Genomic DNA, 57121 nt, shown 5'->3' with positions numbered 1-57121 from the left:
GGCAGGAACCAGTTCATCACGAGCGCGCAGATGCCGCCTGTCGCCACGCCCGATTCCAGCACGTTCTTCAGTGCATGCGGCAGGCTGTTCAGGATGTCCGGCACCTGCGACACGCCGAGGCCGAGCGCGAGCGACACCGCGATGATCAGCAGCGCGCGGCGATCGAGGTGGACGCCCGCGAGGATGTTGATGCCCGACGCGGCCACCGCACCGAACATCACCATCGCCGCACCGCCGAGCACGGGCTCGGGCACGGCCTGCAGCACGCCGGCGACGACCGGGAACAGGCCGAGCACCACCAGCATGCCCGCGATCCAGATACCGACGTGACGGCTCGCGACGCCGGTAATCTGGATCACGCCGTTGTTCTGCGCGAATACCGAGCTCGGGAACGTATTGAACACGCCGGCCAGCAGCGAGTTCGCACCGTTGACGAGCACGCCGCCCTTGATGCGCTGCATCCACACCGGCCCTTCGACCGGCTCGTTCGAGATCTTGCTGGTGGCCGTCACGTCGCCGATCGCTTCGAGCGACGTGACGAGGTAGATGATCAGCATCGGGACGAACAGCGCCCACGAGAAGCCGATGCCGAAGTGCAGCGGCGTCGGCACCTGGAACAGCGCGGCCTGGTGCATGCCGGTGAAGTCGAGGCGGCCGAGGAACGCGGCCGCGCAGTAACCGATCGCGAGCGCGATGACGAGCGCGGTGCTGCGCACCCAGACGATCGGCACGCGGTTCAGCAGGATGATCGTGCCGAGCACGAGGCCCGACAGCGTGAGGTTCTCCGCGCTCGCGAACGTGCCCTTGGCCATCGCGCCGTAGCCGCCGCCCATGCTGATGAGGCCGACCTTGATCAGCGTGAGGCCGATCAGCAGCACGACGATGCCGGTGACGAGCGGGGTGATCAGGCGCTTCACGAACGGCAGGATGCGCGACACGCCCATCTCGACGAACGACCCGGCGATCACGACGCCGAAGATCGCGGCCATCACGGTCTCGACCGGCGTGCCCTGCTTGACCATCAGGCTGCCGCCGGCGATCAGCGGGCCGACGAAGTTGAAGCTGGTGCCCTGGACGATCAGCAGGCCGGCGCCGAGCGGGCCGAAGCGCTTGCACTGGACGAAGGTGGCAATGCCGGAAATCACCAGCGACATCGACACGATCAGGGTCGTATCGCGGCTGGACACGCCGAGCGCCTGACAGATCAGCAGGCCCGGCGTGACGATCGGCACGATGATCGCCAGCAGGTGCTGCAGCGCGGCAACGAAGGCGACCATCGGCGCCGGCCGGTCGTTCGGGCCGTAGACGAGGTCGCGGGCCGCGTCTGCGGCGTCGGCACCGTGGGAGGCGGATGGGGCGGAGGAGGCGGGTTGCATGGCGAGCGGGCCGGACAAGGTGGAAAGTGCGGCATTTTAGCCGAAGGGCTCGCCGGCGCCGCCCGGGCGTGCCGCAATAGTCGGGATTCAGCGGAACGTGGAAAAGGGCCGGTTCGGCACCCGGCGATCGACGCATCGCTGCCAGGCGATCGCAGTCCTGTCGAGCAACCGCTTCGCGAATGGCGAATCCTGCCCTCGACGGCGGCGGCCGGCTGGCCCGAGCCGCGGAACGTCAGCCTGCGACGCGTGCTTCGTTGCCGCGCGCCGTTGTGCGTGGCGGACGGGAATCCGGATACGCGCGCTGGCAGACTGCAATGACCGTATCGCGCAGGCGGCGATGCACGGGGTCGCCGTGCATGCGCGGATGCCACAGCGCGGACACGAGGATCGCCGGCAGCCGGACCGGGATCTCGAAACTGCGCAGCCCGAGGGCTTCGATGAGCCCCGGCGAGCACGCGTTGCCGAGGCTCGAGCGCGGCACCAGCGCGATCAGGTCGGTGCTGGCCGCGACACGCATTGCGTCGGGGTAGCCTGGCACGACGACGTGCACGGCGGGGCCGTCGCCTGCGTCGACGGTCGAATCGTCGGCCGGCCCGCCGAAATCGCCGAGCTGAGCCGCCATCACGTGACGGCAGGCTGCATAGCGCGCGGGCGTGATCCGGGCCGACGCGAACAGCGGATGGCCGGCGCGCGCCACCGCGACGTGCCAGTCGTGAAAGAGCATGCGCGTGTGCAGCTCGGGTGCGTCGTCGCCGCGCTTGCCGATTTCGAGGTCGACGGTGCCGTCGCGCAACGCTTGCGGATCGCGGTCGAGTTTCGGGACGAAGCGAATACGCACGTGCGGTGCGACCTCGCCGAGTGCGGCCACCACCGGGCCGGACAGCATTTCCATGAACGACGCGGCTGCCCGAATCGTAAACGTGGCCGTGAGCGTGGCGAAGTCGACGTCGACGGTCGCCGGCCGGAGCACCGCGCGCGCGTCGCTTGCGACGGCATGCACGCGCTCGCGCAACGCGGCGGCGTGCGGCGTCGGCACGAGCTTGCGCCCCGCGCGCACCAGCAGTTGATCGCCGGTGGCGACGCGCAGCCGCATGAGCGTGCGGCTCATCGCGGACGTGCTCAGGCCCAGCCGCCGCGCGGCGCCGGTCACGCTGCTCTCCGACAGCAGCGCGTCGAGCGCGGTGACGAGGTTCAGGTCGATGTCTTCCATGCGGACAGGATACGCCACTGCGGGGTTTGGCATGGCGTTCGATGCAATGATGGATTGCGTTCGATGCGTCTGGCGCCTGTCGTGGTGTGCGCCTATAGTGGGTGCGTCACGAAACAGGGCAAAGGCGAAACACCATGCAATCGACCGAATCGAATCGACGAAACGCCCCCGCGATCCTGCTCGTCGCGGCATCGCGCGGCCTCGGGCTGGCGATGGCGGAGGCATTCCTGAACAAGGGCTGGCACGTGACGGGCACGGTGCGCGAAGGATCGGGGCGCACGAAGCTGCACGACCTGGCCGACCGGTTCGACGGCCGGGTCGAGATCGGCACGCTCGACATCTGCGAGCCCGCGCAACTCGCCGCGCTGCGCGAGCGCCTGTCGGGCCGGCGCTTCGACATGCTGTTCGTGAATGCCGGCACGACCAACGATCCGAATGAAACGATCGGCGAAGTGACGACCGACGAATTCGTGCGCGTGATGATCACGAATGCGCTGGCGCCGATGCGCGTGATCGAGACGCTGCAGGATCTGGTGACCGACGACGGGCTGATCGGCGCGATGTCGTCGGGACAGGGCAGCGTCGCGAACAACGTGACCGGCATGCGCGAGGTGTACCGCGGCAGCAAGGCGGCGCTGAACCAGTTCATGCGCAGCTTCGCGGTGCGTCAGGCCGATACGCGCCGCGCGCTCGCGCTGATGGCGCCCGGCTGGGTCCGTACCGAACTCGGCGGCCCCGACGCGCGCCTGACCATCGACGAAAGCGTGCCGAGCCTCGTCGACGTGCTGCTGGCGAAGCGGGCGCGGCCCGGGCTCGAGTACCTCGACTATCTGGGGCGGACGGTGCCCTGGTAAGCAGGATGGTCGCGCAAGCTCGCGGCGGCCGGCCGGGTTCCGGCTTGCCGTGAGCGTGCCGTGCGGGATCGGGCCCGATGTTCGCGGCCCGGCCGCGGCGCTGCGAAGGCCGGGCCGATTCAATACAATGCGACGACGCGTCAGCGATACGGTGCCGCCTCATCGCGTTTGAATCCGTCCGGTTCATGGCGGATGGTGTGCGCTCCCGTCGTGACGGCCTGGTGTCGAACCTGGAGCGCAGCATGAACGAACCCTATCTGCAGGTGATCGCGCATTACTTCGCGAAACCCGGCAACGGCGACCGCGTGGTCGAACTGCTCGCGGAACTCGCGCCGGCCACGCGGGCCGAGCCGAAGAACCTCGACTACGCGTACTTCCGGTCGCCGGAGCATCCCGACCACATCGTGATCCTCGAGCGCTACCGCGATGCGGACGGCCTCGATGCGCATCGGGAAACGCCGCATTTCCAGCGGATCGGCGTCGGCGCGATCATTCCGTTGCTCGACCGTCGCGACGTGATCCGCTACATGGTGCAGCCGGACGCCGGCACGGCGACGCCACCGGGAGGCACCCGATGAACCCGTTCCAATTCCGTACCGTTCCGACGCAGATCGTCGAATTCGGCGCCGCGCGCCGGCTCGGCGCGCTGTTGCGCGAACGCTTTCCGGCGCTCGCGCGGTTGTGCGTGGTCACCGACGCGTTCCTGCATCGCAGCGGCGTGCTCGCGCCCGCGCTGGAGAGCCTCGCCGCGCACGGCTGGCAGGTCGCCGTGATCGACGACGTGATCGCCGATCCGCCCGAGCACGTGGTGCTCGAGGCGACCGAGCGGGCCGTCGCGGCCGATGCCGAAATCGTGCTCGGCCTGGGCGGCGGCTCGTCGATGGACGTCGCGAAGCTGATTGCGGTGCTCGCGCCGGGGCAGCAGGCGCTGGCCGACATGTACGGCGTCGACAAGGTCTCGTGCGCGCGGCTGCCGCTCGTGCAGATGCCGACCACGGCCGGCACCGGCTCCGAGGTCACGGCCGTGTCGATCGTGACGGTCGGCGAGGCGCGCAAGATGGGCGTCGTGTCGCCGCATCTGTTCGCGGACGTCGCGATCCTCGACGCGGAACTCACGCTCGGCCTGCCGCGCGCGGCGACGGCCGCCACCGGCATCGACGCGATGGTGCACGCGATCGAGGCGTACACGTCCGCGCGGCTGAAGAATCCGGTATCCGACATGCTGGCCACGCACGCGCTGACGCTGCTGTCGCGCAACCTGCTTGCCGCATGCGACGACGGGCAGAACCGGCGCGCGCGCGAAGCGATGGTGGTCGGCGCGATGTTCGCGGGGCAGGCGTTCGCGAATGCGCCGGTCGCGGCCGTGCACGCGCTCGCCTATCCGGTCGGCGGCATCTTCCACGTGCCGCACGGGCTGTCGAATGCGCTCGTGCTGCCGCACGTGCTGCGCTTCAACGCGCCGGCCGCCACGCCGCTGTATGCGGAACTGGCGGCCATCGTCGCGCCGTCGGCCACGGGCAGCGACGAAGCGAAAACGCATGCGCTGATCGCCGAGATCGATCGGCTGATCGTCGCGACGGGCATTCCACGCACGCTGCGCGAGGTCGGCATCGGCGAGGCCGATCTGCCGAGGATGGCGTCGGACGCAATGCTGCAGACGCGCCTGCTCGTGAACAATCCGCGCGAGGTGACCGAGGCCGACGCGCTGGAGATCTACCGGCAGGCGTGGTGACGGGCGGCGCAGGCACGGCGTCGGCCGTCACGGGGCACACGCGGCCTGCCGTGCGGGCCGTGCTGCGGCATGCGCATGCCGGCGCGCCGGCCGCGCGTCCGCAGCCCTCCGTCCTTACAGGCGCGACGCGTCCGCGCCGGCCGCGACCACGTACGCCGAGGCCTGCCTGGTGCCGTCGGGCTTCGTCTGCAGGTACACGCCCTGGATTTCCGGCTCGAAGCCCGGCAGCGCGTTGATCCCGGCTTCGAGCGCGCGGAAGTAGTCGAGCGCCGGGCCGCCCCACACTTCGCCCGGCACCACGCAGAAGATACCGGGCGGATAGGGCAGCGCGCCTTCGGTCGCGATCCGGCCCGCGATGCGGTCGAGCGTGACGAGTTCGACGTTGTTGCGGATCAGTTCGGCATTCGCGGCCTGCGGCAGCATCGCCTGCTTCGGGAACTGCGCGCGCCGGAACATCTGCTTCTGCAGATGCTTCATGTCGTGGCTGCGGTAGAAATCGTGCATGCGCTGGCACAGCTGCCGCAGGCGCATGGTGCCGTACAGCTCCGGATATGCTTCGCACAGCGATGGAATCGCTTCGCGCAGCGGCGTGTCCTGGTCGAGATGACGCTCGAATTGCGCGAGGTGCGCGACCAGATGCTGCAGCTTGCCGAAACTCTCCGACGGCGTGAGCAGGAACAGGATCGTGTACAGGTCGGCTTTCTCGGGCACGACGCCGTGCTCGCGCAGATAGCGCGCGAGAATCGGCGCCGGTGCGCCGAACGGCGCGTATTCGTGCGTATCGCGATCGATGCCGGGCGTGGTCAGCAGCAGCTTGCACGGATCGACGAAATACTGGTCGTCCGCATAGCCTTCGAAGCCGTGCCACGTGTCGGCCGGATGGAAGCGGAAGAAGCGCAGGTCGTCGACGATCTGCTCGGTCGGGTAATGGGCCCACGGGCGGCCGTCGATCTGCTGTGGGACGAACGGGCGGATCTGGCGGCAGGTTTTCAGCAGCAGCTTGCGTGCATCGACGCCATGTGCGACGCAGTCGCGCCACAGGCGCTTGCCGGCCGGGCCCGCGTGCATCTGCGCGTTGACGTCGAGCGCCGCGAACATCGGGTAGAACGGGCTCGTCGACGCGTGGATCATGTACGCGTTGTTGAAGCGCCGATGATCGCAGAAGCGCTTCTGGCCTTCGATGTGGCTGTCCTTCTTGTGGATCTGGGACGTCTGCGAGAAGCCGGCCTGCTGCTTGTGCACCGACTGCGTGACGAAGATGCCGGGATCGTCGGGGCCGAGCGTCAGCATCAGCGGCGAGCAGTCCTGCATCATCGGGATGAACTGTTCGTAGCCGACCCACGCCGAATCGAACAGGATGTAGTCGCACAGATGGCCGATCCGGTCGACGATTTCGCGTGCGTTGTAGATCGTGCCGTCGTAGGTGCCGAGCTGGATCACCGCGAGCCGGAACGGGCGCGGCAGGTCGGCGCGCTCGGGCGCGACGTCGCGGATCGCGTCGCGAATGCGCGCCTCGCCGAGCGCCGCGCTGTCGACGCCGCCGATGAGGCCCCACGCGTTGCGCGCGGTCTCGAGATAGACCGGCCGCGCGCCGGACAGCACGAGCGCGCCGAGGTGCACCGACTTGTGGTTGTTGCGGTCGAACAGCACGAGATCGTCGGGCGCCAGCAGTGCGCTCGTGACGACCTTGTTCGACGTCGACGTGCCGTTCAGCACGAAGTAGGTCTTGTCCGCGTTGTAGATGCGTGCGGCGTTGCGCTGCGCCTCCAGCGCGGGCCCTTCGTGGATCAGCAGGTCGCCGAGCCGGACGTCCGCGTTGCAGAGGTCCGCGCGAAAGAGGGTTTCGCCGAAGAAATCGAAGAACATCCGGCCGAGCGGATGATTCGAAAAGAACTGGCCGCCCTGGTGGCCCGGGCAGTCGAATTCGACGTAGCCACGCTGCACGTATTCGCGCATGACCTTGAAGAAAGGCGGCAGCAGGTTCTCGCTGTAGATGTCGGCGGCGGCGGAAATCTGCCGGCCGTAGTAATGGCGGCCGCCGTGCCGAAGCTGGATCACGCCGCTCGCGCGCGGCAGGACCGACGGCGGCACTTCCTGGTCGGGCTCGACCGCGACGAAGAACGGAATCGCGAAACCGGTTCTTTCGACGGTTTTCAGCACCTTTTCCGCGGAATCGATTCCGACGACGATTGCCGCGATATTCGTGAAATCGGTCTGAAATACGTCGACCTGTTCGTGCGTGGTGAGGAAGGCGCCGATCAGCGCCGGCTCGACTGCGATTTTCAACAGGCTCACGCGAACTCTCCGGTAAATGACCTGAAAACGGGAGCCGCATTCATATCGGCGCGCAATCCGGGGCCGACACGCGCTGCAGCCGATCGAAACGGTCCCGCGAATGCTGAATGCCGAATGCGCACTGCACCAGAAGCCTTGCGCGGCGCGGCGCCGCCGCGATCGGGCCGTGTCCGGCGCAGCCGATCGTAGCAACAAAATCCCGCGAATTCAATTGAACCGAATCGGCAATGTCATTGCGGCATGAGCATGATCAAACAATCCGGAATTGGCATGCTGCGGTGCACATAAAAATGATCCAATGATGAAATCCGATTTGAAAGGCGCCGATGGTTTTACCGAATCGTCAGCTTTTCAGAGAAAAGCATCTATGGCATAGTCGGCTCCGAATTGGATGGCGAATCAAGCCGGAATTGCGAGCGTCTCATGCCGCTGCCCGTGGCCTGCTGTCCGCGTGCTCGTGAGACGAACGATACCAATCGAAGCAACGCAACAGCGAGGGTCAACATCATGAATACTTCTGTCGGCGGCATTCGTCGTCTCGGCATGCGTGCGCTACTGGTCGACGACGAAATCGCGCAGGAAACCGCAACCGGGCGCGCGGTCCGCACGCTGAGCGCGGAGCTCGCGCAACGCGGTATCGACGTGCTGACGGCCACGTCCGCCGACGATGCCATCGTGCTGATCCGCTCCGATCCGTCAATCCAGTGCGTGCTGCTCGACTGGGATCTCGGCGTGGACGGCCACGGGCCGTCCGAGGCCGTGGTCGACGCGATCCGGCATCGCAACGGCAGCGTGCCGATCTTCCTGCTGGCCGATCGCAGCGTCGCGTCGTCGGTACCGGCCGCGGTGATGGGCAAGGTCGACGATTTCGTGTGGCTGCTCGAGGACACGGCCGACTTCATCGGCGGGCGCATTCACGCGTCGATCGAACGCTATCGCTCGACCGTCCTGCCGCCGATGTTCGGCGCGCTCGCGAAGTTCTCGCGCGTCTACGAATACTCGTGGCATACGCCCGGCCACACCGGCGGCACCGGCTTCCTGAAATCGCCGGTCGGCCGCGCGTTCTTCGAATACTTCGGCGAATCGCTGTTCCGCTCGGACCTGTCGATCTCGGTGGGCGAACTCGGCTCGCTGCTCGACCACTCGGGCCCGATCGGCGAAAGCGAGCGCTACGCGGCGCGCGTGTTCGGCGCGCATCGCACGTATCACGTGACGAACGGCTCGTCGACGTCGAACCGCATCATCCTGATGGCGAGCGTGAGCCGCGACCAGATCGCGCTGTGCGACCGCAATTGCCACAAGTCGGCCGAGCATGCGATGACGATGTCGGGCGCGATTCCGACCTACCTCGTGCCGACGCGTAACCGCTACGGGATCATCGGGCCGATCGCCGCGGAGCGCCTCACGCAGACGGCCATCCGCGAGGCGATCGCGTCGAACCCGCTCGCGGCCGGGCTGGCGGATCGCCAGCCGAAGCACGCGATCGTCACGAACTCGACATACGACGGCCTCTGCTACAACGTGACGCGTGTCGAGGAGCTGCTCGGCGCGAGCGTCGACCGGCTGCACTTCGACGAGGCGTGGTACGGCTACGCGCGTTTCAACCCGATCTACCGCGACCGTCATGCAATGCACGGCGACCCGCGCGACCATCATGCAGACCGGCCCACGGTGTTCGCGACGCAGTCGACGCACAAGCTGCTGACCGCGCTGTCGCAGGCGTCGTACATCCACGTGCGCGACGGCCGCAGCCCGATCCCGCACGGTCAGTTCAACGAAACGTTCATGATGCATGCGTCGACGTCGCCGAACTACGCGATCATCGCGTCGAACGACGTCGCGGCCGCGATGATGGACGGCCCCGGCGGCGCCGCGCTGACGCGCGAGTCGATCGAGGAGGCCGTCGCGTTCCGGCAGATGATCGCGCGGATGAACGGCGAATTCGGCGCGAAGGGCGACTGGTTCTTCGAGTGCTGGCAGCCCGACACCGTGCTGGAGGCGCGCACGGGCCGCACGCTGCCGTTCCACGATGCGCCGCCCGAACTGCTCGCGAGCGACCCGGCGTGCTGGGTGCTGCGCCCGGGCGCGCAATGGCACGGCTTCGGCAACGTCGAGGACGGCTACTGCATGCTCGATCCGATCAAGGTGTCGATCGTCACGCCGGGCGTCGCGCCGGCCGGCGGGCTGATGCCGGTCGGCATTCCCGCGAGCGTCGTCACCGCGTATCTCGATGCGCGCGGCATCGTCGTCGAGAAGACGACCGATTTCACGATCCTGTTCCTGTTCTCGATCGGCATCACGAAGGGCAAGTGGGGTTCGCTCGTCAGCGCGCTGTGCGATTTCAAGCGCGACTACGACGCGAACCTGCCGCTCGACCTGGCGATTCCGTCGCTCGCGAAGGCGCATGGCTCGCGCTATGCGGGCATGGGGCTGAAGGACCTGGCCGACACGATGTTCGCGGCGATGGAGCAGCTCGGCACGACGCGCCTGATGTCGGAGGCGTTCTCGATTCTGCCGAAGCCGGAGATGAGCCCGGTGCGCGCGTACGAGCATCTCGTGCAGGGCCGCATCGAGCAGGTGACGCTCGACGAGCTGGCCGGGCGCACGGTGGCCACCGGCGTCGTGCCGTATCCGCCGGGCATTCCGCTCCTGATGCCGGGCGAGAACGCGGGGCCGGCCGGCGGCCCGGTGCTCGGCTACCTGAAGGCGCTCGAAGCGTACGACCGGCGGTTCCCGGGGTTCGCGCACGACACGCACGGCGTGGAGGTCGAGGACGGCACGTACCGCGTGTATTGCCTGACGGCCTGAAGCCCTGAAGCCCGAGCGGGCGTACGAGCGACCGGCCGCGCGGCGGCCTCACATCGAAGGATCGACACCATGGAAAACGCAGCGCGCATGTCCGACGCGGCCCCGGCGGCCGCGCCGAAAAACCGGATGAACGTCTGGCAGCTCACCATCCTCACGGCGGTCAACATGATGGGCTCCGGCATCATCCTGCTGCCGTCGAAGCTCGCGCAGGTCGGCACGATCTCGCTGCTGTCGTGGATCGTCACGGCCGGCGGCTCGCTCGCGCTGGCCTATGCGTTCGCGCGCTGCGGGATGCTGAGCCGCAAGCCGGGCGGAATGGGCGGCTATGCGGAGTACGCGTTCGGCAAGGCCGGCAACTACATGGCGAACTACACGTACGGGCTGTCGCTCGTGATCGCCAACGTCGCGATCGGCGTCACGGCGGTCGGCTACGGCACCGTGCTGTTCGACGCGACGTTGTCGCCGCTGCAGACCGGCCTGTGGACGATCTTCCTGCTCGTGCTGACGACGGTCGCGAACTTCGGCGGCTCGCGCATCACCGGCCGGATCGGCGCGGTGACGGTGTGGGGCGTGATCATTCCGGTCGTCGTCGTGTCGCTGATCGGCTGGTTCTGGTTCAGCGGCGCGACCTGGGGCGCGGCGTGGGATCCGCACGGCATGCCGTTCGGGCCGGCGGTCGGCAGCTCGATCGCGGTGACGCTGTGGGCGTTCCTCGGGCTCGAATCCGCGTGCGCGAACTCGGACGCCGTGGAGAATCCGGAGCGCAACGTGCCGATCGCCGTGCTCGGCGGCACGATCGCGTCGGCGCTCTTCTACATCGTGTCGACCAACGTGATCGCGGGCATCGTGCCCAACGCGATCCTCGCGAAGTCGAATGCGCCGTTCGGCATCGCGTTCGCGACGATGTTCACGCCGACCGTCGGCACGATCGTCACCGCGCTGATGGTGATCGCGTGCGTCGGCTCGCTGCTCGGCTGGCAGTTCACGGTGGCGCAGGTGTTCAAGAGCTCGGCGGACGTCGGCTATTTCCTGCCGGTGTTCGCACGTGCAACGCGCACCGGCACGCCGATCGTCGGCATGGTGATCCTGCTGGTCGCGCAGGTCGCGCTGGCGCTGATGACGATCAGCCCGGAGCTGAGCAGCCAGTTCCAGAAGATCGTCGATCTCGCGGTCGTCACGAACCTCGTGCCGTACGTGATGTCGATGGCCGCGCTGATCACGATCCAGAAGGTCGCGAAGGTGCCGCCGGGCAAGGCGCTGGTGACGAACGTGATCGCGATGATCGCGACCGCGTACAGTTTCTATGCGCTGTTCAGCTCGGGCGAGCAGGCGCTGATGCTCGGCGGCCTGTGCGTGTTCCTCGGCTGGACGCTGTTCGGTTTCGTCAGCGCGCGCTTCTACCAGATGGAAGTCGATGCGCACGTGAAGGAGCCGGGGAAGTCGCTGCAGGCGTGACGGCTACCGGTCGTGCTTCACCAGTAACGGCGGAAGCGCCTTTTTCAGCAGATCGACGACGGCGCGCACGCGCGGCGGCAGCGGCCGCTGCGCGTGCACCAGCACGTTGAGCGCGAATTCGGGGATGTCGTAGTGCGGCAGCAGGCGGACGAGCCGGCCCTGCGCGAGCGCATCGGCGCACGCCGGGTACTGAACCACGCCGATGCCGCCGCCCGCCGCGATCGTGTCGAACATCGGGCGCCAGTGGCTGGTGGTCATGACCGTCCGGATGCGCGCGTATTCGACCGCGCTGCCGTCGCACTGAAGCGGCACCTGTTCGTTCGCGAATACGCCTTTCACGCGGATGAACGGATGGTTCGCGAGATCGGCCTTCATGTCGAGCGGGCCGTGCCGGTCGAGATACGACGGTGCGGCGACGAGCACGCGGCCGACCGCGCCGAGCGCATAGGCAACGAACCCGCCGTCGCCGAGCTGGCCGACCCGGATCGAAATGTCGACGCCCTCGGTGACCGGATCGACGATATCGTCGTTCAGCACCAGGTCGATGTGCAGTTTCGGAAATGCGGTGCGGATCTGCATCAGCACGCCCGGCATCACGACCTCGCCGAAACATTGCGGCGCCGCGAGCCGGATCGAGCCGTCGAGCGCATTCTCCGTCTTCGAGACCGATGCAACGGCCAGTTCGGCCGCTTCGAGCAGCGCCTTGCTGTGCTCGTAGAAGATGCGGCCTTCCTCCGTGCACGCGAGGGTGCGCGCACTGCGCATCAGCAGCCGCGTGCCGAGATGCTTTTCGAGTTTCTCGATGCGCTCGCTGACGGCCGGTTGGCCCATGTCGAGATCCCGCGCCGCGCCCGACATCGTGCCGCGCTCCACGACCCTGACGTAGATGCGCATCGTCGCCAACAAATCCATGAAGTCGCGCCTTTTGTCTTCCGGTCCGATTTTTACCGATCGACGGATGGTACCAAAGCGGCGGAAGGGCGACATGTGCGTCGTGCCGATACTGACTATCGGCCGGAGGGCGACCGGCGCCGTCGAAGCCGCGTGCGTTCGTCCACGCCGTGAGCGAAAATCGGTCTTCTTCCGCGCGACCGACAGGAGACCCGACATGACGCAACGGAGCGACGCCCCGCGGACGCACTGCGTCGCATGGCAGATCGTACAGACGTGGCAAGCGGCCGAATGGTGCCGGCTCGACGAGTCGCAAACGGGCATCGCGCTGTCGGGCGCGGTGGCGGGGGCGATCGACGGTGCGCCGTTTCGCATCGATTACGCGATCGCATGCGGGACCGACTGGCTCACGCGCTCGGCGCGCGTGACGCGATGGGCCGGTACGGCGCCGCCACGACAATGGGACATTGCCTGCGATGCCGGGCAGTGGACGATCGACGGCGTTGCTGCACCGATGCTTGCGGGCGCAACCGATATCGATCTCGGCTTCAGTCCGTCGACCAATACGCTGCCGATCCGGCGGCTGGCGCTTGCCGTCGGCGAGTCGGCCGCGATTCGCACCGCGTGGCTGAGGTTTCCGGATGTCGACATCGTGCGCGGCGAGCAGCGCTATACGCGCACCGCGCCGCACGTGTATCGCTACGAGAGCGGCACGTATGCGGCCGATATCGCGATCGACGACGCAGGCCTCGTCACCGACTACGACGAATGGCGACGCATCGGCGCGACGCCTGCGCCGTGACGCGCCGCATCGCGAATCGCGCGCCTGCACCGTGACGCTTCAACGCGCGCTCGCCACCGACAGCTTGCCCGGGATCAGCTTCAGCGTGCTGAACGCGTCGGCGATGCTCTGCTGGTACGCGACCGTCGCATCGGTGATCGGCTGCACGCCGTAGCCGGCGCGCTTGAGCGCGACTTCGAGCGTCGGCGCGTCGAGGCCGACGAGCGGCGACAGTTGCGCGGCCACGTCGGGCACGTGATCGCGCGCCCAGCGATCGACCGCGTCGACTTCGTCGAGCAGCGCGCGCACCACCTGCGGGTGCGCGGCCGCGTACTTGCGCGCCGCGAGGTAGTACTGCGTGTTGCGCACGAGCCCGTCGCCGTTCGCGATCGCGCGGGCGCCGAGCTGCCGTTCGGCGGCGGCCAGATACGGATCCCAGATCACCCACGCATCGACGCTGCGCTGCACGAACGCGGCGCGCGCGTCGGCCGGCGTCAGGTAGATCGGCTGGATGTCGGCATACGTGAGGCCCGCATGCTCGAGCGCCTTCACGAGCAGATAGTGGACGTTCGAGCCCTTGTTGAACGCGACCTTCTTGCCGCGCAGTTGCGCGACGGTGCGGATCGGCGAATCCGGCAGCACGACGATCGCCTCGCCCTGCGGTGCGGGCGGCTCGTTGCCGATGTAGACGAAATCGACGCCGCCGGCCTGCGCGAAGATCGGCGGGGTTTCGCCGACCGTGCCGACGTCGATCGCGCCGGCGTTCAGCCCTTCGAGCAGTTGCGGGCCCGCCGGGAATTCGAGCCATTGCACGGCGACGCCCTGGCTCGCGAGACGCTTCTCGAGCGTGCCGCGCGCCTTGAGCACGACGAAGTTGCCGTATTTCTGGAAGCCGATGCGCAATCGCGTGCCGCCGGCGTCGGCGCGTGCGGGCGCGGCCGCGAGCGGCCCGAGCGCGAGTCCGGCCAGCCCGACGGCCGCGCCGTGCAGCCATCGGCGGCGGTGCGGGTTCGCCGGGGTCGTTTCAAGGTCTGCGTGCGGTGTGTCGTTCATCGAGGCGTCCTGCTGGCGGGTTCACGGGGCGCGCGGGCATGGCGCGATCGGCACGGGACGCGGCCGGCCCGCGCCGGACTCGAGACGATACGACCATGCGGGACGGCGGCCAACCAATGAATCCGCATATGCAAATCAGCCGCCGGACGATACGTGAACGGCGACGCGGCAGGGCGCCGCGCGCTCAGGCGGTGACGAGCAGGCTTTCCTCGATCGAATCGACGCGGTCCGGATAGAACGCGAGGTGCCCGCGAATCGATTCGACGGCCGGATTCGGATGTTCGTACGTCCACACCGCATTGGTCGCGCGTTCGCCGCCGGCCGGAATCGAGTAGTACGCGCAATCGCCCTTGTACGGGCAGTAGGTCGCGTGATCGGTACGCTCGAGCAGCGACATGTCGGCATCCTCGCGCGGAATGTACAGCACCGCCGGATAGCTGGCCTCGCGCAGCACCAGTGCATGGCGCGTATCGGCGACGACCTTGCCGGCGACCTTCACGACCACGCGCGACGAGTGCGGTTCGATCAGGATCGGATGATCGGGGCCCGGCGACTTCACGGGACGAGACGGCGTATCGGGGTTGAGCGACATGCGTGGGTCCTCCAGGAAGGGCGGCGCACCCGCGGGCGCGCCGTGCCGGCATGCGTGCGCCGGCGGATTCCCGCGCACCGGTGCCGGCGTTGGCCAACCGATACGATGCGCCAATTCCGCGGAAGCTGCAGGGGGCCGGAAGGACGCCACGTACCCGTGGGCGGACGGCGCTGCGTCGTGACGCCGGGCCGGGCGTCGCGGCGGCGTTCGCGAGCATGTCCGCGGCGCTCGCATGGATATTTTCGTGCCGGGGCAGCGGGATGCATCCATGACGATAAGCAACGCGGAATTAATTGGTAAGCGATCGGCGGGATGCGCGCGAAGATCGACGGTCGTCATTCGCATGGCACTTCTTGCTTGCCTCTCTCACCATGAAGAATCCTTTCGTTTCGTCAGCCGCGCGCCGTACGCGCGGCGTATCGCATGCCGGCGCCGCGCTGCGCTGCATGGCCGCGTCGCTGCTGCTGGCCGGCGCCGTGCCGCACGCACTCGCGGCCCCCGCGGGCAAGACACTCGTGTACTGCTCCGAAGGCAGCCCGGCCGGCTTCGATCCCGGTCAGCATACGACGAGCACCGATTTCGATGCGAGCACGTACACGATCTACAACGGGCTCGTGCAATTCAAGCGCGGCACGCTCGATCTCGTCCCGTCGCTGGCGACGAGCTGGGACGTGTCGCCCGATCAGCGCACGATCACGTTCCACCTGCGGCGCGGCGTGAAATTCCAGACGACCGCGTGGTTCAAGCCGACTCGGCCGTTCCAGGCCGACGACGTCGTGTTCACGTTCCGCCGGATGCTCGACCCGAACGATCCGTTTCGCCAGGCCTATCCGGTCAGCTTCCCGTATTTCAGCGATCTCGGCTTCGACCGCAACATCGAGCGCATCGAGAAGGTCGACGACTATACGGTGCGCTTCGTGCTGAAGTCGCCCGACGTCGTCTTCGTGCGCAATCTCGCGATGGCGTTCGCGTCGGTGCTGTCGGCCGAATATGCGTCGCAGCTCGCCGCACGCCATCGCGAGTCGGACATCAACCAGTTCCCGGTCGGCACGGGGCCGTTCCTGCTGCGCACGTACCAGAAGGACGCGCTGATCCGCTACGACGCGAATCCCGACTACTGGAAACCGGACGACGTGAAGCTCGCGCGCCTCGTGTTCGCGATCACGCCCGATCCGGCCGCGCGGTTGCAGAAGCTCGTGGCCGGCGAGTGCCAGGTGTCGGTGTTTCCGCGGCCGGCCGATCTCGAGACGGTGCGGCGCGACCCGAAGCTGACGCTGTTCTCGGGGACGGGCTTCAACGTCGGCTTCGTCGCGTACAACACGCAGCATCCGCCGCTCGATCGCGTCGACGTGCGGCGCGCGCTCGACATCGCGATCGACAAGGCGGCGATCATCAAGACCGTGTTCAACGGCGACGCGACGATCGCGACGAACCCGATGCCGCCCGCGCAATGGTCGTACAACCCGCGCCTGAAGGACGCGCCGCGCGATCCGGCGGCCGCGAAGGCGCTGCTCGCGCAGGCCGGCTTTCCGAACGGCTTCGACCTGACGCTGTGGGCGATGCCCGTGCAGCGCCCGTACAACCCGAATGCCCAGCTGATGGCGCAACTGATCCAGCAGGACTGGGCGAAGATCGGCGTGCGCGCGAAGATCGTCAGCTACGAATGGGGCGAATACAACCGCCGCGCGAAACACGACGGGCAGCACGACGCGATCCTGTACGGCTGGTCGGGCGACAACGGCGACCCCGACAACTGGCTCGGCACGCTGCTCGGCTGCGAGGCGGTGCACGGCAGCAATCTCGCGAAATGGTGCAACAAGGACTTCGAGCAACTCGTGACGGCGGCGCGTTCGAATGCGGATGTCGCGAAGCGCACGGCGCTGTACGAGCAGGCGCAGGTGGTGTTCAAGGACCAGGTGCCGTTCACGCCGATCGCGACGTCGATCGTGTCGCTGCCGATTTCCAGGCGCGTACACGGGCTGACGTTCTCGCCGCTCGGCGGACACCGGTTCGACGGCGTGTGGCTCGATTGAGGGAGATGTCGACGGACGCGAGATGCGCGGTCGCACGGTCGACGTTCGGCGACGACGTACCGGATCTCGATATGGCGCGGCCGCGCTGAACGCGCGCCCGCGCTCCGCGAGGCGCCACTCAGGCCGCCACGTTCCGGATGGCGATCGACGCGACGTCGACGCGGCGCGGCAGGATCGCGTCCGCCGCCGCGCGATCGGCGACGCGCTGCAGTACGTCGATGTCGGCGTCGCTGAGGCTGCGCTGCGCGAGCGCGGCCCGCCGTGCGATATCGGTGGCCGCGTCGGGCGGCAGGCGCGTGAGCGACGCATAGACGCTCGCGTAGTCGGCCGGGTGCGCGAGCGCCCATTGGCCCGCGCGGGCGAGCCGCGCGAGCACGTCCGCGAGCGCCGCGCGCTTGCCGCGATCGTCGAGGGTTTCGACCGGCGACGTGAGGAACGCGAGCCCCGAATTGATGCCGCTGCCGTCGCGGACGATGCGCGCGCCGCGTCGCACCGCGTGCCCGTAGTACGGATCGAACGTGGCCCAGATGCCGATCCGCTTCGCCTCGAACGCGGCGAACGCGTCGACCGGCAGCACGAAGCGCACGTCGACGTCGCGCGGCGCGAGCCCGTGTTCGCGCAGCGCGCCGTACAACTGGTATTGCGAGATGCTGCCGCGCGCGGACGACACGACGACCGTTTGCCCTTTCAGGTCGGCCACCGTGCGCACCGGCGAGTCGGGCTGCACGACGATGCCGAGCGACGTCGGCGAGCCGACGCGCGTCGCGACGATCCGCAACGACGGATCGCCGAGCGCGGCCGTCAGGACGGGGAGGTCGCCGGCTGGCGCGAGATCGATCGCGCCCGCGCGCTGCGCTTCGAACAGCGGCGCGGCGCCCTGGAAGTTGGCCCAGCGGAACCGGTACGGCGTGCCGTCGAGCACGCGCGCCGCTTCGGCCAGCGCCCGCAGGCCGCCGGCCTGATCGCCGAGCACGAGCGTGACGCCCGACAGGTCGGCGCCGGCCGCGCGCGCGGGCAGCGCGAGGCCGCTCGCGAACGGCGCGGCGGCGAGGGCGGCAAGGCGCTGCAGCGTGCGGCGGCGTGCCGTGGCGAAAGAGTGGGTCATCGGCGGCGTGTCCTCGGTTCGGTGATCCGCGCGCGGGCGGCGCGGCTGCCGGGCAGATTACGGAATCGGTTTCCGGCCGACAAACATCGAATCGTGAAATGCATATTCGCGCGGCACGCCGTTTCGATCCGTCAGCCTTTCAGCGCATCGCGATCGACCTGCGCGTCGTGCAGATCGCGCGTGGCGTTGCGCAGCTTCGTTTGCTTGTCGGCGAGCTTGCGTTGCGCGTTGTTCAGCTTCCTTGCATCGCCGAGCGCTTCGGCTTCGCGGACGCGCGCCTGTGCGTCGCGTACCTCGTCTTCCGCGTGGCGCAGGTCGCGCGCCTTGTCGGTCAGCTTGCGTTCGGCGCGTGCGAGCTGGCCGGCATCCGTGCAGTTGGCCATGATCCGTTCGAGCGCGGCCTGCTGGCGCATCGCCTGTTGCGTGTTGCCGAACCGTTTCGCGTTGTCGATCTGCGTGTGCAGCGCGCGGATGCGTGTCGAGCAGTCCTGAGTACCGGCGAATGCGCTGGCGCTCGCGAATAGCGCGACCGGGACGGCCAGCGCGACGAGTGTGTTCTTCATGCGGATTTCCTCGATTCGATAAAGCGGCTACGGGCGTTCGCGATGCGACGTCCGCCGGCGCGCGTTCAACGCGTCATTCTGAAGACTCGGTGCAGCGAGGGTAAATAGGACCGGTCTGACATGCGGCGATCGAACGCGCGCTTCGGACCGGCTGCGGCGCCGGTCAGTGCGACTTCGTCGCGATGCGATGGATGCGTGCCGCCTGCGCGACGCGTGCCGGATGCGACGCATGGCAATGCGTGGCCGGTCCGCGGCGCGTGCGCCGGGCGGGCGCGAGCGGATCGGCGGCGGCCGGCGCGGTTGTCGGGATGTCCGTATCGGCTGCGGCAGCGGCGACTGCGGCGACCGCCGGCAGCGTCGCCTCGGCGTCGAGCCACGCGCGCGTCGCTTCGGCGATCAGTCCGCGCAGCCACCGACCGCCTTCCGCGCACGATCCGGCTTCGTTCCACGTCATCCGGTACACGATGTCCGGCGGCTCGGCCGGCAGCGCGACCGCGGCGAGCGGCAGCAGCTTCGCGTAGTGCCGCGCGAGCCGGTACGTGGTGGTGAGGATCAGGTCGGTGCGCACGAGCGCATGCGCGGCGAGCTCGAAGTGCGGCAGCGTGACGGCGATGCGCCGCTGCAGGCCCACGCGCTCGAGTTGCCGGTCGATCGCGCCGGACGCTTCCAGCCACGACGGCGTCGGGCACAGCTGCGGCGCCGCCGCGAATCCGGCGGCCGTCATCGCGCCGCTCCGCGCGAGCGGATGCGTCGCACGCATCAGGCACACGACGCGATCGTCGAACAGGTCGTCCTGCCGGAAGCGCGACCGGCGTGCGGGCCGGTTGTCGATCACGACGTCGAGTTCGCCGTCGGCCAGCGCGCGTTCGTCGTCGAATCCGTCGCCGAGCGGATGAAACACCAGTTGCGCGTTCGGCGCCCGCTCGCGAAACAGTGCGACGAGCTTCGGCACGAACAGCACGTTCAGGTAGTCGGGGCAGCCGATCCGGTAGGTGCGCACCGACGTGCGCGCGTCGAACGTCGGCTGCTGGATGCGGATGAAGTCGATCACGCGCAGCGCGTTGCGCAGCGGCTCGATCAGGCGCGCACCGAATTCGGTCGGCACCATCCCGTAGCGGCTGCGCACCAGCAGCGGATCGCCGAGCAGCGTGCGCAGGCGCTTGAGCGCGGCGCTCGTCGCCGGCTGCGACATGTTCAGGCGCACGGCCGCACGCGACACGGTGCGCTCGGTCAGCAGCACGAGCAGGATGCGCATCAGCCGTGCATCGAGCACGTCGAGCGCACCCACGGCGTCGGGCGCGTCGCGGGGCAGGACGGGCCGGTCTAGCGGGTCGCGCATGCCGATACGCGTCCCGGCGAGACGGGGCGTGCGCGCCGCACGGTAACCGGCCGGCGGCCCGTCATTTCGCGAAGGTTCCCGGCCAGCCGACGATCCGCTTCGGGCGCGGCGGCGCGTACGTGCGGACCTTCGACGTCTTCAGCTTCAGTCGCACCAGCGACTCGGCGAGCGCGACCGCCGCCGACACGCCGTCGACCACCGGCACGCCCGTGCATTCCTCGATCTGCCGATCGAGGCCGGCCATTCCGCCGCAGCCGAGGCAGATCACTTCCGCGCGATCGTCCCGCACCGCGCGCTGCGCCTCGCCGACGATCGATTCGATCGCGCGGGCCGGGTTCTCCTCGAGCTCGAGCACCGCGAGGCCGCTCGCGCGCACCGACGCGCAGCGCGCATCGAGCCCGGCGAGCTTCAGGCGATCCTCGATCAGCGGCACCGTGCGGTCGAGTGTCGTGACGACCGAGTAGCGATGGCCGAGCAGCATCGCGACGCTGGCGGCCGCTTCGGTGATGTCGACGACGGGCACCGTCAGCAGTTCCTGCAGCCCTTCGCGGCCGTGTTCGCCGTAGCCGGCCTGGATCACCGCATCGTACGGTTCGTCGTAGTTCAACACGCGATCCATCACGGCGATCGCCGCGAGGTAGCTCTCGAAGTTGCCTTCGATCGACTCCGCGCCGAAGCGCGGCGTCAGCCCGACGATCTCCGTGCCGGGCGACGCGGCGGCCTGCGCCTGCGCGGCGATCGCGTCGGTGATCGACTCGGTCGTGTTGACGTTGACTACCAGGATCCTCATCGTGACTCCGTATGCGTGTGTGTCAGTGTTGCGCGCAGGCGACCGCGATGTGTTCGCCCGAGCGCGCTTCGTAGTGCCGTTTGCGATCGGCCAGCAGCCAGTACACGCCGCCCGCGATCGCGGCGCCGAGCAGCCACGAGAACGGCGTCATCGCGCCGAAGGCCGGCACGACGGCGAGCGTGATCGAGATCAGCGCGGACGGCACGAGCGCCGCGAGCGCCTTGCGGTTCACGCCGCGCGTGTAGAAGTAGGCGCCGCTCGGCGCTTCGGTATAGAGCTCGGGCACGTTCACGCGCTGCTTGCGCACGAGCCAGTAGTCGACCGTGATGATCCCGTACAGCGGGCCGAGCAGCGCACCGAGGCCGGACAGGAAATAGACGATCACGATCGGGCTGTTGTACAGGTTCCACGGCAGGATCAGCACGGCGATCGTCGCGCTGATCAGGCCCGCGCGGCGGAACGACAGGCGGTGCGGCGCGAGGCTCGTCAGCACGAAGGCCGGCGCGACGAAGTTCGCCATGATGTTCACGGCCACCGTCACGATCAGGAACGCCAGGCAGCCGAGCACGAGGAACAGCTTGTTCGGCACCGTCGCGATGATTTCGGTCGGGCTGTGGATGATGTGGCCGTTCAGCTCGAACTGCGCGCCCGCGAGCACGAAACTGATCGTCGCGAACACGAGGATGTTGACCGGCAGGCCCCAGAAATTGCCGACGCGTACGGTCTTCGCGCTCGGCGACGAACGCGCGAAATCGCAGAAGTTGAGCACCAGCGTGCCGTAGATCGCGAGCCACAGCGAGCCGCCCGCGAAGATTTCCGTCCACATCTTCAGGCCGGTCATCGGCTTGCCGATCGACATCGCGAGATGGCCGCCGGTGCGACTGATCATCCATGCGGCGAGCGACAGCGTCGTGACGAGGATCACCGGGCCGGCGAGCCCTTCGTACTTGCGGACCGATTCCATCCCGTACGTGAGGATGCCGATCTGCACCAGCCAGATCGCGACGAACGTGATCCAGCCGAGCGTCGACAGCCCGAAGATCGCATTCCGGTCGAACGCGGCGAGGCCCGGCCAGATCGCGGTGAGCAGCACGCGCAGCACGACCGACGCGAGATAGGTCTGGATACCGAACCATGCGATCGCGATCACCGCGCGGATCATCGCGGGCAGCAGCGCGCCGTAGATGCCGAAGCTCATCCGGCTGATCACCGGGAACGGCACGCCGGTTTTCTGGCCCATGTAGCCGGTGAGGTTCATGAAGCAGTACACGAGCACCGCGCCGATCGCGAGCGACGCGAGCATCTGCCAGCCCGACAGGCCGAGCGCGAACAATCCGATCGCGAACGAGTAGTTCGCGATGTTGTGCACGTCGTTGGTCCATAGCGCGAAGATGCTGTAGCGGCCCCATGTGCGGCCTTCGGCCTTGGTCGGCGCGAGATCGGGATTGTGCAGCCGTGGGCTCAGCGCGGGATCGCGCGCGGCCGTGTCGTCTCGATGCGATGCGTCGTCCGCGCCGAGCCCGAGGCCCGTGCGGTGAATGGCTTCCAGTTGCACGCCGTTGTCTCCTTCCATGTGCGGGGCGCGAAACCGTGCCGCGGATGTGCGCAGCGCGGGCCGGGCCGCCGTGGACGTTATGTCTCGGATTTGTTCGCGAGTATGGGCGGCCGCCCCGGCGATGGGAAATTAAATATTCGGCTGGGCGTCATTCGAAAAATGAATGCGACGCGCGCGGCCGCGGCGGCGCGGGAAGGCACGCAAATTGCGGGTCGATGGGTTCCATCCACATCGACATCAGCGGAGGTGTCATGCAGCGATATTCATTTCGTCACGTATCGCGAGCCGTCTTCGCCGGCATCCTGATCGCGGGCCTGGCGGCAGGCGCGGGTTGCCAGAAGAAGGGAGACAACGGCGCAGCCAGTTCCGACTCGGGCGCAGCGAGCGGCATGTCGGCCGCGCCTTCGACCGCGCCCTCGGGCATGCCGAGCAGCGGGGCGGCCGGCAGCAGCGGCGATACCGGTGCAAGCATGCCGGGCGCGGCTTCCGGGCCGGCCGGCGCGAGCGGCGGCGGCTGACGCACGGTCGACGGTCGGGCGGGCGGCGCGCGAGCGTGCCGTCCGCCCGCGGGTGCCGTGCCGGCGGCACGCGCGCCGGATGGTGCGCGTGCGGAGCCGTGCGCATGAAAGATTTGCAAGGACCGTTGTAGCGATTTCCGGCCCGGCGGCGCTGGCACGATGCCGGCGCCCGTGGGCCGGCCAAGGAGGTGCGATGCAGAACGCGGAATCGAACCCTACCCCGGAAAAGCAGCGGGAACAGATCGAGAAAAGCCCGGTGAAGACGCCGGCGGCCGGCGACATGCCCGACGCGGCGACCCAGGCCGCGCAGGTCGCGCGGCGTCCGCTGACGCCGGAGGCGGTCGCCGGGAAAATGCCGACCGGCCTGCCGGCGATCGACGTCGACGCGCATGCGGTGGACAGCGGCGATCCGGTACGCCGTGCCGCCGGCCGGATCGTCACGCTCGACAACGCGAACATGGCGATGACCGACAACACGGTCGACGTCGACGGCAAGGGCATGGAGGCCCGCACCGGCGCGTCGGAGCTGCAGGACAACGTGATCTATTCGAACGCGTCGCTCGACGAAGCGATCGATACGCCCGACGAAGGGCTCGGCGGGATCGAGAGCCGGCCGTCCGGCAACATGCCGCAGATCGCGACGCGGCCGGGCTGGCGCGTGCGCCATGTCGGCGACGTCGATATCGAGCACGGCGACGGGACGCGCGCCGAGCACGTGATCAGCCTCGAACGGTCCGACGACTGATCCGGTATTCGACACCACGCGGCGGCCGTTGCATGTTGCACCGGCCGCCGCGACCGTTTCCGGCCCTTACTGCGGCCCCAGTTCCTGCGCAGACGTATCGGCGTCGTTGCCCTGCGCGACGAGCACGTGGATATCGTTCGGCGTCACGTCGCCGACCCCGCCCGACGGAATCGTCAGAAGCAGCCAGTCGGCGTTGTTGCCGATGCTGACCGGCGCGGTCTTCAGGATCGGCGACTTGCTGCCGGCCGTCGTGACGATCACCTGGTAGGTGCCGCCGTTCAGGTAGACCGAATCCTGCGTCGTCGCCGGCACGGCGTTCTGGTAGGCCGCGCCCGCCATCGTCGGGCTTTGCGTGGTGATGTCGGTGCCCGGCGGCACGACGTAGACGTCGACGTTCTGCGCATTCGGCGATGCGTTGAAGCTGCGCACGCGCGCCTTGTCCGACAGCAGCCCCTTGTCGTATGGATCGTCGACGACGGAGATCAGCGACGTCGTGCTCGGCAGCGCGATCGTCGTGTAGTGGTGACCGTTCGCCGCGCTGAACGATTGAGACGCGACGGTCGAGGTCGTGCCCGACACGTCGTAGCTCGCGGTCTGCGTGCCCGAATCGATGTCGTGATAGCGCGTCACGCCCTTGTATGCGACGCCCGACTGGTCGATCTTCGCATTCAGGTAGTAGTCGAGGTTCGGGCCGGCCGGCACCGCGTTGATGAAGCGCGCCTGCGGCTTCGAGATGCCGAGTACGGTCCCGGCGTCGTCGCCGCCGCCGCATGCTGCGAGCACGGAAATGACCGAGCACAGGGCCACTATCGTTCGTATTGATTTCATGTCGTCCTCTCGTTCAGGAAACCTGCATTGCGATGCGGGACCGCCGCGCAAAGCACCGCGCGGGTCGCAGCGCCGGTTGGAAGGAAGATGGCTGTCCGCCGGAGGGCGGGCGCGGGGATGACGCAATCGACGTGCCTGCGCGGCGCGAAAATCGGCGAACGGCGGCGGCGTGGCGGCGGGAAGCGCGCACGCGCCGGGAGGGCGGCGTGCGCGGAATGACGCGGGGGACGTTGGGGGCGGACCGCGCTAGCGGCGCGGTTGTAAAAAGGCAGTGTTGCGCGTGCGGCGCGAGGCGTCAGCGGTTCACGAGCCGGGCCGGATAGGCGAGCGCGAGTGCGCAGCCGACCAGCATGCACGCGGCGAAGCCGACCAGCCCTGCGCTTTGCGAATGGAACGTGTCGCGCAGCCAGCCGATGAAGTAGGTGCTGCCGAATCCGCCGAGGTTCGCGATCGAACACGCGAACGCGATGCCGCCGGCGGCGGCCGAGCCCTTCAGGAACGTCGACGGCAGCGCCCACACGACCGGCATCGCGGCGGCCGCGCCGGCGTTGATCAGCGAGAACAGCAGCACCGTGCCGAGCGTGCCGTGCGACGACGAAGCCGCGATCGCCAGCGCGACGGCCGACACCATGAACGGGACGACGATATGCCAGCGGCGCTCGCGCGCGCGATCGGAGCTGGCGCCGCAGTACAGCGTGGCGAGCACGGCGGCGGCGTTCGGGATCACCATCAGCCAGCCGATGTGATACGCGTCCTTCACGCCGGTGTCGCGCAGGATCGTCGGCAGCCAGAAGCTCACCGCATACAGGCCGAGCAGCACGCACAGATCGATCAGGCCGAGTGCCCACACCTTCGGATCGGAGAAGGCCTTGCCGAGCGCGTGGCTCTTGTTGCCGGCCGGATCGGCGTCGAGATTCGCGCGCAGCACCCGCTTCTCGTCGGTGTTCAGCCATTGCGCGGATTCGATGTCGTTGGGCAGCCAGCGCAGCACCGCGAAACCGAGCAGCACCGACGGCAGCGCTTCGAGCAGGAACAGCCACTGCCAGCCGCCGAGCCCGTGCACGCCGTCGAACGCACGCATGATCCAGCCGGAGATCGGGCTGCCGATCATGCTCGACAGCGGCAAGCCGACCATGAACAGCGCGACGATCCGTGCACGACGCGCATCGGGATACCACTGCGTCAGGTACAGCAGCACGCCCGGCAGGAAACCGGCTTCGGCGGCGCCGAGCAGGAAGCGCACGACGTAGAACTGCATCGGCGTGTGCACGAACATCGTCGCGCCGGACAACAGGCCCCACGTGATCATGATCCGCGCGATCCACAGCTTCGCGCCGACGCGCTGCAGCACCAGATTGCTTGGGACTTCGAACAGGATGTAGCCGGCGAAGAACAGGCCGGCGCCGAGGCCGTACACGGTGTCGCTGAACTTCAGCGCATCGAGCATCTGGAGCTTCGCGAGCCCGATGTTGATGCGGTCGAGATAGGCCGCGAAGTAACACAGGCAGAAGAGGGTGATGAGGCGCAGCGTGACCTTGCGATAGAGAGCGCCGTGCAGCGCGTCGTCGGCGGAAACGGCGGCGCTCGGGTGTGCGGTAGACATGGGACTGCCCCTGTTCGAATGTGACGGATGAATGGGTGGCTCGATCGACGCGAGCGGACGTTCCGCTGCGCACTGGAGTCTGTATATCACGTCAAATACATAGCGTACACACTAGAAAATACCGAATCGAACGGGCACGAATCCGATCGTCGTGTTGTCAGTATAAGACCGGGGAAAGCCGCGATTTAAAAGGGCTTATGGACGATATGAAGCATGCGCTGAAAAGGCTGGGGCACGCGTGCCGGTATGCACGAAATTCGTGCGTATGCACTCAAAATTGAAGCGTGTGCACGAAAGCCGGCAGCGGTGCGCGCAGGGTCCCGCGGCAGCCGCCGCGACGGTGCGCGGCCGGCCCGGCGCGCCGACGCGACGAGCGGGCGACCGCTGCGCTCGGCGACCGTCACGCGCAACCTGCATGCCAAGCTGCGAATCGTGATGCACCGCAATGACGCGATCGTTCTGCCGCCGGTTGCGCGGATTTGAGGGTGTACACTGCTTGTCTTTCATTTGCATGCGGGCGCGGGCCCGCACTCTCATGGCGTCTTCCAAGGATTCGTACGATTTTCACGATCAGGTCGGGCATCTGCTGCGCCGCGCGTATCAGCGGCACGTGTCGATTTTTCAGGAAGCGATCCCCGATTCGGATCTCACGGCCGCGCAGTTCGTGACGCTGTGCGCGGTCAAGGAACGACAGGCGTGCTCGCTGAACGACATCGTCAAGGCGACTGCGATCGATCAGGCGACGATTCGCGGCGTCGTCGAGCGCCTGAAGACGCGCGCGCTGATCGAGGTGTTGCCCGACCCGAACGACGGCCGCAAGCTGATCGTGCGCACGACCGCGGCCGGCCTCGCGCTGATCGATCGCACGGTGCCGTTCGCGCGGCAGGTGACGGAGCGCACGTACGGCACGCTCAATCCCGGCGAACGGGTCGCGCTGCAGTTCCTGCTGCGCAAGATGATGGAAGAAGACGGCGACGCGTGACGCGCGGCGCAGGCCACGCTACGTCGCGCCCGCCGTGGCCGATGCGCGGGCCGCGTCGGCGTTCATCAGCCGGCCGGCCTCGCGCAGCGCGGCGCGCACCGTTTCGGGCGTGAACGGCGGCGCGTAGAAGCGTACGCCGGTGGCATCGAACAGCGCGTTCGCGACCGCGGCCGGGCCCGGCACCGATGCCGATTCGCCGGCACCGAGCGGCGGTTCGCCTTGCCTCGGCATCAGCACGACATCGACGTCCGGCACTTCCGCGAACGTCAGGATCGGGTAGCTCGCCCATTCGCGCGACGCGACCTTGCCGTCGGCGAACCGCACGCGCTCCTTCAGCGTGCGGCTCAATACCTGGATCACGTTGCCGTGGATCTGGTGGCGCACGCCGTCCGGGTTGATCATCGTGCCCGTGTCCTGACCGACCGTCACACGTTCGATGCGGATCTCGCCCGACGCGCGGTCGACGCTCAGGTCGACGATCCAGGCCGACCACGCCGCGCCGAAGCCGGGGAAGCGGCTGTGCACGTAGCGCGCATACGCGATCCCGCGGCCGCGCACGAGCCGCGATTCGTCGCGTTCGTTCGGCGCGCGCGGCGCGCGCGTGGTCCATCCCGCGCGATCGGCCACCGCCTGCAGCAGCTCGGTCGCACGCGAGTCCTGCAGGTGGCGCAGCCGGAATGCGAGCGGATCGACGCCGGTCAGCGCCGCGCATTCGTCGACGAATGCATCGTGCGCGAACGAGTTCGGCAACGCCGACACGCCGCGCAGCCACGCTGCGCGCACCAGCGGCGCGAGATCCTCGCAGACGAAGCGACGATGCGGGCTCGCATACGGCGACACGGCCGTGCGGTCGCCCATCTCGAACACGCGCGGTTCGGGCGCGAGCGCGCCGGTCAGCAGCGCCGCGAGCAGCGGCGCGTCGTTCGACGGGTAGCGCGTCGTGAAGTCGTAGCCGAGCAGGCGGCCGTCGCGCGTGACGGTGCCCGTCACCTGCATCGACTGGCCTGCGCCTTTCGGTTCCCACAGATGCTCGTCCGTGCGCGACAACTGCACGCGCACCGGCCGGCCGACCGCGCGCGACAGCAGCAGCGCGTCGCCGCACACGTCGTCCGCGCCGTTGCGGCCGTAGCAGCCGGCCGCTTCCATCCGCACGACGTCGACGTCGGCTTCGTCGCGCGCGACGAGCGTCGCGAGGTCGTAGCGCAGCGACACGGGGTTCTGCGTGCCGGCCCACACGGTGATTCGCCCGTCGCCCGGTGCGCGGTAGTCGGCGAGCGCGCATGACGGGCCGATCGAGCCGTGCATCTGGAACGGCCACGTGTAGGTGCGCGACAGCGTGAGCGTGTCCGGTTCCGTTTGCGCGGCGTCGACGTCGCCTTCGTCGAGCAGTACGCGGCGTCTGGCCGGCGCGGCGGCGATCGCGGCGGCCGGCTCGTCGAGCGACGGCAGCTCGGGAAGCGGCCGCCACGTCACGCGCAACTGGCGCGCGGCGCGGATCGCCTGCTCCTCGCGCTCGGCCACCACGCCGACGAAATCGCCGATCGCGACGACGGCCACGAGCCCCGGCACGTCGGCCACCGACGCGCGATCGACGCCCACGAGCGACGTGCCGACGAACGGACCGCTGTCGTGGCCCGCGTACGGCGGCCGCACGACGCGGCCGTGCAGCATGCCCGGCACGCGCATGTCGTGCACGAACGTGAGCTGGCCGGTCGCTTTCGCGGGCAGGTCGACGCGCGGCGACGAGCGGCCGACGATACGGTATTGGGTCGGGTCCTTCGTGCGGGTGTTCGGGTCGAGCGTCAGCGCGATCCGCTGCCCGGCGACGAGCGCGGCGAACGTCATCGCCTGCCCATCGACTGAAATCGTTCCATCGTCGATGTTCAACTGCGCGGCGTCGACGCCGAGCTGCTCGGCCGCGAGCGCCAGCAGCGCGTGACGGGCCTGCGCGGCCGCGCAGCGCAGCGGCGTCGCGGAAATCTGGATCGTCGCGCTCGCGATGGTCGGGCCCTGGTTCGGTGTCGCGGCCGTGTCGCCGAGCACCATCGTCACGCGCGCGGCCGGCACGTCGAGCTCTTCGGCGACGATCTGCGCGAGCGACGTGCGGATACCGGTGCCGAGATCGACGTGCCCGTTGAACGCGAGGATGCGGCCGTCGTCGAGAATCGCGACGAAGATTTCGGGCAGCGCCGGCACGTAGGACGACAGGCTGCCCGGCTGACCGGGCGCCGGCTTCACGGGCGGCGCGGGCGGCCGGATCACGGTCAGGCAGCCGGTGCGCGCGAGCAGTTCGGAGCGGTTCACGGGGAGAGGTCCTGTCGAGGGGCGGCGCGGCCGGTGGGCGATCGCGTCGGGAAGCGTTCGGGCGGCGGCGCGCGTGGCGTCAATCTAGGTCGCCAAAAGCGCAGCGTCAATTGCGGGCGACACACGATGCACGCGCACTCGCGCCGCCCGCGATCCGTCGCGACTCAGCGCGCGCGGGCCTGGACGGCGTCGATCGCCGCGATCGCATCGTCGAGCGGCATCACGGCCGCATATTTCTGCTGCATGTCGAACAGGTTCGCGTCGTGCGGCGCGATCGCGCGATCGCCGACGCAATCGGCGAGCACGAGCGGGCGGAACCCGTGCGACATCGCATCGACGACGCTCGCGCGCACGCAGCCGCTCGTCACGGCGCCTGCGACGAGCAGCGTCTGCACCGCGCGCTGCGCGAGCCACGGCGCGAGCTGCGTGCCGAAGAACGCGGACGGCACGGTCTTGCGCACGACGAGTTCGCCGGGCGCGGGCGTGAGTTCGGGCACGATCGCGCTGTTCGGATGATGCTCGGTCAGCGTCGCCATGCCGGGCACTTTCAGCGAGAACACGTTGTCGTCGCTGCCGTCGTCCGCGTAGACGATGCGGCTGTGCGCGACCGGCCAGCCGCGTTCGCGCGCCAGCGCGAGCGCATGCGTCGTGCGCGCGATCGCCGGCGCGATGTTGCCGCCGCCGAACGTCGCGGGATCGGCGAAGCCGACCACGAAATCGACGATCAGCAGGCCGAGGTTGCCGTGCGGCGGCAGCGGCGTGCCGAAGCCCTGCTGGCGATACACGCTCGCTTCGGCGTGACGGGAAAGATCGTTCATGGTGTCGGGCACTCGTCGGTCAGGCGGGTTGATCGGTCACGCGGCCGTCGCGCACGACGGTCTCGCCGTCGAGCTCGACCGTGCAGCGGCGCAGCGGGATGTCGATGTGGCAGGTGGTCGTGCGGTTGCCGCCGCCTTCGTTGTTCGGGCCGAGCGAGAACAGGAAGTTGCCTTCGAACGCGCGCGCATCCATCCCGATCGTCGCCTCGCGGTCGTAGAGCCCGAGCGTCGACCAGCGTGCGCGCGGCTGCAGCCCCCAGCCGATGTGCGAGATCGCATAGCCTTCGGGGTCGGCGAACGTTTCCATGTAGTCGCGCAGCAGGTCGGCGTCGACGCCGCCTTCGATGCGCGTCGCGTAGCCGCCTTCGACGGTGAGCGCGATCGGCTCGCGCACGTAGTGCTTCTGCGGCAGCAGGATGTCGCCGCGATCGATCACGATCGTGCCGTGTGCGGCGCGATCGTTCGGGTAAGTCAGCGCGAAGCCGCTCGGCCAGTGGTCCCAGCGGCCCGGCGCGTCGACGAAGCCGTACTCGGCGGTCGGCGGAAACTCGCCGAGCGGGCATACGAGCGCGGTGCCGGCCGCCGAGTTCACGCGCATCTCGCGCGCGGCCGCGATCTTCTTCGATGCGGCGAGTACGCGTGTGCGGTCGGCCAGGGTCGGCACCATCCGCAAGAGCACTTCGGGCGGCTCGACCGCGAGCAGGATCTTCGTGCCCGATTTCAGGATGTCGTGTTGCTCCGGCGAGAACAGCAGCGTCATCAGGTCGAGCACGAGATCGCTCTCGCGCAGCGCGGCGATCGCGGCCTTGTTGCCGGTCAGCGGCGTCGTGCCGAGGTAGGCGAGCGGATCGCGGCTGAACGCCTTGTCGCCGTTGACGGGCGGCAGGTCGAGCCGGTTGACGATCGCGCCCAGCGATTGCGTCGCGATCAGCGCGCACGACAGCGTCTGCGGATGGGTGGCCGCGCTCGTCAGGATCGTGACGGTCTGGCCCGGTTCGAGGCGCGACAGCGTGAGGACCTGCTTCCACGCGTCGATCAGTTGGGTGTCGCTGACTGGCATCGTCGGCTCCGGTAAAGGCGTGAAGGAAATGGGCGGGCGCCGCACGCTCAGGCCGCGAGCGGCGCGCCGAGGAAATCGCCGAACGCCGCGTAGAAGCCCGCCGCGTTGTCCCACGGGATCATGTGGCCGGCATCCGGCACGCGCACGTGCCGCATCGACGGCGTCGCGCGCTGCAGTTCGGCGACGTCATCGTCGCGCACCACGTCGCCGCGCTCGGCCGTGATCAGCAGCGACGGCACGGCCAGTTGCGCGGCGTCAGCGTGGAAATCGTCGGTGTGGAAGCCTTCGTACGACATGCGCACCGCGCGCTCGTCGCAGGTATGTAGCCATTCGGCGCGCAACCGCAGTTCGGCATCGGTCCAGGTCGGGCAGAACGCGCGCATGCCTTTGGCGTCGGTGCCGGCGCGCGCAAGCGCCATGGAGTCGATGTACCACGGCAGCTTGCCCGGATAGTCGCGGCGGTTCGGGCCCGACACGGGTGGGTCGACGAGTACGACCGACGCGAGCCCGCGGATGCCGCGCCGGGCCGCGCGCGCGGCGATCCGCGCGCCCATCGAATGGCCGACGAGGCTCGTGCGCGGCAAGTCGAGCGCGGCGACGAACGCCGCGACGTCGTCCGCCTGCGCATCGAGGCTGTAGTCGAGCGCCGGCGATGCTTCCGACAGCCCGCGGCCGCGTACGTCGAGCACGTAGGTGTCGAATGCCGCGCCGAAGGTTTCTCCGACGAAGCCCCAGGTGATCGCGGGGCTCGTGATGCCTGGAATCAGCACGATCGCCGGGCGCGACGCGCGCGCGCCGGTCGCGCCGCCGTAGCGCAGGTAGTGCTGGCGGATGCCGTTGGCGCGGACGTTCGCGCCGTACAGGAAAGTCGAGGGCATGGGGCGTCTCCGAAGTGGCGGCGGCACTCAGTACGCGCCCGACAGCAGCGCGCCGGCGCCGGGCACGACCGGCTCGAGGTCGAGTTCGCGCAGCATCGCGTAGGTGGTCGCGATCGCGGCGGTGATCACCGGCTTGCCCGTCATCGCCTCGACCTTCGCGACGGCCGGCAGCGACGGCATCTGCACGCACGCGGACAGCACGATCGCATCGGCGTCCCGGTACGGCAGCGTTTTCACGATGTCGGGCAGGCGCGCCGGATCGTGACGGCCGACGTCGAGGTTGTCGGGGATTTCCAGCGCGCGGTAGGCGAGTACGTCGAAGCCTTCGTTGCGGATGTAGTCGACCACCAGCTCGGTGAGCGGCAGCATGTACGGCGCGACGACGACGATCCGCTTCGCGCCGATCACCTTCAGCGCGTCGACGAGTGCACCCGCGCTCGTCAGTACCGGCGCCTGCGCGCCGTTGTCGGCCGTGTGCTTCGTGAGGCGCGCCTGCGACACGCGGTGGTAGCCGTGCCCCATCGCCATGATCGCGACGAGGCACGCGTAGCCGAGCACGTCGACGCGCGCATCGCTCAGTTCCACCGCGCAGCGGTCGGATTCGGCATCCATCGCCGCGAGCTCTTCCTTGACGACCTTCTTCATCCGCATCCGGCTCGAGTGATACGTGAAGCGCTCGGGACGGATTGTTTCGCGCAGCCGCAGCATCGCGGGAATCTCGGTTTCCATCGTCGTGTTGGAACTCGGCACGATCTGGCCGATGCGGTAGGTCTTGCTCATGACGGGAGGCTCCGTGTCGGTGAGGGTGGGGCGGCTCGCGGGCGGGATCGCCGGATGTTGGGCAAAGTCTAGTGTGTACATTTGAAAATGGCAATGGATCAAAATGACGTCAGACATGGTTGTATTGTTATCGTGCGCGGGGTTCAGGCGAATAATTGGTGTTTTCCCGAATGCGGTGGCGTCGATCGACAATCCGCTTGTCCTGAATAAATTGAGTGTGTACGCTACATAAACGCCATTCAATCCGCCCGTCCTCGCGCCGCGTTCGGCAACGGGCCCACGATCAGGAGATCCGCATGAGCAAACCCCGTATCGCAATCATCGGCGCCGGCCTCGGCGGCACGGCCGCTGCGGCGCTGCTGCAGCGCGGCGGTTACGACGTCGCGCTGTACGAGCAGGCGCCCGCGTTCTCGCGTCTCGGCGCGGGCATCCATCTCGGTCCGAACGTGATGAAGATCATGCGACGCATCGGCTGCGAGGACGCGCTGGAAACGATGGGTTCGCATCCGGATTGCTGGTACAGCCGCGATTGGCAGACGGCCGACGTGCTGTCGCGGATTCCGCTCGGCGACTACGCGCGCAAGACCTACGGCGCGAGCTACCTGACCGTGCATCGCGGCGATTTCCACGCGCTGATGACGCAGGCGGTGACGCCCGGCACGATTCGCTTCGGCAAGCGGCTCGCGGCGGTGGAGGACACCGGCAGCGAGGTGCGCCTCACGTTTGCCGACGGCAGCGTCGAGACGGCCGACATCGCGATCGGCGCGGACGGCGTGAACTCGCGGCTCCGCGAGCATCTGCTCGGTGCGGAACCGCCGCGCTACACCGGTTATGTCGCGCACCGCGCGGTGTTCCCCGCGTCGCTGCTCGGCAACAAGCCGTACGACATGTGCGTGAAGTGGTGGTCGGAGGATCGCCACATGATGGTCTATTACGTGACCGAGAAGCGCGACGAGTACTACTACGTGACGGGGGTGCCGCAGGCCGAATGGCCGGAAGGCGTGTCGATGGTCGACAGCAGCCGCGACGAGATGCGCGAGGCGTTCGCCGGTTTCCATCCCGACATCCAGCACCTGATCGACGTGTCGCCGTCGATCACCAAATGGCCGCTGCTCGAGCGCGATCCGCTGCCGCTGTGGAGCCGCGGCCGTCTCGTGCTGCTCGGCGACGCGTGCCATCCGATGAAGCCGCACATGGCGCAGGGCGCGGCGATGGCGATCGAGGACGCCGCGATGCTCGCGCGCTGTCTCGACGAAGTCGGCATCGGCGACCATGCGGGCGCGTTCGCGCTGTACGAGGCGAACCGCGCGGCGCGTGCGTCGAAGGTGCAGCTCGTGTCGCACAACAACACGTGGCTGCGCACCGACGAGGATCCGTCGTGGGTGTTCGGGTACGACGTGTTCGACGTGCCGCTCGAGGCGCCGTCGCGCGGCAACGTGGCGGCCGCGGCCTGACGCGCGGCACCGGCGTCGGCCGGCGCTTTGCAGCCGTTTCGCCGGCGCGGGCATCGATGCGTCGCAACGCGCGCATTTCGGCGTGTTATATGTCAGGCGCGCCGGCGGGCGCCAGCCAGCGGTCGTGTCCGCCGCCGGCCGACTCCGGCCGCACGCCGTATTCCGGATCCATTCATGTCCCATCCCGCTTCTCCGTCGCGGCCGCTGGCGTTTCGCGTGAACGGCACGCCGCATACCTTCGCCGACGCCGCGCCCGACGCGCCGCTGCTGCTGGTCCTGCGCAACGATTGCGCGCTCAACGGTCCGAAATACGGCTGCGGGCTCGGGCAGTGCGGCGCGTGCACGGTGCTCGTCGACGGGCAGGCCACGCGTTCGTGCGTGGTGCCGGCCGCCGCCGCGCACGGACGCGACGTCACGACGCTGGAAGGGCTCGGGTCGTGCGACGCGCCGCATCCGATCCAGCGCGCGTTCATCGACGAGCCGGCCGCGCAATGCGGTTATTGCCTGAACGGAATGATCATGAGCACGAAGGCGCTGCTCGAGCGCAACCCGACACCCGACGATGCGGCGATCCGGGATGCGTTGCGCTTCAACCTGTGCCGCTGCGGCACGCATCTGGAGATCATCCGCGCGGTGCGTCGCGCCGCACGCTATTTGCGAGGCGGCGATGAAGCATGATGCGGATCTGCCTGCGGCGGCGGCGCGCGTGACGGAACCGGCGCCGCACGATGAAGCGGCCGCCGACGCATCGCGCCCGCACCGCGCGCGCTACGCGTGGCCGCTCGGCGATGCGCACACGCATGCCTCGTTCGAGATCGAAACCCGGACCGCGCCCGACGGCCGGATGACGGCCTGGCGCTATCGCGCGCAGGCGGCCGGCGCAAGCGCGGGCGATGCTCGCGCAGCGGAGGAACGCGCCGATCCCGGCTCCCCATCGCCGTTCGTGTACCGGCACGCGCAGACGTCGATCGAGCTGGCCGATGCAGATGGCGCGATTCCCGGTCACGCGCACGTCTTTGCCCGCGAATCCTTCGTCGACGAACTCGCGGGCGCATTGCGGCGCGATCCGGTCGCGTTGCGGTTGCAGCATCTCGATGCCGCGCGGGACGCGGGCCCGCGCGAAACGATCCGGATGGTCAGCGAGCGCGCCGCGTGGGGCGTGCCGGTTGCGGCGCGGGCGAACGCGCCGTCGCGCGTCAGCGGCCGCGGTTTCGCATTCGACGGCGAGCGTGCCGATGCGCGCGCAGCCGCGTCCGGCGACGATGGCGGCCACGAATCGCGCTGGTCGGCGTGGATCGTCGATCTCGAGGTCGATTGCGCGACGGGCGATGTCTCGGTGCGGCGCGTCGTGGCCGGGCAGGGGGCCGGCGAGCCGGGCGACGCGTCGATGACGGGCCTGCCGGCGTGGCAGATCGAGGCCGCGATATCGCGCGTGATGGGGGCACGGTTGTCCGCGCGGCCCGCATACGACGAAACCGAGGCCGGCGCGCGGCCCGACGCGTTCGCGCACGAGCTGGTTGCAGCCGATGCAGCCGCGCATCGCGCACACGGCGACCTGTCCGCATACGACGCGCGGCGAATCGAACAGGCGGCCGCGCCGGCCGCAGCTGCGATCGCCAACGCGCTGTACGACGCGACCGGCGTGCGTTTTCGTGCGCCGCCGTTCGACGCCGCGCACATTCGCGCCGCGCTCGCGCAACCGGCGCCGGCCGATGCGGATGCTGATGCCGGTGCCGGCGACGGCGACGGCGACCGGCCGCAGCCAGCCGCGCGCCGCGCATCGCGCTGGCGCCGCTGGCTGGCCGGCGGCGGCGTGGGCGGCATGGTCGGCGGGCTGATCGGGCTCGCGTGCGCGATCCTGCCGGGCCCGGCGCCGATCGCGCCCGTTGCGCCGGGCGGCGCGGACGGCGCGATGTGGAGCGCGGCGACGCTCGAACGCGGCCGCCAGATCGCGCTCGCCGGCGATTGCGCGGTGTGCCACACGGCGCCGGGCGGCGCGACCAACGCGGGCGGGCTCGCGCTCGATACGCCGTTCGGCACGATCTACACGACGAATCTCACGCCCGATCCGGAAACCGGCATCGGCGCGTGGTCGTATCCGGCGTTCGCCCGCGCGATGCGCGAAGGCATCTCGCGCGACGGCTCGCACCTGTATCCGGCCTTTCCGTACACCGCGTTCGCGAAGCTGAGCGAGCCCGATCTGCTCGCGCTCTATGCGTACCTGATGTCGCAGCCGGCGGTGAAGCACGAGCCGCCGAAGACGAAGCTGCCGTTCCCGCTCGACCGGCGGGGTCTCGTGGCCGGCTGGAACTGGCTGTTTCACGATGCGCGGCCATTTGCGCCGGACCCGGCGCGCTCGGCGACGTGGAATCGCGGCAAGTATCTGGTCGACGGCGCCGGGCACTGCGGCGCCTGCCACACACCGCGCAACGCGCTCGGTGCGGAGAAGGGCGGCCTTGCCTACCTGGCGGGCGGCGAAGCGGAAGGATGGGTCGCGCCGCCGCTCGTCGCGTCGCCGGCTTCGCCCGTACCGTGGACCGAAGGCGCGCTGTTCGACTATCTGCGCACGGGGTTCTCGGCGCAGCACGGCGTCGCGGCCGGGCCGATGGCGCCCGTCGTCGCGGGGCTCGCGGCGCTGCCCGAGTCCGACGTGCGGGCGATCGCGCATTATCTGGCGTCGCTGTCGCCGCCCGTCGATGCGGCAGTCGCCGCGGACGCGGCCAGCCGCCACGCGCGCGGCGCGGAAACGATCGCGACGCTCGGCCTCGAGAACGGCCGTCGCGCATTCGATGCGGCGTGCGCGGTCTGTCACGCGGAATCGGGCGGCGTCGGGCATTTCGGCGTGCGGCCGCTGATGGGGCTCAACACGAGCGTCAGCCAGGCGACGCCGGACAACCTGCTGCGCGTGCTGCATCACGGGATCGACCGGCCGGCCACCGACGGGCTCGGCTACATGCCGGGCTTCGGCGATGCGTTCGACGACCGCCAGATGGCCGAGCTTGCCGCCTACATTCGCGCCCGCTACGCGCCGGGGCAGCCGGCGTGGCGAAACCTCGCGGAAGCGTCCGCGAAAATCCGGCAGGCGGGCGCCCATTGACCGTCGCGCCGGCGTGAGCGCTCCGGCCGGCGGACGCGCCGGGCGAAATGACCTGCCTGACGAAAACGCGGGGCGACAGCGGCTGTAAATCTTGCCTGATTCGGCCATCGTTTAACCATTCGAAACAATGTGTTCACCGAAAGGGGCATGATCTCCGGCGATCGAGCAGGCATACTGTCGCCTATGTTGCTCAATGCACGTCGCCCGGCGTGCGCTTGCCCCCCCATGTCCATTCCAGTCTCTTTTCGAACCTTGCGATGGTTGACCATTGCGGCTGCTGCATGCTTGTTCGCCGCGTGTTCGACTGCTTCCGACGTGACGGCGACGTCGAACCCGAACGTGTTCACCGTGACGACGCACACGGTCGGCGTGTCGACGACGTGGGCCGACGCCCACGAGAAGGCCGTCAGCGAAGCCACCAACTACTGCACGCAGCGCGGGATGCGCGCGAGCATGAAGCAGGAGTCGCTGAGCGGCGGCCGCCGCATCGACGCACGTTCCGAACTCGCGTTCGAGTGCCATCCGACCTTCGAGACGGCGTCGAACCCGCGCGGTTGACCGAGCGGCGGCATGATGACGCCGCCCGCGTTCTCCTTCCCCCGCATGCAAACCGACCCGCGACGCCAATCGGGCAGATCGTGGGTCGGCGCACGTCCGGCGGCGGCCGGGCGGGTCAGGACGGCTGCGCCTCGTACAGCTTCACGCACGCGGAGAAGTCGAGCGCGCCGAGCCCCTGCTGGCTCATCGACTGATACAGCTGCTGCGCGAGCGCGCCCATCCAGACCGGCTGATGCGCGCTGCGCGCGGCTTCGGTCGCGAGCCCGAGATCCTTCAGCATCAGGTTCGCCGCGAAGCCGCCCGCATAGCCGCGCGCGGCCGGCGCCGTGTCGCTCACGCCCGGATACGGGTTGTACGCATCCGAACTCCAGCAGCGGCCGGTCGACGTGTTGATGATGCCGGCCAGCACGGCCGGCTCGATGCCGAGCGCGGCGCCCAGCGCCATCGCTTCCGCGACGCCCATCATCGAGATCCCGAGCAGCAGGTTGTTGCAGATCTTCGCGATCTGCCCGGTGCCGGTGCCGCCGCAGTGCACGACGTTCTTGCCCATGTCCAGCAGCACCGGGCGGATGCGCTCGAAGAGCGCACCGTTCGCGCCGACCATGAAGGTCAGCGTGCCGGCCTGCGCGCCGCCGGTGCCGCCCGATACGGGCGCGTCGGCGAGCGGGAAGTCGCGCTGCGCGGCGGCGTCGGCCACCGCGCGCACGGTGCCGGGATCGATCGTGCTGCAGTCGATCAGCGTCGCGCCGGCGCGCGCGCCGGCCAGCACGCCGTCGCCGCCGAGGTAGACGGCGCGCACGTGCTGCGCGGCCGGCAGCATCGTGATCACGACGGCGCCGCGCGCGGCCGCGTCGCGCGGCGAGCCGGCCGCCGTCGCGCCGGCGCGCACCGCGGCGTCGACCGCGTGCGCGTCGAGGTCGAACACCGTCAGCGCGTGGCCGGCCTTGAGCAGGTTGGCGGCCATGGGGCCGCCCATGTTGCCGAGTCCGATGAAGGCAATGTCCATGTCGAGGTTCCCCGTGCGTTGCATCAGCGCAGCGCGATCGTCGTGTTCACGCCGCCGGCCGTCGCGTCGTCGTCGAACCAGCGCGCGGTGACCGTCTTGGTCTGCGTGTAGAACTGCACGACCTGCTTGCCGTACGGGCCGAGATCGCCGAGCTTCGAGCCGCGCGAGCCGGTGAAGCTGAAATAGGGCACCGGCACCGGAATCGGAATGTTGATGCCGACCTGGCCGACGTCGATCTCGCTCTGGAACTTGCGCGCGGCCGCGCCGCTCTGCGTGAACAGGCCCACGCCGTTGCCCATCGGGTTCGCGTTGACGAGCGCGATCGCGTCGTCGAGCGTGTCGGCCTCGAGCACCACCACCACCGGCCCGAAGATTTCTTCGGTGTAGATCGACATGTCGGTCGTCACGCCCGAGAAGATCGTCGGGCCGACGAAGTTGCCCTGCTCGTAGCCGGGCACCTTCACGTCGCGGCCGTCGAGCAGCAACGTCGCGCCTGCTTTCACGCCCGCGTCGATCAGCGACAGGATGCGTTCCTTCGCCGCCTTCGACACGACCGGGCCGACGTCGGTGCCGGCTTCGGCGCCCGCGTTGACCTTCAGCGCCTTCGCCTTGTCGACGAGATCGGGCAGCCAGTCGCGGGCCTTGCCGACCAGCACGACGACCGACGTCGCCATGCAGCGCTGGCCGGCCGCGCCGAAGCCCGCGCCGACGAGCGCGTTGATCGTCTGCTCGCGGTGCGCGTCGGGCAGCACGACCGCGTGGTTTTTCGCGCCCATCATCGACTGCACGCGCTTGCCGTGCTGGCTGCCGAGGTTGTACACGTGCGTGCCGACGCGCGTCGAGCCGACGAACGAGATCGCCTTGATGTCCGGGTGCGTGCACAGGCGGTCGACTACCGTCTTGCCGCCATGCACGACGTTCAGCACGCCTTTCGGCACGCCGGCCTCGAGCGCGAGTTCGACGAGTTCCATCGTCGACAGCGGGTCCTGCTCCGACGGCTTCAGCACGAACGTGTTGCCGCATACGATCGCCATCGGGAACATCCACAGCGGGATCATCCCGGGGAAGTTGAACGGCGTGATACCCGCGCACACGCCGATCGGCTGGCGCAGCGTGTAGGTGTCGACGCCGCCCGCGACGTTCTCCGCGAATTCGCCTTGCTGCAGCGTGCCGATCGAGCATGCATGCTCGACCACTTCGAGGCCGCGGAAGATGTCGCCCTGCGCATCGGGCAGCGTCTTGCCTTGTTCGGCCGTCAGCGTATGCGCGATCCGTTCGAGATTGCGGCGCACCAGATCCTGGAACTTCAGCATGATGCGCAGGCGCGCGCCGATCGGCGTCGTCTTCCACGTCTGGAACGCGCGTTGCGCGGACGCGATCGCGGCATCGACCTCGTCGAGCGTCGCATACGGCACGCGGCCGATGACTTCCTGCGTCGCGGGGTTGACGATGTCGCCCCATTCGGCGCTTTGCGAATCGATGAACGCGCCGTCGATCAGCAGCTTGGCGGTGGGCAGGGCGAGGGTGGTCTGGGGAACTGCGGCGTTCATGGAACTCTCCGGGAATCGGTGGTGCGAAGGAAAAGGGGGCTGCGTCCGCCGCGCGTGCGGCCACGGCGGACGGCAGGTCGAACTGAAATCGGACGAATGCGTGCGGCGGGCTAGGTGCGCGCCGGACGCATCAGCGCGGTACACGCGAGCGCGAACACGCCGAAGCCGACGAGGTACGCGATCACGTAGTGCGGCTGGCCGCCGCCGGCCTTGAGCAGCGACGTCGCGATCATCGGCGCGAAGCCGCCGCCGATCACGCCGGCCAGCTGCACCGACAGCGAGATGCCGCTGTAGCGGATTTCCGCCGGGAACTGCTGCGCGAACAGCAGCGATTCCGGCGCGTAGAGGATCGGGAACACGACGCCGAGGCCGAGCACGATCGCCCACCATGCGTACGACGTCTGCTGCGTGCCGAGCATCATGAAGAACGGCGCGGCGAACGCGCACATCAGCACGAGGCCGAGCGCGAACATCCGGCGCTGGCCGATGCGGTCGCTCAGATGCCCGCACAGCGGCATCGTGACGAGCGACAGCACCGCGCCGGCCGTGATCGCATGCAGCATCTCGGCTTTGGGCAAATGCAGTTGCTGCGTCGCGTAAGCGAGCGCGAACGTGACGACCATGTAGAACCAGGTGTTCTCGGCGGCGCGCGCGCCGACGATCGTCAGCACTTCGCGCGGATGGCGGCGCAGCGCGGCCGTCACCGGCGATTTCTCGGCCTTGCCTTGGCGCTGCATCTTCTCGAAGTCGGGCGACTCCGGCACCTTCGCGCGGATGAACCAGCCGAGGCCGACGAGCGCGATGCTCGCGAGGAACGGCACGCGCCAGCCCCACGACAGCATGTCGGCTTCGGGCAGCGCGGCCACCGCGGCCATCGCCGTCGACGACAGGATCAGGCCGAGCCCGACGCCCGTCTGCGGCAGGCTGCCGAACAGCCCCTTGCGGCCCTTCGGCGCGTGCTCGACGGCCATCAGCACCGCGCCGCCCCATTCGCCGCCGACGGCCATCCCCTGCAGGAAGCGCATCGCGATCAGCAGCGCGGCGGCCCAGTAGCCGATGCGGTCGTAAGACGGGATCAGCCCGATGATCATGCTCGGCACGCCCATCAGCAGCAGCGTGATCATCAGCATCGACTTGCGGCCGATGCGGTCGCCGAAGTGGCCGAACACGATGCCGCCCATCGGCCGCCCGATGAAGCCGACCGCGAACGTGCCGAATGCGGCGAGCGTGCCGACGACCGGGTCCAGCGACGGGAAGAAGATGCGGTTGAACACGAGCGCGGCGGCCGTGCCGTAGAGGAAGAAGTCGTACCACTCGATCGTCGTGCCGGCCATGCTGGCCCAGCCGGCCAGCAGGTAGTGCTTCGCGGTGCGTTCGGGGGCCGGCGTTGCGACTGCCGCATGCTCGTCGAGGGTGGATCGGGTCTGCATGGTGTCTCCGTGGTAGTTATTGCCGCGGCTCGTGGTCCGCAGGTCACGGTCGAGTATAGTTATGCGCAGATTCACGATGTACCGATAAAGAAACCGGTTGGATGTGCATTTATGCATATCGACGGCCGGCCCGGAGACGCCCGCCTTTTCCTTCGCCGATGCGACATGCCACCGAGCCGGTTTCCGGCAATTTGAACTGGGACGACCTGCGCTTTTTCCTCGAGGTTGCGCGCACGCAGCGCGCGAGCGGCGCCGCGAAGCGGCTCGGCGTCGACTACACGACCGTCGCGCGGCGCATCCGCGCGCTCGAGGCCGCGATGGGCACGCTGCTGTTCGACAAGTCGCGCTCCGGCGGCTTCGCGCTGACGGCCGAAGGGCAGCGGCTCGTCGCGTATGCGGATGCGATGGAGACGACCGTGCAGTCCGCGTGCGACCAGATCGCGAATACCGGCGAGGCGCTGTCGGGCCACGTGCGGATCGGGTCGACCGAAGGGTTCGGCTGCTTTTTCCTCGCGCCGCAGCTCGCGCGGTTCCGCGCCGCGCATCCGCACGTGACGGTCGACCTGCTGCCGGTGCCGCATTTCGTCAACCTGCCCAAGCGCGAGGCCGATCTCGCGATCACGCTCGAGCGCCCCGAACGCGGGCCTTACGTGGTCACGAAGCTGTGCGACTACCAGTTGCGGCTCTATGCGACGCGCGACTATCTGGCGAACCACGCGCCGATCACGTGTACGGACGATCTCGCGCAGCACGCGTTCATCAGCTACGTCGACGATCTCGCGTTCAGCAACGAGCTGCTGTACCTGGACCGCGCGGTGCCCGGCGCGACGGCCGGTTTGCGCACGACCAGCGTGATCGCGCAGTATTTCGCGGCGCTGCAGGGCGGCGGCCTCGCGATCCTGCCGTGTTTCATGGCGGCCGCGCAGCCGGCGCTCGCGCCCGTGCTGCCGAATGATGTAGTCGTCACGCGGTGTTTCTGGCTGACGTGCCGCGAGGATCTGCGCAAGCTGCGGCGCGTGACCGCGCTGTGGGATTACCTGCGTGCGGCGGCGGACGCGAATCGCGCGTTGCTGTCGGGGGAGTCGGGGATGCTGCGCTTCGTCGGCGAGCCGGAATAGCGGTCGAAGGGCGGGGCGCGACGGCGACGCGGCGATCGATCTGGATGACAACACGGCCGGCGGCGATTCGACCGGCTAGCGGGGAGAAGGCAAATGGCTTTGACGCATGCGGGCAAGGTTTTCGTGGTGTGCGTGGTGGTATTCGGCGTGACCGCCTACTGGCTCGCGTCGCGCATGGTGCGCCGACAGACGGGCGGCAAGCGCGGCTCCGGCGGCGCGGTCGCGTTCTGGTGGCTCGTATGTTTTTGCCTGGTGTCGCTGTTGTTCCCGTTCGTGTACTGGATCGACGACGAGCTCTACGCACTGACGGTATCGCCGAAATACGAAGCGACCGTCGTGTCCTACCAGTCCGAGTGGGATACCTGCGAGCGCCGCGACAGTTCGGGGCGAACCTCGTCGTACCGGTGCATCAAGTACACGTCGATCCTGGAAGCCGTGATGCCGGATGGCGAACGCATCGTGCTGCCGGGCAACATCCGTTCGGGGGCCGTGCCCGAAATCGGCGAGAAGATCGATGTCGTGTTGCCGCAAGGGGCTCATCAGTGGCACGAACGCAGCGTGCGGAGTATCGGGCTGCTGGCCGGCGGCACGGTGATGGTCGCGATCATCGGGTATTTCGTGTACCTGATCGCGGCGTACGGGGCCGGGAAGAAGATCGACGGCGCGGCACGCTTTGGCGTGGCGGCGGTGCTGAACGGGCTCGTGCCGCTCGGTGCGCTGCTGATGGAACTCGCCTTGCTGAGCGTGCCGTACCGTTACTGGGCGCACGGGAATCCGCAGCGATGGCCGGTGTGGGTGCTCGCGCTGTGCCTGCTGTTCGCGCTGGCGCTGCTGCCGTTGCTGCTCATCTACGCGCGAACCGCGTGGCGGGCGGTGGTGAAGTAGCGGAGGCGCGGCATGCCTGTACCGCGCCTCGCGAGCGCGGCGCGGGGGCAGGTCGCGTCGCCGGCGCTCAACCCGTGCAGCCCAGCCGATCCGCGAGCTCGTTCAGATCCCTGACGTCGAAATCCCACGCCTCGTCGGCTTGCAGGTCGGTCGTCTGGCCGGGCCCGTGTTCGGTCGGCCGCAGCACGAACGCGGTCGACAGCCCGAGCCGGCGCGCGGCCGCGAGATCGCCGTTGTGCGCGGCCACCAGGCACAGCTCGGCCGGCGCGAGACCGAGAATCTCGACCGCTTCGGTATAGACGGCCGGCGACGGCTTGTACGCGCGCGCCACCTCGGCGCCGAGAATCGCGTCCCACGGCAACCCGCCGTGTTTCGCGACGTCGACCATCAGCCGGATGTTGCCGTTCGACAGCGGCGCGATGATGTAGCGTCGCTTCAGACGCTGCAGCCCGGCGACGGCATCGGGCCACGGATCGAGCCGATGCCATGCGAGATTCAGTGCGTCGATGTCGGCATCGGGCACGTCGTCGATCCCGAAGCGGTCGAGCGTGCGCACGAGGTTCTCGCGATGCAGCACGTCGAGCCGCACGTAGCGGCGGCGCCCGCTGCGGATTTCTTCCATCGACGGCGAATACTCGGCGCGCCACGCATCGGCGAACGCGAACGGGTCGAGCGTCGGCGCGTGGCGCGCCAGGAATGCGGCGGCACCGCGTGCGACACCGCCTCTCCAGTCGACGATCGTTCCGAAGACATCGAAAACGAGCGCCTTGATTTCGGCAGGATTCGTCATGGTGATCCAGTGAAGGTCGTTCGATGAGGGGTCACATCGCCGTGCCGCCGGATGGCGCGACGTCGGTTCGATCGACATTGAATCACGGATACGAAAACGCGGCCCGGGAGGCCGCGATGCGTGGCTCGGTATTTCCGTCGCGGTGCGGGTCGCTGCCGCGGCTGCGTGGCCGAGCACATCCGGAAGGATCGACGGACGGCGCGCCTGCGCCTTCGTGCAGCGCAGCAACTCTCTCGTCGCACCGGCGGCCGCCGGCGAGCCGCGCGGCAACCGAGCGTATCCCCTGATGCAAGCAGGCACGCCGGTTGTGCCGGATTGGTGTTAAATACATTTCGGCGCGCCCAGGCACGGCGCGCAAACGGGGCGCACCGTGCATCGGCGTAAACCCGAGGCGGGACAGGGCACGAAATATCGATAACGAATCGGGCGCATCAGACCCGGTCGGACAGACGGCAGGATTCATCTTGAATACCGAACCGCAAAGTTCTCGCTACAGCTTCGGGCTCGCCGCGGAAGTGCTCGCGTCCGAGCAGAGCGTGCTGAGACTGATCACGCGCAACACGCCGCTGCCGGAACTGCTGTCCGAAGTTTGCCGGCGTGCCGAGGTTTTGCTCGGCGACGGCGCGTCGTGCACGATCCTGCTGCTCGATACGGACGGCGTGCACGTGCGCGTCGGCGCGGCGCCGTCGCTGCCCGCGCAGTACAGTGCGGCGATCGACGGCGCGGCGATCGGGCCGGCGGCCGGCTCGTGCGGCACCGCGATGTACGAGCGCCGGATGGTCGCCGTCGAGGACATCGAAACCGATCCGCGGTGGGCCGATTATCGCGCCATTGCATTGCCGCTGGGCTTGCGCGCGTGCTGGTCGGTGCCGTTCGTCGACGAGGCCGGCGTCGTGCTCGGCGCGTTCGCCATCTATCACCACCGGCCGTGCCTGCCGAGCGACGAGGAAACCGCGCTGTTGCGCGATATCGGCAACAGCGTCGGCCTCGCGGTGCACCAGGACCGGATCGCGCGGCAGCTTGCGCGCAGCGAGGAACATCACCGGCTCGTCGTCAACAGCCTGAACGAAGGAATACTCGTCGTGTCGCGCGACGGCGTCGTGGTCGCGAGCAACCCGAGCGCGAACCGGATGATGCGCGTGAAGGGCGAACTCGTCGGGCGCCGGCTGTCGACGGTGATCCTGCGCAAGCTGCGCGAAGACGGCACGCCGATCGCGCCGGACGACTGGCCGAGCCGGATCGCGCTCGTGACGGGCACGCCTCAGCTCGGCTACACGGTCGGCTTCGGCCTCGCGGACGGCGACATCATCTGGGTGCGCGGCAACGCGGTGCCGATCGTGAGGCCGGGCGAGACGCAGGCCGACTCGGTGCTCGTGTCGTTCAACGACATCGGCCCCGTGCGCGAAGCGCAGCAGCAGTTGCGCTACATGGCGACCCGCGACGCGCTGACGGGCCTCTACAACCGCCGCTGGCTCGGCGACCGCATGCGCGAACTGTTCGGCGTGCACGACGCGGCGGCCGGGCCCGCGCGCGTCGCGATCCTGTTCATCGATCTGGTCGGCTTCAAGAAGGTCAACGACACGGCCGGTCACGACGCGGGCGACGCGCTGCTGCGCAGCGTCGCGGCGCGGCTCGCGGCCTGTGCGGACGGCCGCTACGCGCTCACGCGCGTCGGCGGCGACGAGTTCGTGATCCTCGTCGACGACTGCGACGATCCCGAGCATCTCGCGGTGCTCGCGCGCGAGGTCATCGACGCGATCGCGAAGCCGTTCGCGATCGCGAACAACGAATACTGGCTCGGCGTATCGATCGGGATCAGCGTCGCGCCGCGCGACGGCGACGACGCCGTGACGCTGATGCGCAACGCCGATTCGGCGATGTACGACGCGAAGCAGCGCGGCCGCAACCACTTCACGTTCTTCACCGCCCAGCTCAACCTGCGGCTGCAGCGCCGCTTCGCGATCGAGCAGTCGCTGCGGCGCGCGCTCGCGTCGGACATGCTGCGGCTCGCGTATCAGCCCGTCGTCGATGCGCGCAGCGGCCGCACGGTCGGCGCCGAGGCGCTGCTGCGCTGGACGAGCCCCGAGCTCGGGCCGATGTCGCCGGCGGAATTCATTCCGGTCGCGGAAGACACGGGGCTGATCGTCGCGATCGGCCAGTGGGTGCTCGAAACCGCGTGCCGGCAGGCGGCCGAGTGGCGTCGCACGATCGCGCCGGACCTGATGCTGGCGGTCAACCTGTCGCCGCGGCAGTTTCACGAAGGGCTCGTCGAATCGGTCGCCCGCTGTCTCGCGCATACGCGGCTCGATCCGTCCGCGCTCGAACTCGAGATCACCGAAGGCGTGCTGATGAACGACACGGACACCGTGCTGCCGATGCTCGAAGCGCTCACGGACATGAACGTGCGGATCTCGGTCGACGATTTCGGCACCGGTTATTCGTCGCTCGCGTACCTGAAGCGTTTTCCGTTGCACAACCTGAAGGTCGACCGCTCGTTCGTGTCGGGCGTGCCCGATCATCACGACTCGGTCGCGATCACGCAGGCGGTCGTCGCGATGGCCCATTCGCTCGGGATGAAGGTCACGGCCGAAGGCGTCGAGACGCAGGCGCAGTCGTGGTTCCTGCAGCAGATCGGCTGCGACATGCAGCAAGGCTATCTGTTCAGCCGCCCGCTGGACGCGAACGACTACGCGCGCCGGCTCGGCGCCGCCTGAGCGCGCCGGGTGTCCTGCTGGCGCTAACGCGCGCCGAACCCGCCGGCGCCCGGCGGCGGATCGATCTCGACCCGGTTCTTGCCTTCGTGCTTCGCGCGATAGAGCGCGCGGTCGGCCGCCTCGATCAGGAGTGTCGTCGGCAGGCCGGGCGTGGGCACGATGCTCGCGCCGCCGATGCTGATCGTCACGGTGTGGTTGCCCGTCGACGAGTGCGCATGCCGCAGGCGCAGCGCTTCGACCGCGAGCCGGATCTTCTCGCCGAGCAGCCGTGCGGCGCCCGGCGACGTGGCCGGCATCACGACCGCGAATTCCTCGCCGCCGAAGCGCGCGGCGAGATCGCCCGACTGCCCGAGGCAGCGCTCGATCGTGGATGCGATCTGCTTGAGCACGTTGTCGCCCGACACGTGCCCGTACGTGTCGTTGTATAGCTTGAAGTTGTCGACGTCGATCATCAGCAGCGACAGCTCGCTGCGTTCGCGCGCGCCGCGCCGCCACTCGGCGGCCAGGTATTCGTCGAGATAGCGCCGGTTCGACAGCCCGGTCAGGCCGTCGGAGTGCGTGAGGCGCCGCAGTTCGAGATTGGCCTCGAGCAATTGCTGTTGCGACTGCCGCAACGCGCGATAGGCTTCGTCGCGCTGCAGCAGGTTCATGTACGAGCGCGAGTGGTAGCGGATGCGCGCGACGAGTTCGATGCGATCGGGCAGCTTGACCAGATAGTCGTTCGCGCCGGCCGCGAACGCGGCGCTCTTGATCACCGGCTCTTCCTGCGTCGACAGCACGATGATCGGCACGTCGCGCGTCGCCGGATTCGCGCGGTACGCCCGCACGAGGCTCAGCCCGTCGATGCCCGGCATCACGAGGTCCTGCAGGATCACGGTCGGGCGCGTCTCGATCGCGGTGGCCATCGCGTCGTCCGAGCGCGGGCAGTAGTGGAAGTCGATGCCTTCCTCGTCGACGAGCGCGCGCCGCACGGCCTCCGCGACGATCGTCTGGTCGTCGACCAGCAACACCATCGCCGGCGCGTCGGCGGGCGACGCGGTCGGGCCGCCCGGCGGGCGAGTCAGGTCAATCGTCATGATCGATGCGGGTCGTTGCGGTTGTCGCGGTCGTTGCAGGGGCAGGCATGGGTGTTGCGCACGGTCATCGTCGGGTTCAGAGCCGCGCGAGCGCCGCCAGCTCGCCCGCGATGCGCCCGAGCGGCAGGATCGCACGCGCCGCGCCGAGCGTCGCGGCCGCCTTCGGCATGCCGTACACCGCGCTCGTCGCCTCGTCCTGCGCGATCGTATGGTAGCCCTTCATCCGCAGCGCCTTCAGGCCGATCGCGCCGTCGCGTCCCATCCCCGTGAGCAGTACGCCGATCACGCGGCCGGGCCAGTGCTCGGTCAGGCTGTTGAAGAACACGTCGACCGACGGCCGATACGGCGTGGCGGCCGGTTCCCGCGTGTATTCGAGCGTGCCGGCGCGCGTGATGCGCAGGTGATCGTCGGTCGCGGCGAGCAGCGCGACGCCCGGCTGCGGGCGGTCGCCTTCGCGCGCGACGCGCACGGTGAGCCGCGTCTGACCGTCGAGCCATTGCGCCATGCCTTCGGCGAACGCGCGATCGACGTGCTGCACGATCACGATCGGCGCATTGAAATCGGCCGGCAGGCTGCCGAGGATCGACGCGAGCGCGCCGGGGCCGCCGGCCGATGCGCCGATCGCGACCAGCGGGCCGCCGCCGCGCGCGGCCGCGCCGGCGACGCGCGTGCCGCCCGGCGCGTCGAGCAGGCGGCCGATCTGGTCGATCTTCGCGAGCAGGAGTTTCGTCGTGTCGCCAGCGGCGCCGTCGCCGAGCCGCGGCGTGTCGACCGCGTCGAGCGCGCCGGCGCCCATCGCCTCGAACACGCGCCACGCGTTCGCGCCGATGCAGCTCGTCACGATCAGGATCGCGCACGGTCGTTCGGAACGCATGATCCGACGCGTCGCTTCGATCCCGTCGAATTTCGGCATGATCAGATCCATCAGCACGATGTCGGGCGGCTGCGCGGCGCACAGTTCGACGGCTTGCGGGCCGTCGGTCGCGACCCACAGCACGCGGTGCTCGGGCCGTCGCGCGATCGCGCGGCGCATCGCCTCGACGGCAAGCGGGAGGTCGTTGACGATGCCGATGTTCACAAGCGGAATTCTCCGGTCGGTTCGTAGTGTTGGAGGTGGGCCGGGTTCATGGAGGGGGCAGCCTGTTCGGCGCTCGCTGCCGGGCGGCATCGGCGGCCGGACGGCGCGGCATTCTTTTCGGTTGACGACGCCCGAATGCTGTCATGCAGCGCGGGCGGCGGCAATCGAAAAATGAACGCATGATGCCGTTTCAGTGCGTTTCCTCTATGACTGTGCCGCATTGCCTGCAAGCGGGCCAGTGATCCTGTCCGGACAGGCCGCAAAAGTCCGCATGTTACCGTGCCGGCATCGACAAAAAAGAAAACGGGATCCCGAGGAGCGCGCCCGAAACCCTGCTCGCCGTCAGCCGCGCGTCGTTCGCACCGGTCGCGATCGGGCGCGACGGCCGTTTGCCGTAGAGGATCTCCATCGAGAGCGGGTATGCGTCGATCGACCGCGCTTGCCCGGTCGAACGCGATGCGCAGCGCGGGCGGCATTTCAACCCGATCTCGTGTGCCGCCCGCGACGAGGCCGAGCCTTCATGACGGAAACCGATCGCGCCGGCAAGGCGCGGCGGCCAACTTGCCGAGGCGCCTCGCGCAGGCTGACGACCGGCAACCGCGCGAGGGCAGGTTTTGACATGGGCGCGGTCGCGCCGGCCGCGTAGCGGGCCGTACCGAGCCGTACCGTACCGGGCCGTCGAGGGCATCGGGCCGCGGCGCGCACGCGCGGCCGTACCGTCAATGGCTACGCGCGTAGCCCTGGATCAGCGCGCGCATCATCCCTTCGACCGTCGCGTCGCGCAGGTCGCCTTCCTGCTCGGCTTCCTCGACGAGCGCCGCATAAGCGGTCGCGAGCGTCACGCGGTCGACTTCATGGCGTTGCTCCATCAGCGTCACCATCCCGTCCTTCGCCAGATGAGCGGAGAACGCGCGGCTGCCGATGGTCTGGAATACGTCAATCATGGCGGCTCTCCCGTACGTTGCCGATGCCTTTCAGTGTAGTCGCCGTCCCGGCGCCGCGCCACGCGCGCGGGCCGACCCGATTCGTCCGATGAAATGCGCTCGACACACGGCGCACGCACGGTATCCGGCAGCTTCAACGTTTACCCGAATCGGCAAATCGTCGACTTTTTATCGATAAAGTCTCGTGTTAGATTTCGCCGTCCGAGCCCGATGCAAACCGGGCCGGCAGCGCGTCGCCGACGTGCCGCGCGTCCAGACACACGGAGGAGAAATGCTGGTGCTGATTGGGGTGCCGATCGTCGTGATCGGCTTCGCGCTGCGCTTCAATGCGCTGCTGGTGGTCACGATCGCGGGGCTCGCGACGGGGCTGGCGGGCGGGCTGAATCTCGTCGACATCGTCGGCGCGTTCGGCAAGGCGTTCGCCGAGAACCGCTACATGGGGCTGATCTGGCTCACGCTGCCGGTGATCGCGCTGCTCGAGCGCAACGGGCTCAAGGAGCAGGCGAAGCGGATGATCTCGCGCGTGCATGCGGCCACCACGGGCCGCGTGCTGATGCTGTATTTCGTGCTGCGCCAGGCGACGGCCGCACTCGGTCTCACGTCGCTCGGCGGCCACGCGCAGATGGTGCGGCCGCTGATCGCGCCGATGGCCGAGGCCGCCGCGGTCAGCCGGCACGGCGAGCTGCCCGAGTCGGTGCGCCAGCAGATCCGCGCGCACGCGTCGGGCGCCGACAACGTCGCCGTGTTCTTCGGCGAGGACATCTTCATCGCGATCCAGTCGATCCTGCTGATCAAGGGCTTTCTCGAACAGAACGGCATCGCCATCGAGCCGCTGCACCTGTCGGTGTGGGCGATCCCGACCGCGATCGCCGCGCTGCTGATTCACTGCACGCGCCTCGCGCTGCTCGACCGCCGGCTCGCGCGCGGCTTCGGCTTGGTGAAGCAGGAGGACGTGCGATGATCGGCCTCGAATCGCTGTACACGCTCGCGGGGCTGATGTTCGCCGCGTTCGCGTACTTCAACCTGACGGACCGCACGAACCCGCGGCGCGTCGTCAATTTCGCGTTCTGGGCCATCTACGCGGTCACGTTCCTGTTCGGCGCGCTGCTACCGCATTTCGTCACGGGCTGCCTCGCGATCGCGCTTGCGCTGATCGCCGGTTCGGGCAAGCTCGGCCGCGGCCGGTCGGACGAGGCCGGCGAAGCGGCGGCCGTGCGGCGCGAGACGCTCGCGCAACGCTTCGGCAACCGGTTGTTCCTGCCCGCGCTGCTGATTCCGGTCGTCACGCTGATCGGCACGTTCGCGCTGAAACTCGTGCCGTTCGTCGACCCGAAGAGCGTGACGCTGATCTCGCTCGTGCTGGGCACGATCGTCGCGTTCGTCGTCGCGCTCGCGATGCTGCGCGATTCCCCCGTGCATGCGCTGAAGGAAGCGCGCCATACGATGGATGCGGTCGGCTGGGCCGCGATCCTGCCGCAAATGCTCGCGGCGCTCGGCGCGCTGTTCGCGATCGCGGGCGTCGGCGGGGTGGTGTCGGGGCTCGTGAAGGAATGGGTGCCGATCGATTCGCCGTTCGCGGTGGTCGCCGCCTACACGGTCGGCATGGCGCTGTTCACGATGATCATGGGCAACGGCTTCGCCGCGTTCCCGGTGATGACGGCGGGCATCGGCCTGCCGCTGATCGTCCATCAGTTCCACGGCAACCCGGCGATCATGGGCGCGATCGGGATGCTGAGCGGCTTCTGCGGTACGCTGATGACGCCGATGGCCGCGAACTTCAACATCGTGCCCGCGGCGCTGCTCGAACTGAAGGACAAGAACGGCGTGATCAAGGTGCAGTGGCCGACGGCCGTGCTGCTGCTGGCCGTGAACACGCTGCTGATGTACGCGTTCGTATTCCGCTTCTGACTCGATGGACGAGATCCTCATGACCGACCGACTCACTCCCGAACTCGCGTCGAAATTCGCGTCGCTCGCGCTCGCGCATCTGACCCGCGAATATCCGAACAAGCTCACGCATGCGCTCGAAGGTCCGCACGACGTGCAGGGGCCGCGCGCATTGCACCCGATCTTCTACGGCAGCTACGACTGGCATTCGTGCGTGCACGGCTACTGGCTCGTGCTGCGCGTGCTCGAACGCTACCCGGCATTGCCGGAAGCCGAACGCATCGTCGCGACCGTCGACGCGCATTTCACCGACGCGAACGTCGCCGGCGAGCGCGCGTATCTCGCGCGGCCGCACAACGCCGGCTTCGAGCGGCCGTACGGCTGGGCGTGGCTGCTCGCGCTCGCCGCGCAGCTCGAGCGGCTCGCGCTGAAGGGCGTGCTGCCGCAGGCCGCGCGCTGGGCGAAGACGATGGCGCCGCTGGCCGACCTGTTCGTGTCGCGCTTCGAGACTTTCCTGCCGAAGGCGACCTATCCGCTGCGTGTCGGCACGCACTTCAACACCGCGTTCGCGCTGGCGCTCGCGCTCGATTTCGCACGCGACACGCAGCGCGACGGGCTTGCCGCGCTGATCGTCGATACCGCGAAGCGCTGGCACCTGAACGACGTCGCATGCCAGGCGTGGGAGCCGTCGGGGGACGAATTCCTGTCGCCCGCGCTGATGGAGGCCGAACTGATGCGGCGCGTGCTGCCGGCCGCCGAATTCGACGGCTGGTTCGCGCGCTTCCTGCCCGACCTCGCGCGCGGCGAGCCCGCGACGCTGTTCGAACCGGCGACCGTCAGCGACCGCAGCGACGGCAAGATCGCGCACCTCGACGGGCTGAACCTGAGCCGCGCGTGGTGCCAGCGTTCGCTGGCCGGTGCGCTGCCGGCAGACGATGCACGGCGTGCGAAGCTGCTCGACGCGGCCGACCGGCATCTCGCGAGCGCACTCGCGCACGTGGCCGGCGACTACATGGGCGAGCACTGGCTCGCGACGTTCGCGTTGCTCGCGCTGGACGCGTAGCGCGCGAAACCGCGCCGGCGGGAAGGGACTCGGCGCGCCGCCGATACTCGCCGCGCGGGCCGCTCCGTGCAGCATGCACGGCGCGAAGCGACCGGCTTTGCGTCGTGCGCAACACCGCTTTCCACGGCACGACCGACGCGCGGCGACGACGACTCGCTACACTGCCGTACCGGTTGGACGGGCCCCGGCATCAGGCCCCCGAGCAAGGAGACAGAAGAGGATGGACACCCCACGCGCAGCGGTCGTCACGTACCGCGGCAATGCGATCGAGAACACGCACGTCGCCCACGTGGCGATCGTCGATGCACGCGGCCGGCTGCTGGCCCGGTTCGGCGATCCGTTCCGGATGACGCTCGCGCGGTCGGCCGCCAAGCCGGCCCAGGCGCTGTCGGTGATCGAGACGGGCGCGCCGGAACGTTTCGGCTTCGACGACGCGGACATCGCGCTGATGTGCGCGTCGCACAGCAGCGAGGACCGTCACATCGAACGCACGCGCGCGATGCTCGAGAAGGTCGACGCGCACGAATCGGATTTGCGCTGCGGCGGCCATCCGCCGTTGTCCGACGCGGTCTACCGGTCGTGGATCAAGCGCGACTACACGCCGACCGGCGTCTGCAGCAACTGTTCGGGCAAGCATGTCGGGATGCTGGCGGGTGCGCGCGCGATCGGCGCCGCGATCGCCGATTACCATCTGCCCGACCATCCGATGCAGGTGCGCGTGAAGCACGCGGTGGCCGACGCGTGCGGCCTGCGCGACGACGAAGTCGACTGGGGCATCGACGGCTGCAACCTGCCGACGCCGGCGTTCTCTCTGGATCGGCTGGCGCGCCTGTACGCGTCGCTGGCCGACGGCGCGGACGCGGTGGAAGCGGGCGGCGCGCTCACCGATCGCGTGCGTGCACTGGCGCGCATTCACCGCGCGATGACCGCCTATCCGGAACTGGTCGCAGGCGACGGGCGCTATTGCACGGTGCTGATGAACGCGTTCGGCGGGCAGGTGGTCGGCAAGCTCGGCGCGGATGCGTGCTACGGGATCGGCGTGCGTGCGTCCGAACGCACGCGGCAACTCGGCGCGGACGGCGCACTCGGCATCTCGGTGAAGATCGAGGACGGCAATCTCGACGTGCTCTATATGGTCGTCAGCGAAATCCTCGAGCGGCTGCAGATCGGCACGGCCGAGCAGCGCGCGCAACTGGCCGGTTTCCACCGGCCGCCGATGCTCAACACGCAGGGCGTCGAGTTCGGCCACGCGACGTTCCCGTTCGAATTGCAGGCGGCCTGAACGCGGCCGCCGCGCCGATGCCGTCGGCCCACGATCCGGGCCGCGCATCGGCGTGCGCTACGCGCGTGCGTCGCGAATCTTCGCCAGCTCCCGCTCCGACAGCTCGCCGATGTGCGCGAGGTGTTCCGCGAGAAAATCCTTCAGCACGCGCAGCTTCGCCGAGCTGCGCCGGTTCGCCAGATACGCGATGTAGATGAACTCGCCGGTCAGCCGGTTCTGCAGCCGATAGCGCGGCAGCACGGCTTCGAGCTGGCCGCTCGCGAGCAGGTCGCGCACCAGCCAGATCTCGAATTCCGCGATGCCAAGCCCCGCGCAGGTCGCTTCCAGCAGCAGCTCCGAATGGTCGGTGACGAGATTGCCGGCCGGCAGCACGCTGTGCTGCGTGTCGCCGCGCACGAGCGCCCAGCGCGGATCGCCTTCCGGATGCACGTAGCGCAGGCAGTTGTGGTGCTTCAGGTCGTCCGGCGTCGCCGGGCGACCGCAGCGGTCGAGGTAGCCGGGCGTCGCGCACAGGATGCTGTCGTTGCGCGACAGCCGGTGGACGACCAGGTTGTCCAGGTAGTTCTCGCCTTCGTGGATGTCGAGATCGAAGCCGCCGGCCACGAGGTCGTTGTGGTTGTCGGTGAGCCGCACGTCGAGCTGGATCGTCGGATAGCGCGCCAGAAACGGCGCGATCAGCGGCGCGAGATGGCGGCGGCCGAACGCGACCGGCGCGGTGAGCTTCAGCGGGCCGCTCGGCTGCGCGTTCAGCTCGGCGACGACGCGCAGCGTGTCGTCGAGATCGGCGATCAGCGTGACCGCGCGCTCCAGATAGATATGGCCGGCTTCGGTGAGCGTCACGCTGTGCGTCGAGCGGTGCAGCAGCGCGACCCCGAGCGCCTCCTCGATCGCCGTCACCTTGCGCGCGACCGTCGACGTCGACACGTGCATCTCCTTCGCGACCGCCGAAAAACTCCCCGTTTCGACCACACGCACGAACGCGCGCATCGCGCCGAGGTGATCGATGCCGGTTTCTCTCGCGCCTTTTTTCATTCGATTCTCGCTGTTGCGTCACACGCAAAACCGCTTTCGATAATACAGAAGGGAGCTTGTTTTTGCAAAGGCATAGAATGCGAACCCGTCGCGTCGGCAAGCGGCGAACGACGAGCGGCACGAGACATCCAGGAGGGCACGATGAGCGAAAACGGCTTCCGCGTCGAAGCGGATCTTTTAGGCAAACGAAGTATTCCGGACGCCGCCTATTACGGCGTCCACACGCTGCGCGCGAAAGAGAATTTCGACATTTCGGGCCGCACCATTGCGTCGCTGCCGTACCTCGTGATGGCGCTCGCGGCCGTGAAGGAAGCGGCGGCCGACGCCAACTGCGAACTGGGCCTGCTGCCGCGGCCGTACCGCGATGCGATCGCCGCCGCTTGCGTCGAGATCCGCGAAGGGCGGCTGCACGACCAGTTCGTCGTCGACGTCATCCAGGGCGGCGCCGGCACGTCGACCAACATGAACGCGAACGAGGTGATCTGCAACCGCGCGCTCGAAATCATGGGGCACGCGCGCGGGCAGTACGAATACCTGCATCCGAACGAGCACGTCAATCTCGCGCAGAGCACCAACGACGTGTATCCGACCGCGATCCGGATCGCGACGTGCTTCGCGGTCGAACATCTGCTCGAAGCGATGGCGCGGCTGCGCGATGCGTTCGCGGAGCGGGCCGACGCGTTCGCCGGTTTGCTCAAGCTCGGCCGCACCCAGTTGCAGGACGCGGTGCCGATGACGCTCGGCCAGGAATTCTCGACCTACGCGGTCATGCTGACGGAAGACATCGCGCGGCTGCAGGAGGCCGGCTGGCTGATTCGCGAGATCAACCTCGGCGCGACCGCGATCGGCACGGGCATCACCGCGCACCCGCAGTACGCGGAGAAGGCATTGGCCGCGCTGCGCCGGATCACCGGGCTCGATCTGAGCACCGCGCCGAACCTGATCGAGGCGACGCAGGATTGCGGCGCGTTCGTCCAGGTGTCGGGCGTGCTCAAGCGGATCGCCGTCAAGCTGTCGAAGATCTGCAACGACCTGCGGCTGCTGTCGAGCGGCCCGCGCGCGGGCTTTGGCGAGATCAACCTGCCGCCGGTGCAGGCCGGCTCGTCGATCATGCCCGGCAAGGTGAATCCGGTGATCCCGGAAGTCGTCAACCAGGTCGCGTTCGAGGTGTTCGGCAACGACGTGACCATCACCTTCGCGGCCGAGGCC

General features: G+C 68.7%; 49 protein-coding genes (2 of these 49 cut by a window edge). 21 read left to right on the top strand and 28 right to left on the bottom strand.

Annotation, left to right across the window (positions count from 1 at the left end):
• Positions 1 to 1376 carry the 5' portion of a nucleobase:cation symporter-2 family protein gene (locus WT53_RS22335; RefSeq protein ID WP_059783943.1) on the bottom strand. It extends 13 nt beyond the left edge of the window, so the window shows 1376 of its 1389 coding nt (coding positions 1-1376); its start codon is at positions 1374 to 1376; the stop codon falls past the left edge of the window.
• Between the two features lie 232 nt (positions 1377 to 1608).
• Positions 1609 to 2586, bottom strand: coding sequence for a LysR family transcriptional regulator (locus WT53_RS22330; protein ID WP_060261575.1), 978 nt, complete (start codon positions 2584 to 2586; stop codon positions 1609 to 1611).
• Between the two features lie 134 nt (positions 2587 to 2720).
• On the opposite strand from WT53_RS22330, the gene WT53_RS22325 reads away from it, so the two are divergent.
• The 3 genes from WT53_RS22325 to WT53_RS22315 all read left to right on the top strand — a co-directional run bounded on the left by WT53_RS22325 (position 2721) and on the right by WT53_RS22315 (position 5172).
• Positions 2721 to 3440: an SDR family oxidoreductase gene (locus WT53_RS22325; RefSeq protein ID WP_034205134.1), complete on the top strand. Its 720-nt coding sequence runs from the start codon at positions 2721 to 2723 to the stop codon at positions 3438 to 3440.
• A 242-nt stretch (positions 3441 to 3682) separates the two neighbouring features.
• Entirely contained in the window at positions 3683 to 4018 is a 336-nt protein-coding gene (locus WT53_RS22320; RefSeq protein WP_059783939.1) for a putative quinol monooxygenase, read from the top strand.
• Positions 4015 to 5172 (top strand): iron-containing alcohol dehydrogenase, encoded by a 1158-nt coding sequence (locus WT53_RS22315; protein ID WP_060261572.1) that lies wholly within the window; start codon positions 4015 to 4017, stop codon positions 5170 to 5172. The genes WT53_RS22320 and WT53_RS22315 overlap by 4 nt, the downstream gene beginning before the upstream one ends.
• 114 nt (positions 5173 to 5286) lie before the next feature.
• On the opposite strand, the gene WT53_RS22310 is transcribed toward WT53_RS22315, so the two are convergent.
• Positions 5287 to 7467, bottom strand: coding sequence for an ornithine decarboxylase (locus tag WT53_RS22310; RefSeq protein ID WP_060261567.1), 2181 nt, complete (start codon positions 7465 to 7467; stop codon positions 5287 to 5289).
• Between the two features lie 507 nt (positions 7468 to 7974).
• Between WT53_RS22310 and WT53_RS22305 the strand changes: the two genes are divergently transcribed.
• Positions 7975 to 10275: an Orn/Lys/Arg decarboxylase N-terminal domain-containing protein gene (locus WT53_RS22305; protein WP_060261562.1), complete on the top strand. Its 2301-nt coding sequence runs from the start codon at positions 7975 to 7977 to the stop codon at positions 10273 to 10275.
• 69 nt (positions 10276 to 10344) lie between these two features.
• A complete protein-coding gene (gene potE, locus WT53_RS22300; protein ID WP_060261559.1) occupies positions 10345 to 11730 on the top strand; it encodes a putrescine-ornithine antiporter in 1386 nt (461 codons plus the stop codon).
• 3 nt (positions 11731 to 11733) lie between these two features.
• Here potE and WT53_RS22295 read toward each other — a convergent pair whose 3' ends face one another.
• The gene (locus tag WT53_RS22295; protein WP_060261556.1) at positions 11734 to 12642 is read right to left on the bottom strand and encodes a LysR family transcriptional regulator; all 909 of its coding nucleotides are present in this window, start codon (positions 12640 to 12642) and stop codon (positions 11734 to 11736) included.
• A gap of 196 nt (positions 12643 to 12838) precedes the next feature.
• Between WT53_RS22295 and WT53_RS22290 the strand changes: the two genes are divergently transcribed.
• Complete coding sequence (locus WT53_RS22290; protein ID WP_060261553.1) at positions 12839 to 13423, top strand: putative glycolipid-binding domain-containing protein; 585 nt, start codon at positions 12839 to 12841, stop codon at positions 13421 to 13423.
• A gap of 39 nt (positions 13424 to 13462) precedes the next feature.
• Here the strand turns inward: WT53_RS22290 and WT53_RS22285 are convergent, their stop codons facing one another.
• Together WT53_RS22285 and WT53_RS22280 are read right to left on the bottom strand one after the other, a co-directional pair.
• On the bottom strand, positions 13463 to 14455 hold the full coding sequence (locus WT53_RS22285; RefSeq protein ID WP_060261550.1) for a sulfonate ABC transporter substrate-binding protein: 993 nt from the start codon (positions 14453 to 14455) through the stop codon (positions 13463 to 13465).
• 184 nt (positions 14456 to 14639) lie between these two features.
• Positions 14640 to 15047: a DUF427 domain-containing protein gene (locus WT53_RS22280; RefSeq protein ID WP_034205125.1), complete on the bottom strand. Its 408-nt coding sequence runs from the start codon at positions 15045 to 15047 to the stop codon at positions 14640 to 14642.
• Between the two features lie 371 nt (positions 15048 to 15418).
• Between WT53_RS22280 and WT53_RS22275 the strand changes: the two genes are divergently transcribed.
• Positions 15419 to 17080, top strand: a complete 1662-nt coding sequence (locus tag WT53_RS22275; RefSeq protein WP_060261546.1) for an ABC transporter substrate-binding protein — start codon at positions 15419 to 15421, stop codon at positions 17078 to 17080.
• Between the two features lie 118 nt (positions 17081 to 17198).
• Here WT53_RS22275 and WT53_RS22270 read toward each other — a convergent pair whose 3' ends face one another.
• The 6 genes from WT53_RS22270 to WT53_RS22245 form a co-directional block, all read right to left on the bottom strand.
• Positions 17199 to 18185: an ABC transporter substrate-binding protein gene (locus tag WT53_RS22270; protein ID WP_060261542.1), complete on the bottom strand. Its 987-nt coding sequence runs from the start codon at positions 18183 to 18185 to the stop codon at positions 17199 to 17201.
• 131 nt (positions 18186 to 18316) lie between these two features.
• On the bottom strand, positions 18317 to 18748 hold the full coding sequence (locus tag WT53_RS22265) for a DUF1090 family protein (RefSeq protein WP_034206222.1): 432 nt from the start codon (positions 18746 to 18748) through the stop codon (positions 18317 to 18319).
• A 163-nt stretch (positions 18749 to 18911) separates the two neighbouring features.
• Entirely contained in the window at positions 18912 to 20087 is a 1176-nt protein-coding gene (locus tag WT53_RS22260) for a LysR family transcriptional regulator (RefSeq protein ID WP_060261538.1), read from the bottom strand.
• A gap of 61 nt (positions 20088 to 20148) precedes the next feature.
• Entirely contained in the window at positions 20149 to 20877 is a 729-nt protein-coding gene (locus WT53_RS22255) for an aspartate/glutamate racemase family protein (RefSeq protein ID WP_059822711.1), read from the bottom strand.
• Between the two features lie 22 nt (positions 20878 to 20899).
• Positions 20900 to 22450: an NCS1 family nucleobase:cation symporter-1 gene (locus WT53_RS22250; protein ID WP_060261536.1), complete on the bottom strand. Its 1551-nt coding sequence runs from the start codon at positions 22448 to 22450 to the stop codon at positions 20900 to 20902.
• Positions 22451 to 22703: 253 nt separating this feature from the next.
• Positions 22704 to 22955 carry a hypothetical protein gene (locus WT53_RS22245; protein ID WP_230624801.1) on the bottom strand — a complete coding sequence of 84 codons (252 nt, stop codon included), beginning with the start codon at positions 22953 to 22955 and terminating at the stop codon, positions 22704 to 22706.
• Positions 22956 to 23143: 188 nt separating this feature from the next.
• Here WT53_RS22245 and WT53_RS22240 point away from each other — a divergent pair, with 188 nt between their 5' ends.
• The gene (locus WT53_RS22240) at positions 23144 to 23695 is read left to right on the top strand and encodes a DUF3005 domain-containing protein (protein ID WP_059837452.1); all 552 of its coding nucleotides are present in this window, start codon (positions 23144 to 23146) and stop codon (positions 23693 to 23695) included.
• Positions 23696 to 23761: 66 nt separating this feature from the next.
• Here the strand turns inward: WT53_RS22240 and WT53_RS22235 are convergent, their stop codons facing one another.
• On the bottom strand, positions 23762 to 24523 hold the full coding sequence (locus tag WT53_RS22235; protein ID WP_060261531.1) for a DUF4397 domain-containing protein: 762 nt from the start codon (positions 24521 to 24523) through the stop codon (positions 23762 to 23764).
• A 295-nt stretch (positions 24524 to 24818) separates the two neighbouring features.
• Positions 24819 to 26126, bottom strand: coding sequence for an MFS transporter (locus tag WT53_RS22230; protein WP_060261528.1), 1308 nt, complete (start codon positions 26124 to 26126; stop codon positions 24819 to 24821).
• Between the two features lie 535 nt (positions 26127 to 26661).
• Here WT53_RS22230 and WT53_RS22225 point away from each other — a divergent pair.
• On the top strand, positions 26662 to 27108 hold the full coding sequence (locus tag WT53_RS22225) for a MarR family winged helix-turn-helix transcriptional regulator (protein ID WP_034205115.1): 447 nt from the start codon (positions 26662 to 26664) through the stop codon (positions 27106 to 27108).
• 18 nt (positions 27109 to 27126) lie between these two features.
• On the opposite strand, the gene WT53_RS22220 is transcribed toward WT53_RS22225, so the two are convergent.
• From WT53_RS22220 to WT53_RS22200, 5 genes are all read right to left on the bottom strand, one after another.
• Complete coding sequence (locus WT53_RS22220) at positions 27127 to 29412, bottom strand: xanthine dehydrogenase family protein molybdopterin-binding subunit (protein WP_060261524.1); 2286 nt, start codon at positions 29410 to 29412, stop codon at positions 27127 to 27129.
• 164 nt (positions 29413 to 29576) lie between these two features.
• Positions 29577 to 30230, bottom strand: coding sequence for an isochorismatase family protein (locus tag WT53_RS22215; protein WP_060261520.1), 654 nt, complete (start codon positions 30228 to 30230; stop codon positions 29577 to 29579).
• 19 nt (positions 30231 to 30249) lie between these two features.
• On the bottom strand, positions 30250 to 31290 hold the full coding sequence (locus WT53_RS22210) for a hypothetical protein (RefSeq protein ID WP_060261516.1): 1041 nt from the start codon (positions 31288 to 31290) through the stop codon (positions 30250 to 30252).
• 47 nt (positions 31291 to 31337) lie between these two features.
• Complete coding sequence (locus WT53_RS22205; RefSeq protein ID WP_060261513.1) at positions 31338 to 32168, bottom strand: alpha/beta fold hydrolase; 831 nt, start codon at positions 32166 to 32168, stop codon at positions 31338 to 31340.
• 27 nt (positions 32169 to 32195) lie between these two features.
• Positions 32196 to 32948, bottom strand: coding sequence for an Asp/Glu racemase (locus WT53_RS22200; protein ID WP_034205111.1), 753 nt, complete (start codon positions 32946 to 32948; stop codon positions 32196 to 32198).
• 296 nt (positions 32949 to 33244) lie between these two features.
• Between WT53_RS22200 and WT53_RS22195 the strand changes: the two genes are divergently transcribed.
• The 4 genes from WT53_RS22195 to WT53_RS22180 all read left to right on the top strand — a co-directional run bounded on the left by WT53_RS22195 (position 33245) and on the right by WT53_RS22180 (position 38057).
• Complete coding sequence (locus WT53_RS22195; protein ID WP_060261510.1) at positions 33245 to 34402, top strand: FAD-dependent monooxygenase; 1158 nt, start codon at positions 33245 to 33247, stop codon at positions 34400 to 34402.
• 174 nt (positions 34403 to 34576) lie between these two features.
• Entirely contained in the window at positions 34577 to 35080 is a 504-nt protein-coding gene (locus WT53_RS22190) for a (2Fe-2S)-binding protein (protein ID WP_060261507.1), read from the top strand.
• Positions 35070 to 37499 carry a cytochrome c gene (locus tag WT53_RS22185; RefSeq protein ID WP_060261505.1) on the top strand — a complete coding sequence of 810 codons (2430 nt, stop codon included), beginning with the start codon at positions 35070 to 35072 and terminating at the stop codon, positions 37497 to 37499. The genes WT53_RS22190 and WT53_RS22185 overlap by 11 nt, the downstream gene beginning before the upstream one ends.
• 225 nt (positions 37500 to 37724) lie before the next feature.
• Positions 37725 to 38057: a hypothetical protein gene (locus WT53_RS22180; RefSeq protein ID WP_060261500.1), complete on the top strand. Its 333-nt coding sequence runs from the start codon at positions 37725 to 37727 to the stop codon at positions 38055 to 38057.
• 115 nt (positions 38058 to 38172) lie between these two features.
• Here WT53_RS22180 and mmsB read toward each other — a convergent pair whose 3' ends face one another.
• The 3 genes from mmsB to WT53_RS22165 form a co-directional block, all read right to left on the bottom strand.
• Entirely contained in the window at positions 38173 to 39063 is an 891-nt protein-coding gene (gene mmsB / locus WT53_RS22175) for a 3-hydroxyisobutyrate dehydrogenase (RefSeq protein ID WP_034206220.1), read from the bottom strand.
• Between the two features lie 23 nt (positions 39064 to 39086).
• The gene (locus tag WT53_RS22170; protein ID WP_060261497.1) at positions 39087 to 40613 is read right to left on the bottom strand and encodes a CoA-acylating methylmalonate-semialdehyde dehydrogenase; all 1527 of its coding nucleotides are present in this window, start codon (positions 40611 to 40613) and stop codon (positions 39087 to 39089) included.
• 110 nt (positions 40614 to 40723) lie between these two features.
• Positions 40724 to 42043 carry an MFS transporter gene (locus WT53_RS22165; RefSeq protein ID WP_034205105.1) on the bottom strand — a complete coding sequence of 440 codons (1320 nt, stop codon included), beginning with the start codon at positions 42041 to 42043 and terminating at the stop codon, positions 40724 to 40726.
• Between the two features lie 158 nt (positions 42044 to 42201).
• On the opposite strand from WT53_RS22165, the gene WT53_RS22160 reads away from it, so the two are divergent.
• Together WT53_RS22160 and WT53_RS22155 are read left to right on the top strand one after the other, a co-directional pair.
• Entirely contained in the window at positions 42202 to 43161 is a 960-nt protein-coding gene (locus WT53_RS22160) for a LysR family transcriptional regulator (protein WP_059783892.1), read from the top strand.
• A gap of 93 nt (positions 43162 to 43254) precedes the next feature.
• Positions 43255 to 44046, top strand: a complete 792-nt coding sequence (locus WT53_RS22155; protein ID WP_060261495.1) for a hypothetical protein — start codon at positions 43255 to 43257, stop codon at positions 44044 to 44046.
• A gap of 67 nt (positions 44047 to 44113) precedes the next feature.
• Here WT53_RS22155 and WT53_RS22150 read toward each other — a convergent pair whose 3' ends face one another.
• On the bottom strand, positions 44114 to 44836 hold the full coding sequence (locus tag WT53_RS22150) for a haloacid dehalogenase type II (protein ID WP_060261492.1): 723 nt from the start codon (positions 44834 to 44836) through the stop codon (positions 44114 to 44116).
• Positions 44837 to 45300: 464 nt separating this feature from the next.
• Here WT53_RS22150 and WT53_RS22145 point away from each other — a divergent pair, with 464 nt between their 5' ends.
• Positions 45301 to 47550, top strand: a complete 2250-nt coding sequence (locus WT53_RS22145; RefSeq protein WP_060261489.1) for a bifunctional diguanylate cyclase/phosphodiesterase — start codon at positions 45301 to 45303, stop codon at positions 47548 to 47550.
• A gap of 23 nt (positions 47551 to 47573) precedes the next feature.
• On the opposite strand, the gene WT53_RS22140 is transcribed toward WT53_RS22145, so the two are convergent.
• The 4 genes from WT53_RS22140 to WT53_RS22125 all read right to left on the bottom strand — a co-directional run bounded on the left by WT53_RS22140 (position 47574) and on the right by WT53_RS22125 (position 50648).
• Positions 47574 to 48626: a PleD family two-component system response regulator gene (locus WT53_RS22140; protein WP_059822686.1), complete on the bottom strand. Its 1053-nt coding sequence runs from the start codon at positions 48624 to 48626 to the stop codon at positions 47574 to 47576.
• A 76-nt stretch (positions 48627 to 48702) separates the two neighbouring features.
• Positions 48703 to 49704 carry a chemotaxis response regulator protein-glutamate methylesterase gene (locus WT53_RS22135; RefSeq protein ID WP_060261485.1) on the bottom strand — a complete coding sequence of 334 codons (1002 nt, stop codon included), beginning with the start codon at positions 49702 to 49704 and terminating at the stop codon, positions 48703 to 48705.
• Positions 49705 to 49978: 274 nt separating this feature from the next.
• Positions 49979 to 50113: a hypothetical protein gene (locus WT53_RS34200; RefSeq protein WP_257127859.1), complete on the bottom strand. Its 135-nt coding sequence runs from the start codon at positions 50111 to 50113 to the stop codon at positions 49979 to 49981.
• Between the two features lie 310 nt (positions 50114 to 50423).
• Positions 50424 to 50648: a hypothetical protein gene (locus WT53_RS22125; protein WP_027782734.1), complete on the bottom strand. Its 225-nt coding sequence runs from the start codon at positions 50646 to 50648 to the stop codon at positions 50424 to 50426.
• Between the two features lie 271 nt (positions 50649 to 50919).
• Between WT53_RS22125 and WT53_RS22120 the strand changes: the two genes are divergently transcribed.
• The 4 genes from WT53_RS22120 (at position 50920) to WT53_RS22105 (ending at position 54880) form a co-directional block, all read left to right on the top strand.
• Positions 50920 to 51609: a DUF969 domain-containing protein gene (locus tag WT53_RS22120; RefSeq protein WP_060261480.1), complete on the top strand. Its 690-nt coding sequence runs from the start codon at positions 50920 to 50922 to the stop codon at positions 51607 to 51609.
• Complete coding sequence (locus WT53_RS22115) at positions 51606 to 52556, top strand: DUF979 domain-containing protein (protein WP_034205097.1); 951 nt, start codon at positions 51606 to 51608, stop codon at positions 52554 to 52556. The genes WT53_RS22120 and WT53_RS22115 overlap by 4 nt, the downstream gene beginning before the upstream one ends.
• 19 nt (positions 52557 to 52575) lie before the next feature.
• Positions 52576 to 53598: a DUF2891 domain-containing protein gene (locus WT53_RS22110; protein WP_059837840.1), complete on the top strand. Its 1023-nt coding sequence runs from the start codon at positions 52576 to 52578 to the stop codon at positions 53596 to 53598.
• Positions 53599 to 53818: 220 nt separating this feature from the next.
• Positions 53819 to 54880, top strand: coding sequence for an asparaginase (locus WT53_RS22105; RefSeq protein WP_034205096.1), 1062 nt, complete (start codon positions 53819 to 53821; stop codon positions 54878 to 54880).
• A 57-nt stretch (positions 54881 to 54937) separates the two neighbouring features.
• Here WT53_RS22105 and WT53_RS22100 read toward each other — a convergent pair whose 3' ends face one another.
• On the bottom strand, positions 54938 to 55912 hold the full coding sequence (locus WT53_RS22100; protein WP_034205095.1) for a LysR family transcriptional regulator: 975 nt from the start codon (positions 55910 to 55912) through the stop codon (positions 54938 to 54940).
• A 141-nt stretch (positions 55913 to 56053) separates the two neighbouring features.
• Between WT53_RS22100 and aspA the strand changes: the two genes are divergently transcribed.
• Positions 56054 to 57121: the 5' portion of an aspartate ammonia-lyase gene (gene aspA, locus WT53_RS22095; protein WP_034205094.1), read on the top strand. The gene runs 339 nt beyond the window's last position; only the first 1068 of its 1407 coding nucleotides appear in the window; its start codon is at positions 56054 to 56056; its stop codon lies beyond the right edge, outside the window.

Source organism: Burkholderia sp. MSMB2157WGS (assembly GCF_001532755.1).
In the GTDB taxonomy this organism is placed as follows: Bacteria; Pseudomonadota; Gammaproteobacteria; order Burkholderiales; family Burkholderiaceae; genus Burkholderia.
Note: the sequence above shows the minus strand (reverse complement) of the source record. Positions and strands in the feature narration are given on the sequence as shown.

Coding starts and splice junctions, on each gene's coding strand:
- WT53_RS22330 (WP_060261575.1), bottom strand. CDS start 2,586: ATGGAAGACATCGACCTGAACCTCGTCACCGCGCTCGACGCGCTGCTG.
- WT53_RS22325 (WP_034205134.1), top strand. CDS start 2,721: ATGCAATCGACCGAATCGAATCGACGAAACGCCCCCGCGATCCTGCTC.
- WT53_RS22320 (WP_059783939.1), top strand. CDS start 3,683: ATGAACGAACCCTATCTGCAGGTGATCGCGCATTACTTCGCGAAACCC.
- WT53_RS22315 (WP_060261572.1), top strand. CDS start 4,015: ATGAACCCGTTCCAATTCCGTACCGTTCCGACGCAGATCGTCGAATTC.
- WT53_RS22305 (WP_060261562.1), top strand. CDS start 7,975: ATGAATACTTCTGTCGGCGGCATTCGTCGTCTCGGCATGCGTGCGCTA.
- potE (WP_060261559.1), top strand. CDS start 10,345: ATGGAAAACGCAGCGCGCATGTCCGACGCGGCCCCGGCGGCCGCGCCG.
- WT53_RS22295 (WP_060261556.1), bottom strand. CDS start 12,642: ATGGATTTGTTGGCGACGATGCGCATCTACGTCAGGGTCGTGGAGCGC.
- WT53_RS22290 (WP_060261553.1), top strand. CDS start 12,839: ATGACGCAACGGAGCGACGCCCCGCGGACGCACTGCGTCGCATGGCAG.
- WT53_RS22285 (WP_060261550.1), bottom strand. CDS start 14,455: ATGAACGACACACCGCACGCAGACCTTGAAACGACCCCGGCGAACCCG.
- WT53_RS22280 (WP_034205125.1), bottom strand. CDS start 15,047: ATGTCGCTCAACCCCGATACGCCGTCTCGTCCCGTGAAGTCGCCGGGC.
- WT53_RS22275 (WP_060261546.1), top strand. CDS start 15,419: ATGAAGAATCCTTTCGTTTCGTCAGCCGCGCGCCGTACGCGCGGCGTA.
- WT53_RS22270 (WP_060261542.1), bottom strand. CDS start 18,185: ATGACCCACTCTTTCGCCACGGCACGCCGCCGCACGCTGCAGCGCCTT.
- WT53_RS22265 (WP_034206222.1), bottom strand. CDS start 18,748: ATGAAGAACACACTCGTCGCGCTGGCCGTCCCGGTCGCGCTATTCGCG.
- WT53_RS22260 (WP_060261538.1), bottom strand. CDS start 20,087: ATGCGCGACCCGCTAGACCGGCCCGTCCTGCCCCGCGACGCGCCCGAC.
- WT53_RS22255 (WP_059822711.1), bottom strand. CDS start 20,877: ATGAGGATCCTGGTAGTCAACGTCAACACGACCGAGTCGATCACCGAC.
- WT53_RS22250 (WP_060261536.1), bottom strand. CDS start 22,450: ATGGAAGGAGACAACGGCGTGCAACTGGAAGCCATTCACCGCACGGGC.
- WT53_RS22240 (WP_059837452.1), top strand. CDS start 23,144: ATGCAGAACGCGGAATCGAACCCTACCCCGGAAAAGCAGCGGGAACAG.
- WT53_RS22235 (WP_060261531.1), bottom strand. CDS start 24,523: ATGAAATCAATACGAACGATAGTGGCCCTGTGCTCGGTCATTTCCGTG.
- WT53_RS22230 (WP_060261528.1), bottom strand. CDS start 26,126: ATGTCTACCGCACACCCGAGCGCCGCCGTTTCCGCCGACGACGCGCTG.
- WT53_RS22225 (WP_034205115.1), top strand. CDS start 26,662: ATGGCGTCTTCCAAGGATTCGTACGATTTTCACGATCAGGTCGGGCAT.
- WT53_RS22215 (WP_060261520.1), bottom strand. CDS start 30,230: ATGAACGATCTTTCCCGTCACGCCGAAGCGAGCGTGTATCGCCAGCAG.
- WT53_RS22210 (WP_060261516.1), bottom strand. CDS start 31,290: ATGCCAGTCAGCGACACCCAACTGATCGACGCGTGGAAGCAGGTCCTC.
- WT53_RS22205 (WP_060261513.1), bottom strand. CDS start 32,168: ATGCCCTCGACTTTCCTGTACGGCGCGAACGTCCGCGCCAACGGCATC.
- WT53_RS22200 (WP_034205111.1), bottom strand. CDS start 32,948: ATGAGCAAGACCTACCGCATCGGCCAGATCGTGCCGAGTTCCAACACG.
- WT53_RS22195 (WP_060261510.1), top strand. CDS start 33,245: ATGAGCAAACCCCGTATCGCAATCATCGGCGCCGGCCTCGGCGGCACG.
- WT53_RS22190 (WP_060261507.1), top strand. CDS start 34,577: ATGTCCCATCCCGCTTCTCCGTCGCGGCCGCTGGCGTTTCGCGTGAAC.
- WT53_RS22185 (WP_060261505.1), top strand. CDS start 35,070: ATGAAGCATGATGCGGATCTGCCTGCGGCGGCGGCGCGCGTGACGGAA.
- WT53_RS22180 (WP_060261500.1), top strand. CDS start 37,725: ATGTCCATTCCAGTCTCTTTTCGAACCTTGCGATGGTTGACCATTGCG.
- mmsB (WP_034206220.1), bottom strand. CDS start 39,063: ATGGACATTGCCTTCATCGGACTCGGCAACATGGGCGGCCCCATGGCC.
- WT53_RS22170 (WP_060261497.1), bottom strand. CDS start 40,613: ATGAACGCCGCAGTTCCCCAGACCACCCTCGCCCTGCCCACCGCCAAG.
- WT53_RS22165 (WP_034205105.1), bottom strand. CDS start 42,043: ATGCAGACCCGATCCACCCTCGACGAGCATGCGGCAGTCGCAACGCCG.
- WT53_RS22160 (WP_059783892.1), top strand. CDS start 42,202: ATGCGACATGCCACCGAGCCGGTTTCCGGCAATTTGAACTGGGACGAC.
- WT53_RS22155 (WP_060261495.1), top strand. CDS start 43,255: ATGGCTTTGACGCATGCGGGCAAGGTTTTCGTGGTGTGCGTGGTGGTA.
- WT53_RS22150 (WP_060261492.1), bottom strand. CDS start 44,836: ATGACGAATCCTGCCGAAATCAAGGCGCTCGTTTTCGATGTCTTCGGA.
- WT53_RS22140 (WP_059822686.1), bottom strand. CDS start 48,626: ATGACGATTGACCTGACTCGCCCGCCGGGCGGCCCGACCGCGTCGCCC.
- WT53_RS34200 (WP_257127859.1), bottom strand. CDS start 50,113: ATGGAGATCCTCTACGGCAAACGGCCGTCGCGCCCGATCGCGACCGGT.
- WT53_RS22125 (WP_027782734.1), bottom strand. CDS start 50,648: ATGATTGACGTATTCCAGACCATCGGCAGCCGCGCGTTCTCCGCTCAT.
- WT53_RS22120 (WP_060261480.1), top strand. CDS start 50,920: ATGCTGGTGCTGATTGGGGTGCCGATCGTCGTGATCGGCTTCGCGCTG.
- WT53_RS22115 (WP_034205097.1), top strand. CDS start 51,606: ATGATCGGCCTCGAATCGCTGTACACGCTCGCGGGGCTGATGTTCGCC.
- WT53_RS22110 (WP_059837840.1), top strand. CDS start 52,576: ATGACCGACCGACTCACTCCCGAACTCGCGTCGAAATTCGCGTCGCTC.
- WT53_RS22105 (WP_034205096.1), top strand. CDS start 53,819: ATGGACACCCCACGCGCAGCGGTCGTCACGTACCGCGGCAATGCGATC.
- WT53_RS22100 (WP_034205095.1), bottom strand. CDS start 55,912: ATGAAAAAAGGCGCGAGAGAAACCGGCATCGATCACCTCGGCGCGATG.